The following is a 55,410-nucleotide window of genomic DNA, read 5'->3' as shown; positions in this document are numbered from 1 at the left end:
CATGACGTCCGCCCGTCCGCCGAAGGCGGCCGCCGGGAAGCCGCCGCCCATGACCTTGCCGAAGGTCAGCAGGTCGGGGGCGACGCCGTCCCGTCCGTACCAGCCGGAGCGGCTGGCGCGGAAGCCGGTCATGACCTCGTCGGAGATGAACAGCGCGCCGCGGCGGGCGGTGATCTCCTTGAGGCCGGCGTTGAAGCCGGGCAGCGGGGGGACGGCGCCCATGTTCCCGGGGGCCGCCTCGGTGATGACGGCGGCGATCTCGCCGCCGATCTCGGCGAAGACCTTCTCGACGGCCGGCAGGTCGTTGTACGGCAGGACGATCGTGTCGCTCGCCTGCGCGCCGGTGACGCCCGGGGTGTCGGGCAGCGCGAAGGTCGCGAGGCCGGAGCCGGCCGAGGCGAGCAGGGCGTCCACGTGGCCGTGGTAGCAGCCCGCGAACTTCACGATCTTGCTGCGGCCGGTGAAGCCGCGTGCGAGCCGGATCGCGGACATCGTCGCCTCGGTTCCGGAGCTGACCAGGCGGACCTGCTCGACCGGGGCGACGCGGTCGACGATCTCCTCGGCGAGTTCGACCTCGCCGGTGGACGGCGCCCCGAAGGAGGTGCCCCGCTCCAGGGCCCGGGTGACGGCCTCGACGACGGCCGGGTGCCGGTGGCCGAGGATCATCGGACCCCAGGAGCAGATGAGGTCCACGTACTCGTTGCCGTCGCTGTCGGTGAGGTACGGGCCCTCGGCGGAGGCGATGAAGCGGGGGGTGCCGCCGACGGCGCCGAAGGCGCGGACGGGCGAGTTGACTCCGCCGGGGGTGACCTTGCGGGCGCGCTCGAAGAGGGCCTCGCTGTTCGTCTGTCCTGCGCTCATCGCGCGGCCTCCTCGGCGGACTCGAAGCTGAGGGCGGCGTCCAGGACGACCGCGCCCTTCGTGAGGACCCGCACCGGGTTGAGGTCGAGGGCGAAGCCCGCCGGCCAGTCCTGGACCAGGTCGCCGACCTTGTGGAGGAGTGCGGCGGCGGCTTCGACGTCCACGGCGTCCCGGCCGCGGGTGCCGGCGAGTATCTTCGAGCCGCGCAGCCCGGCGAGGAGCTCGGCGCCCTCGCCCGGGGCGAGCGGCAGGAGCCGGTGGCCGACGTCGTCGAGGACCTCGGTGAAGATCCCGCCGAGACCGGCGGTGAGGACCGGGCCCAGGTCGGTGGTGTGGACGCCCACGATCAACTCGACGCCCTCTCCGACGAGTTCCTCGACGAGCACCTGGCCGCCGAGCGCGGCGAGCCGGTCGTACGCCTCGGGCGCGGTGTCGGCGGTGACGCCGATCTCGACGCCGCCGGCCTCCGTCTTGTGCAGCAGGCCGGGGACGACGGCCTTGAGCACGGCCGTGCCGCCGGCCTCGGTGACGGCCGCCGCCGCGTGCTCGGCGCTCGTGGCGAGGCGGCCCTGGGGCACGGCGATCCCGGCCTCGGCGAGGAGCGCCTTGAGCTGCGGCTCCGTGGCGTCGGCGCCCGGGCCGGGCACGGTGCCGGGGCGCGGGGCCTCCGGCAGGGTGCGGGGGCGGCTGACCTCCCAGAGGGCGGCGGCGGCGCGCAGGGCGCGGGCCGGCGTCGGGTACTCGGGGAGGCCGGCCTCGCGCAGGTCGCGCGGGGCGTCGGGGGCGAGGAAGTCGGCTCCGGTGCGGGCGACGAGGATGGGCTTGCCCCCCTTCACGGCGGCCCGGGAGAGGGCGTTGACGGCCTTCTCGACGTCCGGTCCCGCCATCACGCAGAAGGCGGCGACGATGATGTCGACGGTCTCGTCGGCGATCAGGACGTCGAGGGAGCGGTCGAACAGGGACGGGTCGCTGAGGACGGTGGCCGTGATGTCGACCGGGTTGTCGATGGCGCCGAACGCGGGGACGATCTCGGCGAGAGCCTCCTTGCTGCGGGGCTCCAGGGCGCTGAGCTCCAGGCCGTGGGCCTCGACGGCGTCGGCGGCGAGGATGCCGGAGCCGCCGGAGGTGGTGACGACGGCGACGCGGTTGCCGGTGGGGCGCCGCTCGGACTCGAAGACCCGCGCCACGTCGAGGAGTTCGTCGATGTCGTCGACGCGGACGATGCCGAGGCCGCGCAGGGCGGCGTCGAGGACCCGGTCGTCGGTGGCGAGGGCTCCGGTGTGCGAGGCGGCGGCGCGGCCCCCCGCCTCCGTACGGCCGGACTTCAGGAGGGCGACGGGCTTGCCGGAGCCGGCCAGCTCGCGGAGGGTCCCGATGTCCGGGGTGTCCTCCAGGTAGCCGAGGAGGCCCGTGACCTCGGGGACGGTGGCCAGTTCGCGGAGGACTTCGAGGGCGGTGACGTCGGCGTCGTTGCCGGTGCTGACGACCCAGCCGGGGCGCAGGCCCCGCTCCAGGGCGAGGCTGGCGGCGCCGAAGCCGAGGGCGCCGCTCTGGCTGACGAAGGCGAGGGTGCCGGGCTCGAAGGGCACGGACTCGGCGCCGAAGAGGGGGCTGAAGGTGGCGAGGACCCGGTTCTCGTAGGCGACGGCCCCGATGCAGTTGGGGCCGATGATCCGCAGGCCGCCGGCGCGGGCCTTGGCGACGACCTCCGCCTGGAGGCGGGCGCCGTCCTCGCCGGTCTCGGCGAAGCCGGAGGAGGCGATGACGGCGAGCTTGACGCCGGCGGCGACGCAGTCGTCGACGGCGCCGGGGACCCGCTCGGCGGAGACCATGATGAGGGCCAGGTCGACGGGGCCGGGGGCGTCCTTGACGCTGGGGTAGGCGGGGACGCCGAGGATCTCCGGGGAGCGCGGGTTGACCGGCAGGATGCGGCCCTTGTAGCCGTACCGGAGCAGGTAGTCGAGCGGCTTGCGGCCCAGGGCGCCGGGGCGCTCGCTGGCGCCGATGACGGCGATGGATTCGGCTTCCCAGAGGGCCGAGATGTCACTCATGCGATGGCCTCGATCTTCTTCTCGTTCGGGTCGTTCGTCCGGTCGGCGCCGTCGGTGGACTCGGCGGCGGCGAAGAGGCGGGTGAAGGCGGCGATGTGGCGGGCGCCGTCCGGGTCGGCCGCGAGCTCGCGCACCAGGACGGTGGGCTGGTGCAGGGCCTTGTCGACGATGCGGCGGACGCTGCGGCCGATCTCCTGCCGCGCGGCGCCGTCGAGCCCGTCGAGGCGGCGGGCGAGCCGGTCGAGCTCGGCCTCGGCGGCCTCGGTGGCGGCGGTGCGCAGGGCGGTGAGGACGGGCTTGGCGCCGGCGAGCCGGAGGCCGGTGCGGAACTGTTCGACCTCGGCGTCGATGAGCTCGTGCGCGGCCTGGACGCTGGCGGCGGAGATCTCGTCCTCCTGGCCCTCCTCCGCGATGCGGCGCAGGTCGACGAAGGTGACGCCGGGCAGTTCCGCGGCCGTGGGGGCGATGTTGTGCGGCAGCGACAGGTCGAGCAGGAACAGTTCGCGGCCGTCGCGGGCGGCGAGCGCCTCCTCGACGTCCCGGGCGGTGACGAGGTGGCCGGTGGCGGCGGTGGCGCCGACGACGACGTCGACCTCGGTGAGGAGCCGGGGCAGGTCCGTGAGGTCGTACCCCACTCCCCCGGTGGTCTCGGCGAGGCGCTGGGCCTTCTCCGGGGTGCGGTTGGCGACGTGCACCCGGTCGAGGCCGGAGCGGCGCAGGGCCGCGACGACGACGCCGGCGAAGGCTCCGGCGCCGATGACGAGGGCCGTCTTGCCGTGCAGGGAGCCGACCCGGCGCTCGAAGAAGCCGAGTCCGGCGGTGGCGAGGGAGCGGCCGGCCTCGTTGAGTCCGGTCTCGTTGCGGGCCCGTTTGCCGACCCGCAGGGCGGTCTGGACGGCCTTGGCGAGGACCCGGCCGGTGCGGTCGAGCCGCTGGGACCGTTCGAGGCCGAGTTTCACCTGGCCGAGGATCTGGTCCTCGCCGACGACGACCGATTCGAGTCCGGAGGCCACGGCGAAGAGGTGGCGTACGGCTCCGTCGGCGTGGTGGCTGTAGAGGTGGGGGGCGATCTCGGCGCGGTCGACGCCGGTGTGCTGGGCGAACAGCTCGCCCAGGTCGCCGAGTTCGGCGGGGTCGGGGTTGGTGCCGCGGGTCTCGGCGTAGATCTCCAGGCGGTTGCAGGTGGAGACGACGACGGCGGCGTCGATGCCGTCGACGGAGGTCACGTCGGAGACGAGGTCCTCGGCGGGCCGGTCGGTGCCGGCGAGTCTCTCCAGGAGGTCGAGCGGGGCGCTGGCATGGCTGATGCCGAGGACCAGCATGGTGGAGGACGAGGTCACCGGGTCACCGGTCCAGGGTCTGGGCGAACTCGGAGGCCCAGTAGGTGATGATCTGGGTGGCGCCCGCGCGGTGGATGGAGGCGAGGCTCTCCCGGACGACCTGGTCGCGGTCGATCCAGCCCTTGGCGGCGGCGGCCTCGACCATGGAGTACTCGCCGGAGACCTGGTAGGCGGAGACGGGCACCTGCACGTGGTCGGCGATGAGCCGGACGATGTCGAGGTAGGCGAGGGCGGGCTTGACCATGACGAGGTCGGCGCCCTCGGCGACGTCGAGCGAGACCTCCAGGAGGGATTCGCGGATGTTGCCGGGGAACTGCTGGTAGCCCTTGCGGTCGCCGCGCAGGGTGGACTCGACGGCGTCGCGGAAGGGGCCGTAGAAGTGCGAGGCGTACTTGGCGGAGTAGCCGAGGATGGCGACGGACTGGTGTCCGGCCCGGTCGAGGGCCTCGCGGATGCGGCGGACCTGGCCGTCCATCATGCCGCTGGGGGCGACGATCTGGGCGCCGGCGTCGGCCTGGACGACGGCGGCCTGGGCGTACAGCTCGATGCTGGCGTCGTTGTCGACGTCGCCGTCGGCGTCGAGGACGCCGGTGTGGCCGTGGTCGGTGTACTCGTCGAGGTTGATGTCGCCGATGATCACGGTGGAGTCGCCGACCTCGGCGGCGACGTCGCGCAGGGCGACCTGGAGGATGCCGTCGGGGTCGACGGCGCCGGTGCCGGTGGGGTCCTTGTGTTCGGGGATGCCGAAGAGGATGAGTCCGCCGACCCCGTTGGCGACGGCCTCGGATGCGGCCTTGCGGAGGGTGTCGCGGGTGTGCTGGAAGACGCCGGGCATGGAGGGGATCTCACGCGGTTCGGTGAGGCCCTCGCGGAGGAAGAGGGGCTGGACGAGGTTGGCGGGGCCGACGCGGGTCTCGGCGGCGAAGCGGCGCAGGGCGGGCGTGCGGCGGAGCCGGCGCGGGCGGTAGTAGGGGGCGGCGGGGTCGGTGGCCGCGGTGTTGCGGCCGTAGGCGTCGTACGTCATGGGCGTGACTCCCTCGAAGGCGTGGCGGCGTGCGGTGCGTGACGGTGGGGGTACGGGCGCGGGGCGTGGTGCCGGGCGCGGAGGGCCCGGGACCGGGCCGGGGACACGGCGGGTCCTGCGGACACGGCATCTCCTAGAGGGCCGAGCCGAGGAAGACCTGCTCCAGGTGCTTGGCGACGGGCTCGTCGGGGCGGCTGAACCAGTAGCCGTGGCCGCTGCGCTGGAAGAGCTTCAGCTCGCCCAGCTGGACGAGGGTCTCGGCGAGTTTCACGGCGAGTCCGGCGGGGTCGATCACGGGCAGGCCGTGGAGTTCGTGGATGCCGAGGTGCCAGAGGATCTCGTTGGGGATGCCCTCGGCGGGGATGATGACCTCGGCCCCGGCCTTGGCGGCGCGCAGGGCGGCCGCCGAGTAGATCTCGACGAACTCGTCGAAGTCGCCCTCCAGGGACCGGTGCACGGAGTCCCAGCCGCCGGGCACGACCTCGTACGAGCTGAGCGAGGACTCCAGGCGGTACTGGCGGATGTTGGCCCTGATGGGCTCCTCGAGGGGCGGCATGAAGCCGAGGACGCCGAAGCGCTGGCCGGTGAGCGCCGACAGGAAGAAGGCCGTCTCGCCGTAGCCGAGGGTGGGGATGGAGGCGAGGTGGCGGGCGTCGCGCAGGCCGGGGTCCTGGCCGGCGGCGATCACCCAGGCGTCGTAGCCCTCCCGCTCCGCGACGAGTGCGGACTCGGAGAAGTGCCGGCTGAAGAGCACCTGGGCGGAGTGGTGGCCGACGAGCCCGAAGGGGGTGCGGTCGGGGTAGGTGTCGGCCGGCAGGGTCTTGATGTCGACGGTGGTGCCGGGAGCGGCGATCGCGTCGAGGTGTTCGCGGTACCACTGGTCGAGCAGCGGCAGGCGTCCCTCAACGGTGTGCTTGTGAAACCAGATCCGCATGTGCGTCACCTTTCAGGGGTCGTGGTGCGACGTCGAGAAGTGAGGCCTTGAGCAGGTAGTCGGTGGCCGCGCGGGGGTCCGCGGCGGTGCGCCGCAGGCCGTCGATCCGGGCGGCGAGTTCGGCCGGGCTGTCCAGACCGGCGGTGCGGGCCTCGCTGCGCGGCAGGACCGCCGTCTCGACGACGGTGCGGCGCCGGCCGAGGGCCGTGTCGAGGGGGGTCTCGTCGCCCGTTCCCGTCCGCAGGACGTCGGCGAGGGCCCGGGCGGTCTCCACGGCGTCGTGGAGACCGCAGTTCATGTTCAGGCCGCCGGCGGTGGAGGTGAGGTGGGCCGCGTCCCCGGCGAACAGGACCCGGCCGTCCCGGTAGCGCGGCAGCAGGAACCGCGCGAGCCGGTAGGTGTGCGCGTCCGTGACGCGTACGGCCCGTCCGGCGCCGCCCGGCAGGGCCAGGTCGACCCGGGCGCGTACGGCCTCCGGCGCGAGGACCTCGTCGCGGGGCGTCCCGCGCCGGATCCGGAAGATGAGCCGCCAGTGGTCGGGCATCCCGAGCACGCTGACCGAGCCTCGCGGGTCGCGGACGTACGTCAGCGCGGCCATCCCGGGGAGCAGTGCGTCGAGCGGGGTGTCGGTGACCACGCGGAGCGCGTAGTCCGGGTACTCCTCGGCCGTGCCGGGCAGCCCGGCGATGTCGCGGAGCCTGCTGCGGCTGCCGTCGGCCGCCAGGACGTACGGGTGGTGGGTGACGGTCGCCCGTCCCGCCGCGTCCTCGGTGCGCAGCCGCACCCCGCCCGCGGTCTGCTCGGCGCCGGTGACGGTGGCCCCGAACCGTACGTCGGCGAGGCCGGTCGCGGTCAGCGCGTCGAGCAGCAGCGGGGTGAGCCGGGCCTGTTCGACGTGGAGCCGGTACGGGTGGCCGGTGTGCCCGGTGAGCAGGGCGTAGTCCAGCTCGGCGTGCACGCCGCCGTCCAGGTCGCGCCACTGGACGCGGTCGACGGTGCGGCCCTGGCGGCGCAGGGCGGCCGCCACGCCGAGTTCGTCGAGCAGGTCGAGGGTGGCGGGGTGGAAGGTGGAGGCGCGGGACTCGGTGGCCAGTTCGCTCCGGGACTCCAGGACGGTCACCGGGACCCCGGCGCGGGCGAGGACGAGCGCGGCGGTCAGGCCGACCGGCCCCGCGCCGGCGACGGCGACCGTTCCGTGCTCCGCCGGGCGGCCGCTCACGACACGGCCACGGCGGCGGTCCGCTCCGCGAGCCGGCGGAGCAGCGGGTGCGCGTCCGGTCCGTCGGCCGGGAGGCCGAGGGTGTCCCGGGCCCACCAGGCGCTGGCCAGGTTGGAGGTGAGCAGGGTGCGCCCGTTGTCCCGGCCCAGTTCGGCGAGTGCGTCGAAGGTGAACATGCCGGTGCCCGTGAACAGCAGCGTGGCGTCCTCGGGGAGTTCGGCCTCGCGGACCTGGGCGACGAGTTCGTCGGTGGTCACGTCGTACGGGGAGAAGCGTGCGCCGGCCCTGATCTTGACGATCCGGTCGACCTTGAGCCCTGCCGACTCCCAGTAGGCGTGGGAGAGTTCGGTGAGCCACGGCTCGTACGGCGAGACGAGGACCAGGCTCTCGGCGCCCACGGCCCGCGCGGTGTCGAGGATGGCCAGGGCGGCGGACCGCACGGGCGCCCCGACGCTCTCGGAGAGCTCGGCGCAGAGCGCGCGGTCGCCTTCGGGCGTGAGCAGGTAATGCGATCCGGTGCAGGAGACGACGGCCGCGTCGAGGCGCAGTCCGCCGAAATTCCCCAGAACTTCGGGGAGCACGTCGTTGTACTTCTCGAGACGACCGCGCAGGTCTTTTCCGGGAAGTACCGGGAATCGCGAAGTGTGGACATTTAATGCGGGGCTTACGAGGCTGCCGATCTCGGGTTCGGCGGCGGCGTTCCCGGACGGAACCACCACACCGAGTCGCGGCGCCGATTGCAGAGCCATGAGCGAGTCTCTCCCATCCGTCGGTGCCATTGACATCACCGTACGGGCGGGGCGAACCGTACATCGATACGGGAATCCGCACCCCTTTCAGGACGCCTGGCCCCGGAAATGCGAACGGCGCCGCACCGTGAATACGGTGCGGCGCCGCGGCCGGGAGGAATGCGGAATTCAGCTGCCGGTGGCGGCCTCGGCGACGAGTTCGTCGATCTTCGCCCGGCGGGTCAGCGCGCCGTTGACGGCCCAGTTCCCCTCCGGAATCTCGTTCACGACGAGCCAGACGACGGTGTCGGGCCCGGTCGCCTCGTGCACGTGCCGGGTGACCTCGGCGGACAGCGCCTCGTTGCGCTCGGGGGTGAGGAAGCCCTCCAGGGGCGTGACCACGACCAGTACGCCCGGGGGCCGGCCGGCGCCCGTGGTCGCGAGCCCCTTGGCGGCCTCGCGGACGTACACCCAGGTGGCGGCGGCGAAGAACTCGGTGCCGGGCAGCTCCATGGCCGTCAGCACGGAGTCGGCGACCTGCTGCTGCAGGACCTCCGCGGCGGCCTCGGAGAGGGTGCCCTCGGGAACGGTTATCTCGACCAGCGGCATGGTGACTCCCATCATCGGTGTGTGCGTGCGGAGGTGCGGATCAGCAGGCCAGCGCGGCTTCGAACCGGTCGATGGCAGCGGCCAGTTGGGCACGCCTGCGAATGTCGAGCTTCCGGTAGATCCGGGTGATGTGCAGCTCCACGGCCCGGGTGGAGACCGTGAAGGACTCCGCGATCTGCTTGTTGGTCAGGCCGTCGAGCATCATCGTGGCGATGCGCCGCTCGTGGGCGGTCAGCTCCTCACGGGCGCTCGGCGGGGCGGGCGGCAGGGCGGGGGCCGGCACGCCCCCGCGTATTCGCTCGTGGGTCCCGGCTCCGCCCGTGGACCGTTCGAGGCCGGCGAGCACCACGTGCCCCATGACGGCGTTCCATTCCCGGACCCTCAGCTCGCCGATGACCTGCGCCTGTGCGTACGGGTCGGCGTAGAGCACCCGTAAGAGGGTGCGGCGGTCGGGGGCCTCACAGACCAGGAACTCCCCGGTGCCGTCCCGCCAGGGTCCACCGCCGAGCAGGATGCCGCGCGCGGCCATTTTCTTCCAGTAGGTCCGGTGCGCCTCTCCGAAACTCAACCGGTCCGTCTCATTGCCTCGGAAAACGAGTTCGACCACAAAAGCCACGTACGACTCCCCCATTAAGGCCGGGTGTTTCCACTTGCGACGCTACCATCCACCACCCGCCCATTGAATGAACACAATGTTGCGGACGGCGGCCCGGCATTTCATGGGTCGGGGCCGTGCGGGAACGGCTTACGCCCGGCCGCCGAGAACGGCCGGGTTTCGCCTTGCATTGCCGAAATTCGACGCCGCTAAGGACGGTCCGCCGCCGGCGCCGGTACGGGCGCCGCCCCGGAAGCCGGTTCGGCTGCCGCCTCGGCGGCTGGTTCCGCGGCCGCTTCCGCCGCAGGGCGGGGCTTGCGACGGAGCAGACCCGTGGCGGCGAGCACCGCCACCGCGCCCAGCCACACGGTCCAGCCGAGCGGCTCGCGCAGCACGACGGCACCGAGCACGACGGCCACCGCGGTCATCAGATACGTGACGGTCGAGGCCACGGTGGGCCCGTCCTTGATGATCAGCTCGAAGTTGAGGAGCGCGGCGAAGCCGGTGCAGACCACGCCCAGGACGAGGACCGAGATCACCGAGTCGGCGCGCCAGGTCACGGTCTGGAGGCCCAGGAACGGGAAGGCCGCGAGGAGCAGCACGGTCGCCACGCTGAGCTGCCCGCCCGCCAGCATCAGCGGCGGGATGCCCTTGCCCACGAGGAACTTGCCCATGTACGCGAAGCTGGCGCCGAAGCTGATCGAACCGAGGACGAAGCAGAGGATGCTCCAACCGGTGCCCGCCGAGGCGGAGTTCCAGGGGGAGGCGATGAGCGCGGTGCCGCCGAGGCCGAGCAGCACGCCGCCGGCCTTGTAGCCGGAGACCCGCTTCTCCTGGCCGAGGAGCAGCGCGGCGGCCAGGGTCCAGATCGGTGCGCTGCCGTTGACCACGGCGGCGACGCTGCTGGAGCCGTCGATCTCACCCTCGGCGTACAGGGTCCAGGGGACGGCGTTGCCGAGCAGCGCGGCGACCGTCAGATGGCCCCACGTGGCGCGCTCCTTGGGCAGCCGGAGCCCCTTCGCGTAACCGATGGCGAGGATGACGACGGCGCCGAGGGCGAGCCGGATGAGCACCATCTGCACGGGGGAGAAGCCGTAACCGGCGATCTTGATCCACAGGAAGACGGAGCCCCAGATGAGGCTCAGCGCGGCCAGCCGCGTGTACGTGGCTTTGGACATGGGTGTTCCTGCTCCAGGAGAAGGCATGGGGAGATCGAACGGGGAAGGAAGGAGGGGTGGGGGACGCGCGAAGTGGTCCGCGGTACGGGAACGAGCCTCGCAGCGGTGGCCGGGCGGGTCCAGCAACGGCTCGTGGACGGTACCGTCCACGAGCCGTGGCGAATCGCGTTCCGCCAGGTCAGGCGGCGACGGCCGCCCGGGCCACCGTGCGGAGCGCGTCCAGGACGGCGGCGATCTCCGGGGAGGTCTGGCTGCCCTCCCGTACGGCCGCGAAGACCGTGCGGGACGGGGCCTGCTCGCTGAACGCGCGGATCGTCACCTCGGGACGCGGCGCCGGCTTGGCCATCCGCGGGACGAGCGCGACCCCGAGGCCGAGCCGCACCGCCGCGAGCGTGGCGTCCCAGTCGCCGATGGCGTGGGAGGCCTGCGGGGTGAACCCGGCGGCCGTACAGGCGGCGACCCCGATGTCGTGACACATGCCGGTCGTCGCGAAGATCCAGGTCTCCTCGGCGAGGTCGGCGAGGAGCAGCCGGGGGCTGTCGAGGAGCCGGTGCCCCTCGGGCAGGGCGATGTCGAACGGGTCGTCGCAGAGCGCGACCCGGTGGAACCGCGCGTCCGGGCGCCCGTCGTCGGCCCCCGGGCCCGGGCGGTGCGTGGTGTCCGCGGAGATGACGACGTCCGTCTCCCCGCGGTGCAGCAGCGAGAAGCTCTCCGGCGGGTCGACCTCGGCGAGCGAGGTCCGCAGCAGCGGCCGGGTCTCCCGCAGCCGGGCCACGGCGGGCAGGATCAGCGCCGAGAGGGTGGTGGAGAACCCGGCCACGGCCACCTCGCCGCGCTCGCCGCTCTCGTGGGCGGCGAGCTCCGCGCGCATCTGCTCGACCTGGGTGAACACGGCGTCGGCGTGCCGGAGCACGATCCGCGCCGCGCCGGTGAGGCGCAGCCGGCGCCCGGACGGTTCGGTGAGCGGGACGCCCAACTCCCGTCCCAGGGCGCTGATCTGCTGGGAGACGGCCTGAGGGGTGAGGTGGAGGGCCCGGGCGGCCGCGCTGACGGTGCCGCGCTCGCTGAGCTCCCTGAGCACGCGCAGCTTCCGCAGGTCCAGATCGGTCACGTCCCGCACTCCCTCCCCCTCTCCCCACGGCTCGGTGTCAGCGTCTCGTCATCGTACGCAGCCGGTGTCCACGTCGATGACCTCCTTGACCAGTGTCTCCAGGACGTCCAGGTCCCGCGCGGTGCGTCCCGCCTCCCGTCGGTCGCCCGGGTAGGTGGGGTCGAGGACGACGGCGCTCGCCCCCAGGTCCTGGAGCAGTCCGAGGTCGTCGGCGATCTGCGCCCGGGTGCCCTCGCCGAGCAGCCGTCCGGGGCCCAGCGGGCGGGGCGTGACGCGCAGTTTGATCCGGGGAACGAGGTCGGGCACGGGCCGTTCCTGCTCCTCGGCGACCTGACGGAGCGTGGGGAGCCCCACGCCGAGGAGCCAGTCGCCGGAGACGGACGTGGGGTGCCAGGCGTCGCCGAGGCGGACGGCCCGGCGCAGCGCCCCGTAGCTGTGGCCGCCGACCCAGACGGGCGGGCCGGGCCGCTGCACGGGCAGCGGCCCGGTGTGGACCTCGCGGAAGGAGACGTGGGCGCCGTCGAAGGAGGCCACCTCGTCGGCCCAGCAGGCCTTGATCGCGGCGAGGTACTCGTCGCTGATCGCGCCGCGCTTGCGGTACGGCACGTCGAGGACGGCGAACTCCCGGGCGGCCCAGCCCGCCGCCGCGCCGAACACCAGACGGCCGTTGCTGAACCGGTCGATGTTGGCGGCGACACGGGCGGTGTGCACGGGATGCCGGTACGGGAGGATCGTCACGGTCGTGCCGAGCCCCACGGTCCTGGTGACCCCGGCGAGCCAGGCGAGGGTCGCGAACGGGTCGTAGAACGGGGCCGGGAAGAGGTGCTGGACGTCCGGGGTGAGCGCCACGTGGTCGGAGACCATGGCGTAGTCGTAGCCCATCGCCTCGACCCGCAGCGCCCAGTCGGCGAGGGCGTCGGGAGTGGCTTCGGGCCCGTAGTTGGGCAGATTGACGCCGAATTTCATGAGGCGTTCCTTTCGGGAGCCGCGGCCGTGCCGGCGGCTGCGGCCCCGTGGGCATGGTCCGTGGTGCGGGCGTCGCGCCGGACGACCCCCCGGGCCACGGTGAGGTGGAAGAGGACTCCCGCGAGCGCGACCCCGGCGGCGAGGAGCGGGAGCTGGCGGGCGTCGAGCCCGTGGGCGAGGGCGAGGCCGCCGAGCGCGGAGCCGACGGCGCCGCCGAGGTAGGTGGCGGAGCTGTTGAGGCCGACGGCGGCGGCCCCCGCGCTGCCGCCGGAGCCGTCCCCGGCGAGGAGCCGGTGCTGCTGCGGGACGACGAAGGCCCAGCCGACCGCGCCCCAGACGAGGAGGGGCAGCAGGACGAGGCCGGGCACGGCGCCGGTCCACGGCAGCAGCGCCAGGGCGCCGCCGAGGATGCCGAGGAGCGTGACCGCGAGGCGGGCGGGCCGCCCGGTGCGGTCGACGAGGGTCCCGGCGAGGAAGCTGCCGCAGACCCCGCCGATGCCCCAGACCCAGAGGTACGGCACCGCGCTGTCCACGTCGGCGATTCGGTGCAGCACGGGTTCGAGGTAGGTGTAGAGCCCGAGGCTCGCGACGGTCTGGGTGAAGGTGACGGCGACGACGACGGCGACGCGGGGCCGGGCGAGGGCGCCGAGCCGGGCCCGCAGCGAGGGCGCGGCGGCTCCCCGGACGGGCGGCAGGGCCGTCGCGACGCCGGTCAGCGCGGCGAGGCCGAGCACGGTGATCAGCCACAGGGCCGTCCGCCAGCCGGAGCCGGCCGCGACGAGCAGCCCGAGCGGCACGCCGAGCACGGTGCCCGCGCTCATCCCGCCGAGGACCAGGCCGAGGGCGCGCCCGCGCCGCTCGGGCGGGACGAGCGCGACGGCGGCGGTGGCCGCGGCCGGGGTGAAGAGGCCCGCTCCGGCGCCGGCGAGGGCCCGGGTGCCGAGGAGTTCGGCGTACGAACCGGCCAGGGCCGTACCGGCGTTGGCGAGGACGAAGACGACGAGCGCGGTGACGAGGACGGTCCGGGTGCCCCAGCGGGCGAGGACGGCCGAGAAGAGCGGCGCGGCCAGGGCGTAGCAGAGGGTGAAGGCGGTGACGGACTGGCCCGCGAGGGAGACGGAGACGTCCAGGTCGGCGCCGATGTCCGGAAGCAGTCCGGCCATCGCGTAGGCGTCGGTCCCCATGGCGAAGGAGCCCAGTGCCAGCAGGCCCACCGCGCGCGTGCCGCCCATCACACCCCCCTGTGGTCGTCGTACGGAACGGTCCTCGGGACGCTACTGACCGGGCATGCCTCCCGCAGCCCACAACGCCCAAGAGAGTTCGGAGTTCCGCAGCCTCGCGCCCTCGCACCCCTCGAATCGGCCGGTCACCGGCCTACGGTGGATCTCTCCAGGAACCCCAGGAGGGAGTCCACCGTGCTCGACCTGTCCGTCATCAACGCGATGTTCCCGCCCGATCTCCCGGAACCGGCCGAATGGGAGCGGCGGTTCGGGCCGCGCGCCCTGCCGGACGGCGCCGAGGTCACGCGCTTCGCCCCGAGCCCCACCGGACACCTGCACATCGGCGGCCTCTACACGGCGGCCGTGGCGCGGGCGCTCGCCCGCCAGTCGGGCGGCACGCACGTGCTGCGCGTCGAGGACACCGACCGGTCCCGGCAGGTGGCGGGCGCGGCCGAGGAGTTCTCGCGGCTGCTCGGGGCCTTCGGGCTCGCCCCGGACGAGGGCGGTGTCGCCGGGGACGGGGCGTGGGGACCGTACCTCCAGTCGGAGCGCCGGGAGATCTACCTCACCCATGTGCGGGACCTGCTGCGCCGCGACCGCGCGTACCCCTGCTTCTGCGGCAAGGAGCTCCTGGCCCGGAGCGCGGAGGAGCAGCGCGCGGGCCGCTCGCCGCTGGGCTACTACGGGCGCTGGGCGCCGTGCCGGACGCTCGCGCCGGAGGAGGCGGCGCGGCGCCTCGCGGCGGGCGAGCCGTACGTGGTGCGGTTCCGCTGCCCGTACGAGTTCCCCGGCCGGGTCCGGTTCACGGACCGCATCCGGGCCTCGGTCACCATGCAGGACAACGGCAACGACATCGTCCTCCTCAAGTCGTCCCAGGAGGAACTGCCGCTGCCCACCTACCACTTCGCGCACGTCGTGGACGACCACCTGATGCGGGTGACGCTGGTGGTGCGCGGCGAGGAGTGGCTGTCCTCGACCCCGGTCCATCTGCAGCTGCACACGGCGCTGGGCTTCGAACCGCCCGCGTACGCGCACCTCGCCCCGCTCATGAAGGCGGAGGGGCCGTCGCGCCGCAAGCTCAGCAAGCGCAAGGACCCCGAGGCGTCGGTGGACTACTACCTGTCCGCCGGCTATCCGCCGGCCGCCGTCCAGCACTATCTGCGGGGCCTCGCCAACATCCGGCTCATGGACGTCCCCACCGCCGAGGCGCTCGGCGCCGACGTCCGGCTCGACGGCATGCGTCCCTCGGGCCCCCTGCTCGACCTGCCCAAACTGCACTCCCTGAGCCGGGAGTTCATCGCCTCACTGCCCCCGGACGAGCTGTACGCGCAGCTCCTCGCCTGGGCGGAGGAGTACGACCCGGAGCTCGCCTCCGTCCTCGCCCGCCACGAGGACCTCGCTCTCGCCGCGGTGGCCACGGGCCGTCCGGAGGGCGCGCCCGCCCGCAAGGACCTGGAGCGCTGGTCGTGCTTCCGCGACCGGTACGGCTTCTTCTTCGCGGAGCTCTTCGGTCGGGCTCCGGCGCCGGGGGACGACCGGTACGGCGGTCTCGCCCCGGAGCTGGTGCGGAGGATCGCCGCGGACTTCGCCGCGCTCTCCCCCGACGCGTGGTTCGCGCGGCTCGGGGAGATCGCCGTACGGCACGGCTTCGCCCCGGACACGGTCTCCTGGCGCCGGGACCCGGGGCGCTGGGCGGGGCCGCCGAGGGCCGTCGCGAACGTGGTCCGGGTCGCCCTCACGGGAGCCACCCGCAGCCCGGACCTGTCCGCCGTGGCCCGCGCCCTGGGCCGGGACGAGGTGGTGCGCCGCCTCACCGCCGTGGCGGGGTGAGGCGGCGCGGACCTGGGGCTACTTCAGCGTCAGGGTGCGGGCCGCGGCACGGTCGGCCGGCGCCTGTGTCCTGAGGAGGCCCTTGTCGCTGGAGCTCGCGGGCGCGTCCGCGCCCACGGGGGTGGTGGTCATGGGACGGGCGGCGGCGCAGCGCTGCTTCTCGGCCTCGGACATGGGGCCGGTGCGCTGGAGCAGCCGGTCGGGCACGGCGCGCGAGGGCCCGTCGACGACGGCGTGCAGCCGGTAGTCGTCCTTCTTGCTGACGAACCAGCCCTCGACCCGCTCGCGGCTCGGCTGCAGCTCGACCCAGCTGACCTCGCCGGGCTGGATCCGCTCCACGACGGTCCGCTGGTCGCTGCTGAACCACTGCCAGGCCCGCTGCCAGCCCTTCTCGTACGCCTGGGAGAACTGGGCCGCCATGGGCCGTTCCTTGATCCGCTTCTCGTCCTCCGTCCGGTCGCCGCTCGTGGGCAGCCGGGCGACTTCGGGGAGTGCGAGGCCGGCGTCGGCGTACGTCTGCGCGATGCTGTCGTAGCTGCGCTCGGAGTACGAGAGGACCCGGCTGTGCTCCAGGGCGTTGCGGGTGCAGTTGACGTACGCCTCGCCGACGACCCGCGCCTCGTCGTAGTAGCGGAAGGACGTGCGGGTGTCCGGCCGGAACGTGCAGGCGTTCTCGCCGTTGCAGGCGGCGGCCGCGTTGTGGAGGGTGCTCTCGCGGTCGTTGCCCTTGTACGCCTCCGAGGTGCCGAGGCGCGTCTTGTCGACGGTCTTGTCGACGGCGGGCGGCACCTCGACGGCGCGGATGCGGGCGATCATCGGCGAACAGGTCACGTGGGTGCGGGAGTCGGTGACCCGTGAGGTGAAGGTGAGCACCGGCTCGTTCTCGCCGGCGGTGAACACGTAGGCGCGGCCGGTCCAACGGCCCTTGCCGGGCGTGCCCTTCACCCGGTCGGGGTCGCCGGCGGTGGTGACCTCCTGGACCGGGCCGCCGGATCCGGTGACCGCGTACGGCTGGCCGTCGGCGACCTGTTCGCCGGTGCACTCCTTGGAGACGGCGGGGCTGTCCTCGTAGGTGACGGTCACCCGCGCCCCGGCACGGACCCCGCGCAGCCGCTGGCGGAGGCTGTTGCCGTCCTTCTGGAGGGCGACGCCGTGGGAGGTGTCGGTGCGGCCGGAGGCGGTGGGCGAGTAGCGCTGGTTGAGCCCGGTCCAGAAGTCGATGCCGACGGTGGTGGGGCCGTCGCCCTTCATGACGGGGTCGGCGAAGTCGCCGTTGAGGACGGGGACGGCCTGCTCGGCGGGGGCGGCCGACGCCGGGAGCACGGGCAGCAGCAGTCCGGCGGCGCCGAGGACGGCGAGAGCCGGGAGCGTGGTGCGGTTCATGGCGGGGGACTCCTCCGGGTCAGCGGGCGGCGGGCGACAGGACGACTTCGCGCTTGGGGTCGGCGCCCGACGGCACCGCCCGGACGGCGGGCACCTCGCGCGGGACGTTCCGGAGCCCGTTGTTGTCCCCGTCGGGCTGGGTGTCGGTGGCGGGGCGCTTGCGGCCGCAGAGCCTGTCGGGGACGGCGTACGTCTGGGCGACGAACGTGCTCGTGTTGACCATGGAAGGGCTGTCGACACGGATGCCGATGATCTTCTGCCCGTTGTCCGCGACCAGGTTGCCGACCACCCGCCGCATGGCCGCGCTCGCCCCGAACACCAGCATGTCGTAGGGCTTGACGGTGGTCTTGTACGTGGTGGTCTCGGTGTTGTCGATCGTCCAGGACTTGGAGTACGTGGCCTTGAACGCGGCCTCGAAGGCGAGCTTGGCGCTCAGCGAGCCGGCCACCTTGCCGCCGGCGGCGACGCTGGTCTTGGTGCCGTTCGTCGAGGTCGGTCCGTCCTTGAGGTTGGGCGTCTTGTTCTCGCTGGTGATGTCGTTGGTGAGGTTCGTGGTGACCTCGCCGGAGGCGCTGACGGTGCCCTCGGCGGCGATCTTTCCGGAGATCTCACCGCCGATGTTGTCGGTGCTGCTGGTGCGCAGCGTGACGGTCCGGTCGACGCTCATGTCGCTCGCGGTGCAGTTGACCACCGCGTTCCCCAGGGACTTGACGGCGGTGGCGTACTCGCGGTCCTGCTTGGGGTCGATCGCGAAGGTGCAGGCCGTGCGCTTGGTCCCGCAGTACTCCAGGACGTCGGCGATCTTCGCGGGGCGGCCGGCGGCGGAGACGGCGCGGGGCGCGGGGGTCTCGCCCGGCCCCTCCTCGGCGGTGGCGGCGGGCGGGGCGAGCAGGGTGAGCGGCGCGGTGAGGCCGAGGACGAGCACGGGCAGGACGGCGCGGGGACGGCGCGGAGACATGGCGGAAGAACCCTTCGGGACGCGGGTGGGGGGGACGGGCGGGGGTCAGGAGCCGAGCAGGGAGCAGAGCTGCGAGGCCGGGAAGGGGGACGTTCCCGGGTCGTTCGATCCCTGCGGCAGGGAGCCGGGGAAGCCCGCGCAGGTGGAGGTCACGGCGGACTGGGCGTTGTCGGGGGGCTCCGGCTGGAAGCCGGAGAGGGTGTCGGTCATGTCCTTCACCCCCTTCTCCTCGGCCGCGCCCTTGCCCGAGGTGAGCTTGCCCATGCAGGAGGAGGAGCTGGGCGGGCACTCGTCGAGCTTCTTGCCGACGTCCTTGATGTCCTTGTCCGCCTGGCCGGCCGCCTCCTCGGTCTTCTTCTGCTTCTCCTCGATCTCCTTGGCCTCCTTGGCGTTGGCCTCCTTGTCCAGACAGGCCTGGTCGTCGGGTTTGCACTCCTCGGCGTGAGCGACGGCGGCCGTCGGCAGGGCCAGGGCGGCGGCGAGCAGGACGGCGCCGAGGGCGCGGCGCGCCTTCAGTGCGGGCATGGGAACTCCCTTGGGACATAGGTGAGTTGAGCGACTCGGAAGGGGACGCCAGGGGCGGACAGGGGACTGTCCTCAAGATCACCGAGCGCGCTTCGACGCTAGCCGCCGGGGCCCCGGCACCCCGCCACGACACACGGCGCGGCGCGCGCCGACGGGCCCGCTCACCACTTCGGCGGAGCGCACTCGGGGCCGCCGCGAGGGGCCGGACCGGGGGCGTTCACGGGTGGCTCCCCGGGCCTGCCGGTCCACCCGTTCGTAGGGAATCCGGGGCGTGCGCGAGAGGCCGGGCGACCGGGCGCGACGGGGGCCCTCACTCCCCCGGCCGCCGCCGTTCGGCGGCCCGCCGGATCCCGTCGCGCGGAGCCGCTCCGGGTCCGCCCGGCAGGTGAACGCGCCCCCGGGACCACGTCCCCGAACGGGCGTCCGTCAGACGGGTGTTTCAGCGGTTCCGGCTCGCTCCGGTGATCGTTTTCGGTCAGTCTGATCTTGTGCCCGACGGCCCGTCCCGGCCGTCGCACCCGGCCGTGGGCGCCCCATGCCCAGAGGCCCGGCACGGCCTGTCCGCATGACCCGCGCCCGGCCCGCGTACGCTCCGCCCTCCCCGGCGGGGCCACCGGCCGACCGGGCGCAGCGCTCCCGTATGTCCCCATCGAAGGAGAGCAGAGCCATGTCCCGTACACGCCGCAGTCCCCTGCGTACCCGCTTCCGAGGCCTGGCCGTCCTCACGGTCGCGGCCCTCGCCGCCGTCCCGGCCACCCTCGCGAGCGCCAACGAGGGCAATCCGACCGTCCTGAGCTGGGGCGCCGGCCGCACCGGCCAGCTCGGCAACGGCACCCTCGCCGACAGCCTCAGCCCCACCTCGGTCACCAGCCTCTTCCGCGGCGACGTCGATCAGATGTCCGCCGGCGGCACGTCCTCGGCCGACTCGTTCGTGCTCGCCAGGACCGACAAGACGGTCAAGTCCTGGGGCCACAACTCCTCCGGCCAGCTCGGCAACGGAGGCAACACCAACCAGACCGTGCCCACGACCGTCCCGCGCCTGACCAACATCAAGGACATCGCGGCCGGCGGGAAGCACGCCCTGGCCCTCGACACCAGCGGCCAGGTCTACTCCTGGGGCGACAACGCCTACGGCCAGCTCGGCAACAACCGCACCGGTGACAGCCGTACGGTCCCGGACCGCGTCCAGGGCATGCCCAAGGTGAAGCAGATCTCGGCGGGCTGCGACTTCAGCCTCGCCCTCCTGGAGAACGGCAAGGTGTACGCGTGGGGCCGCGGCATCCACGGCCAGCTCGGCAACGGCAGCCGCGCCACCAGCTCCGTACCCCGGCAGGTGCAGGGCCTGGAGAACATCGTGGAGATCGACGCGGGCTGCTACCACGCCCTCGCGCTGACCGCCGACGACACGGTCAAGTCCTGGGGCTACAACCTCTACGGCCAGCTCGGCAACTCCTCCACCAAGTCCTCCACCGTCCCCGTCGACGTCGACTGGATCGAGGGCGTCTCCGACATCGAGGCGGGCGCCTTCCACAACTACGCCAAGACGAGCGACAGCCACGTCTGGGGCTGGGGCAACAACCAGTACGGCCAGCTCCTGGAGGGCGACGAGGCCTTCGGCGACAACATCTCCCGCACCAACCGCACCGCCCCCGTCGAGATCCCGCGGCTGGAGGGCGTCCAGCACCTCGCGGCGGGCGCCCGGCACGGCGTCGCGGTCACGGCGGACGACGTCTTCGCCTGGGGACACAACGGCGAGGGCCAGCTCGGCAACGGCACGACAATCGCCCGCTTCGAGTCGGTGAAGATCCTGAACGAGGGCTCGGCGATCAAGGACGTGGCCGCCTCGCTGGGCGGCAACACAACGTACGCGTACTGATCGGGGGCGTGCTCCCATGACGTACGCGTACGTGCGCGGTGCCGCCGTCGGCCTCGCGCTCCTCGGCCTCGCCGTCTCCCCGGCGCACGCCGAGCCCCGTGACCCATGGGTGCGGGCGTGGGGCCTGAACACGGCGGGCCAGCTCGGCAACGGCGGCACACTCGACCAGCAGACCCCGTCCGCCGTCCAGGGGCTCGCACGGTCCGATGTGCGCGAGCTCTCCGGAGGCGGCGGCAACAACGGCAACTCTTTCGCCCTCGCCCTGCTCGACGACGGCACCGTCCAGGCCTGGGGCGGCAACTCCAACGGACAGCTCGGCAACGGCACCACCACCTCCCAGGGCTTCCCGGCCACCGTCGCGGGCCTCTCGGGCGTGTCCCGGATCGCAGCCGGCGTCCACTTCGCCTTCGCCGTGCGCGGCGGCCGCGTCCTGGCCTGGGGCGACAACGCCTTCGGACAACTGGGGAACGGCGCCACCGACGCCACCGCGACGACCCGCCCGGTCGCGGTCCAGAGCCTGGACAAGGTGAAGGACATCGCCGCGGGCTGCTACCACGCCGCCGCCCTCCGCGAGGACGGCACGGTCTGGACCTGGGGCCGGAACACCGACGGCCAACTCGGCATCGGCTCGGCGACCGACCAGAACACCCCGAAGAAGGTCCCGGACCTGGTGGACGCCGTGGCGATCTCCATCGGCTGCTACCACACCCTCGCTCTCACGGCCGACGGCACGGTCAAGGCCTGGGGCCGCGGCTCCTACGGCCAGCTCGGCAACGACGGCACGGGCTCCAGCCAGTCCCCCGTGGAGGTCAGACACCTCGACGGCGTCGCGAGGATCCACTCCGGCGGCTACCACAACTTCGCCGTCCTCGACGACGGCAGTGTCCGCGCCTGGGGGTGGAACACGGCCGGACAGCTCGGCGACGGCACCACCGTCGACCGGACCACCCCGGTGCCGGCCCCCGCCCTGAGCGGCGTCCAGGCACTGGCCGGCGGCTGGAAACACACCCTCGCCGTCCTCGACGACGGTTCCGTCCTCGCCTGGGGCGACAACGCCTCCGGCCAGCTCGGCGACGGCACCACCAACGCCTCCCTCACCCCCGTCGTCGCCCTGCCCCCGGGCAGCGGCGCGACCCGCGTGGCGACCTCCACCGTCTGGAAGTCCAGCTACGCCTACTGACCCGAAAGGTCCCCATGAAACCCCCCGTACGCACCTCCCTGCTCGCCGCGCTGTCCCTCGCGGCCCTCACCGCCTCCGCCCTCCCCGCCCACGCCGGCACCGACCCCTGGGTCCGCGCCTGGGGCGAGAACGCCCAGGGGCAGCTCGGCAACGGCAGCGTGGTCGCCCAGCAGACCCCCGCCGCCGTCACCGGCATCACCCGGGACGACGTCCGCGAGCTCTCCGGCGGCGGAGGCGGCGCGGCCGCGGCCGCCAACCCGTTCGCCGTCGCCCTCCTCAAGGACGGCACCGTGAAGAGCTGGGGCAACAACGCCACCGGCCAGCTCGGCAACGGCACCCTCACCGCCCAGTCCTTCCCCGCCACCGTCTCCGGGCTCTCCGGCGTGAGCGAGGTCTCCGCCGGCCTCAACCACGCCCTCGCCGTCAAGGGCGGCCGGGTCCTCGCCTGGGGCAGCAACGCCTCCAAGCAGCTCGGCACCGGCCAGGACACCACCAACCCGTACAAGAACCCGATCCCCGTGCAGAGCCTGGACAAGGTCAAGGACGTCGTCGCGGGCTGCGACTTCAGCGTGGCGCTGCGGCAGGACGGCACGGTCTGGACCTGGGGCAAGGGCGACAACGGACGCCTGGGCACCGGCAACAACACCACCCGCGAGACCCCGCAGAAGGTCCCCGACCTCGTCGACGTCGAGTCGATCGCCGTGGGCTGCGACCACGTCCTCGCACTCACCGCCGACGGCGTCGTCAAGGCCTGGGGCAAGGGCGCCGAGGGCCAGCTCGGCAACGACTCGACCACGGACAGCAACAAGCCGGTCGACGTCGCCTACCTCGACGCCGTGGCCAGGATCTTCGCCACCTCCGCGTCCGGCTTCGCCGTCCTCGACGACGGCAGTCTGGCGGGCTGGGGCAAGAACACCGACCGGCAGCTGGGCGACGGCACGAACGCCAACCGCACCACCCCGGTCGTCCTGGACGCGCTCAAGGGCGTCCAGAGCATCGCGGGCGGCGCCGACTTCACGGTGGCCGCGCTCGACGACGGCTCGGTGATCGGCTGGGGCGCCAACGCGGCGGCCCAGCTCGGCGACGGCACCACCACGAACCCCACGGGGACCACCGTGGCGCTGCCGCCGGGCAGCGGGATCACCCAGGTCGCCTCGACCATGACGGGCAAGTCCGCGTACGCCTACTGACGCGGTCCCACGGGTACGGAGGCCCGCGCGCGCACCCGCGCGGGTCTCCGTCACGGCCGAGCCTGGCCAGGGACGGCGGTGAGCTGGCAGGATCGGGCGCATGTTCGCCTCGCTCTCCCGTGCCGCCCGCCGCCGTGTCCTGGCGGTCTCGGCCGCGCTGCTCGCGCTGTGCGGGGTGCTCGCGTGGTGGCTGATTCCCTTCGGTTCCCCCGCCCCGAGCGGCTCGATCACCTTCAGTACGGGCGTTCCCACCGGTGTCTACCAGCGGTACGGGAAGCTCCTCAAGAACGCCCTGGCCACGGATCTGCCCGAGGTGTCGATAACGCTCACGGACAGCGAGGGCTCCCGGGAGAACCTGACCCGCGTCGCGACGGGCAAAGCCGACTTCACCGTCGCGACCGCCGACGCGGTGGCCCAGTACCTGCGCGAGCGCAGGCCCGGCTTCGAGCGGCTGCGGGGCTGCGCACGGCTCTACGACGACTACGTCCAGCTCGTCGTGCCCAAGGGCTCCACGGTGCAGAAGGTCCACGACCTGCGCGGGCTGCGGGTCGGCGTGGGCCAGCCCGGGTCCGGCGTCCGGCTGATCGCCGACCGGGTGCTCGCGGCGGCCGGCCTGACCCCCGACCGGGACGTGGAACCGGTCTCGGCGGGGATCGACACGATGCCGTCCCACCTGGAGTCCGGCGACCTCGACGCCTTCTTCTGGTCGGGCGGGCTGCCCACCGAGGCGGTGCAGAAGCTGTCCGAGCGCTTCAAGATCCGGCTCGTCCCGCTCGACGCGCACCTGGTCGACCGGCTGCACGACGTCGGCGACTCGACCCGGCACTACCGGTCGGCGGTGATCCCGGCGGACGCGTACGCGAAGGCCCAGGACGGCCTGCCGGTCGAGACCCTGGCGGTGGCGAACCTGCTGGTCACCACGGTGGACGCCGACGAGGACCTGGTGGAGGGCTTCACCCGTACGGTGATCAGGAGCCGGGACGGCATCGGCCGCCAGGTCCACCCGGCCCAGCTCGTGGACCTGCGCACCGCCGTCTACACGGAGCCGCTGCCCCTCCACGACGGCGCCCGCCGCTACTACCGCTCGGTGAAGCCCTGACGCGAGGCCCCACGCGGCGGGCCCGTACGGCTACCGCTGCGTGAAGCCCTGACCCGGTTCCCGCTCCGTCGGCGCGTGGCGCGGGACCGTGACCGTCACCCGCAGGCCGTGCGGCTCGTTCGGGGCGAAGGTCACGCCTCCCCCGCCCGCTGTGAGCAGCACGCGCGCGATGGAGAGGCCGAGGCCCGAGCCCTTGACATTCTGGTGCCGGCCCGAGCGCCAGAAGCGGTCGCCGACCCGGCCGAGCTCCTCCTCGGTGAGGCCCGGCCCGTGGTCGGCGACGACGACGGAGACGGTCGACCGGCCGGGGACGACCGTGACCGTGACCTCCTCCCCGGCGGGGGTGAACTTCAGCGCGTTGTCGATCACCGCGTCGAGGGCGCTGGAGAGGGCCACCGGGTCGGCCCAGGCGGTGACCGCCGCGCACTCCCCGGTCAGCGTGACGCCCTTGTCCTCGGCGACGGGCCGCCAGGACCCGACCCGCTCGGCGGTGAGCGCGCCGACGTCGGTGAGCCGCAGCTCGGCCGCCGCGTGCTCGGCGAGCGCCAGGTCGAGGAGGTCGTCGAGGACCCGGGCGAGTCGCTTGCCCTCGGTCCGTACGGAGGCGATCTCCTCGTTGCCCTCGGGGAGCTCCAGGGCGAGCAGCTCGATGCGGAGGAGCAGCGCGGCCAGCGGGTTGCGGAGCTGGTGGGAGGCGTCGGCGACGAAGGCCCGCTGCTGTTCGAGCGCGTCCTCGACGTTGTCGGCCATCTCGTTGAAGGAGCGGGCGAGGCGCCGCAGTTCCGGTGGTCCGCCGGTGGCGGCGACGCGGGAGTTCATCCGCCCGGTGGCGATGTCGTGGGTGACGGCGTCGAGGACGCGGACCGGGCGCAGCACCCAGCCGGTGAGCCGGAACGCGGCGCCGACGGCGAGCAGCATCGCGGCCGCCTCGCCCGCGAAGATCAGCAGCCAGCCGCGCAGGATGCGGGAGCGGAGCTGTCCGGTGGGCGAGTCGGTGACGACGACGGCGACGACGTCCCCGTCGCGGACGACCGGGGAGGCGATGGTGAGCCGCGCGTCGGACTGCCAGGGCCAGACCTGGGGCGGGTCGTGGCTGCGGCGGCCGAGCAGTGCCTCGTTGAAGGCACGCCGGCCCTCGCCGTCGTACGGGACGACCCAGTCCTCGGGGGCGGCGGCCATGGCGCGGTTGTCGCGGAAGAAGATCCCGGCGCGGATGCCGTACACGTCGTGGTAGCTGGCGAGTTCACCGCTGAGGGTGGCCTGCCGCTCGTCGGTGCCGGGGCTGCTCTCGCTGACGAACTGGGCGAGGGCGGCGAAGCGCGCGGCGTCGTCGAGGCGGTCGACGACGACCCGCTGCTGCTCGGACGCGGCGAGGCTGGCGGCGAGCGGGAAGCCGAGGGCGAGCAGCACGCCGGCCATCAGCACGATGAGCAGCGGAAGCAGTCGGGTGCGCACGTCAGGAGCCGTCCGGGGTTACGCGACGGGGGCGACCAGGCGGTAGCCGACGCCCCGTACGGTCTCGATCAGGGCGGGCATCCGCAGCTTGGAGCGCAGGGAGGCGACGTGCACCTCCAGGGTGCGGCCGGTCCCCTCCCAACTGGTGTGCCAGACCTCGCTGATGATCTGCTCGCGGCGGAAGACGACGCCGGGCCGCTGCGCGAGGAGGGCGAGGAGGTCGAACTCCTTGCGGGTGAGCGGGACGCTGGCGCCTTCGACGCTGACCCTGCGGGTGGGCAGCTCGATGGTGACGGCGCCGAGCCGCAGCAGGGTGCCGTCGACGGAGCCCGCGGTCCCGGGGGTCTCCTCGGCTCCGGCGCGGCGCCGGCTGACGGCGTGGATGCGCGCGAGGAGCTCACCGGGGTCGTAGGGCTTGACGACGTAGTCGTCGGCGCCGAGGTTGAGCCCGTGGATCCGGGAGCGCACGTCGCCGCGCGCGGTCACCATGATCACCGGGGTGGTGGTGAGCTTCCGGATGCGGCCGCAGACCTGGTAGCCGTCCTGGTCGGGCAGGCCGAGGTCGAGCAGGATCACGCCGTACGAGGGCCGGTCGCCCTGGGCGGTGGGCAGGACGGCCTGGAGGGCCTCCTCGCCGTTGCGGGCGTGCGTGACCGTGAAGCCGTGCTTCGCGAGGATCGCGGAGAGGGCGGCGGCGACGTGGTCGTCGTCCTCGACGAGCAGCAGTCGCATGCGTACCTCCTCCGTGATGAATGTCCGCTGATGGCGGCTCTCTGTGTACCAGGTGGTACCAGGGCATGAACACCGAACATGGGTGTCACAGTCAAGTGTCCCCCTGTTACACCGCCGTTTCCGTTATGGACCCGGTACGGCACGGGGCGCCGCCTTCACACGCTGTGTCCGGTCGCGGCCGTATCGTTATCCTCAATTTCCGCTCAGATGTGATGACGCTCGTCACATCGGGTCTCTAGTGTCCTCCCCAACCGAGGAGGACGGAGCAAGAGGCCGATGAGCGGAGAGTCAGTGTCCAAGTCCGTGCCCAGGGGGCCCGAGGACACCCCGCGTGCCGCGGACGACCTGGTCGTACTGTCCGACGTGAACAAGCACTTCGGCGCACTGCATGTCCTCCAGGACATCGATCTGACGATCACCCGCGGCGAGGTCGTGGTCGTCATCGGACCCTCCGGGTCCGGCAAGTCGACGCTGTGCCGCACGATCAACCGGCTGGAGAGCGTCGATTCCGGCACCATCACCATCGACGGCAAGCCGCTGCCGCAGGAGGGCAAGGAGCTCGCCAGGCTGCGTTCCGACGTCGGCATGGTCTTCCAGTCCTTCAACCTCTTCGCGCACAAGACGGTGCTCGAGAACGTGATGCTGGGCCAGATCAAGGTCCGCAAGACGGAGAGGAAGGCCGCCGAGGCCAAGGCCCGGGCCCTTCTCGACCGGGTCGGGGTCGGCACCCAGGCGGACAAGTACCCCGCTCAGCTCTCCGGTGGCCAGCAGCAGCGCGTGGCGATCGCCCGCGCGCTCGCGATGGACCCGAAGGTCATGCTCTTCGACGAGCCGACCTCGGCCCTGGACCCGGAGATGATCAACGAGGTCCTGGAGGTCATGCAGCAACTGGCCCGGGACGGCATGACGATGGTGGTCGTGACCCACGAGATGGGCTTCGCGCGCTCCGCCGCCAACCGCGTCGTCTTCATGGCCGACGGAAAGATCGTCGAGCAGGCGACCCCCGAGGAGTTCTTCAGCAACCCGCGCAGCGACCGGGCGAAGGACTTCCTGTCCAAAATCCTTCACCACTGAGCGGGTCGACGACCTAGTCTTCCCAACTCACGCCTACTCAAGGGACTTTCCTCCATGAAGCTTCGCAACGTCTCCGCCGCCGCGGCGGCCGCCGTCGTCCTCGCCCTGACCGCCACCGCCTGTGGCAGCGGCTCCGACTCCGGCAGCAACGGCGACAAGATCAACATCGGCATCAAGTTCGACCAGCCGGGCCTCGGTCTGAAGACCCCGGACGGCACGTACGCCGGTTTCGACGTCGACGTCGCCAAGTACGTGGCCAAGGAGCTCGGTTACTCCGAGGACAAGATCAACTTCAAGCAGGCGCCGAGCGCCGAGCGCGAGAACCTGATCAAGAACGGTGACGTGAAGTTCGTCGTCGCCAGCTACTCGATCAACGACAAGCGCAAGAAGGAGGTCGACTTCGCGGGTCCGTACTTCCTGACCCACCAGGACCTCCTCGTCCGCGCCGACGACACCTCGATCACCAAGGTCGACGACCTCAACTCCAAGAAGCTCTGCTCGGTCACCGGCTCGACCTCCGCGCAGAACGTCAAGGAGAAGCTCGCCCCGAAGGCCGACCTCCAGCAGCTCGGCGGTTACTCCGAGTGCCTCACCGGCCTGGAGAACAAGGCCGTCGACGCCCTGACCACGGACGCCTCGATCCTCGCGGGCTACGCCTCGCAGAAGGAGCTCCAGGGCAAGTTCAAGCTCGTCGGCCTGAAGATGAGCGACGAGAACTACGGCATCGGCCTGAAGAAGGGCGACGACGAGCTGCGCGGCAAGATCAACAAGGCGCTGGAGAAGATGGTCTCCGACGGCACCTGGGAGACGCTCGTCAAGAAGAACTTCGGCCCCTCGGGCTACAAGTACGAGCCCGCGCCGAAGGTCGCGAACTGACCCACCCCGCCCGACGCCGTGACGGCCGCCCCGCGCACGGGCGGCCGTCGCACCGGCACCGGCCACCGCCCACGCGGCGGCCTCCACACCGACCGACCACCAGGGGAGAGCGCGGGGCATCGTGTTCGACTTTCTTGATTCCGGGCAGTACGACCTGCTCGGCGCCTTCTGGGTGACGGCTCAGCTCGCCCTCTACTCGGCGATCGGCTCGCTGATCTGGGGCACGGCCCTGGTCGCGATGCGGGTCAGCCCGGTCCCGCTGATGCGGGGCTTCGCCACCGCGTACGTGAACGTCGTCCGGAACACTCCGCTGACGGTCGTGCTCGTGGCCTGCCTGCTGGGCCTGAACCAGACCCTCCGCGTCACGCTCGGCGCGGACCGCTCCGACGAGATCGGCTTCCGGCTCGCCGTCCTCGGCCTCGTCGCCTACACCGGCACCTTCGTCTGCGAGGCGCTGCGCTCGGGCATCAACACCGTCCCGCCGGGCCAGGCCGAGGCCGCCCGCGCACTGGGCCTGAGCTTCAGCCAGGTCCTCCGCCTCGTGGTCCTCCCCCAGGCCTTCCGCGCCGCGGTGACCCCGCTCGCCAACGTCCTGATCGCCCTCACCAAGAACACCACCGTGGCGGCCGCGATCGGAGCCGCCGACGCGTCGCTCCTGATGAAGACGATGATGGAGAACGAGACCGACGCGCTCTTCGTCGTCTTCGCGATCTTCGCCTTCGGCTTCATCGTCCTCACCCTCCCCACCGGCCTGATCCTCGGCTGGGCGGCCAAGCGACTGGCGGTGAAGCGATGAGCTCCGTCCTGTACGACACCCCCGGCCCGCGCGCGAAGCGGCGCAACGTCGTCTACACGATCGGCTTCCTGGTGGCCCTCGCCCTGGTGGCCTGGTGGGTGCTGGGAGCCCTGGACGACAAGCACCAGCTGGACGCGGAGAAGTGGAGTCCGTTCGTCACCGACTCCAAGGTCTGGACGACGTACCTGCTGCCCGGCCTCACCGAGACCCTCAGGGCCGCCGCCCTCTCCATCGTCATCGCCCTGCCGCTCGGCGCGGCCCTCGGCATCGGCCGGCTCTCCGACCACCGCTGGGTGCGCGTGCCGGTCGGCGCGGTCGTGGAGTTCTTCCGCGCCATCCCGGTCCTGCTCCTGATGATGTTCGCGAGCGCCCTCTACCGCGAGTTCACGACGGTCAGCTCCGACTTCCGCCCGCTGTACGCGGTCGTCACCGGCCTGGTGCTCTACAACGCCTCGGTCATCGCCGAGGTCGTCCGGGCCGGTGTGCTCTCGCTGCCCCGGGGCCAGGGGGACGCCGCCGTCGCGCTCGGCATGCGCAAGGGCCAGACCATGCTGTACGTCCTGCTGCCGCAGGCCGTGACCGTCATGCTGCCCGCCCTGGTCAGCCAGCTCGTCGTCATCGTCAAGGACACCGCGCTCGGCGGCGCCCTGCTCGGCTTCGAGGAGCTGCTCAGCCAGAACCGGCAGATCACGGCCAACTACGGCGCCAACACGATCGCCACCCTCGTGGTCATCGCCCTGATCTACATCGCCCTCAACTTCCTCCTCACCACCCTCGCGAGCCGCCTGGAGCAGCGCCTGCGACGGGGCAGGAAGACCCCCTCGGTAGCCCTCCCGGCCCAGGCCGGAGCCACCGACGTGAAGTCGGAAGCCGTCAGCGGCGCCTGACTCCACAGGGGTCCGTGGGACAACAGGGGTGGGCCGGAGCGGTACTGACTTCAGGTCAGCCGCACCGCGCCCACCCCGTCGCTTGACGCAAGCACCCTCAGTGGGTTGCATACGGTCTGTGATCAACCACCGGGCTCGTGCCACACTCAGCTGTGCTGCCCCCATGACCGTCCGGCCTTCAGGAGCCGCGCCGTGGACCCGGTGATCATCGTGGGCGCGGGGCCGGTCGGCCTCGCGCTCTCCCTCGCGCTCGCCGCGCAGGGCGTGCCCAGCGTCGTCCTCGACGAGGGCGCCGGCAAGGAGGAGTCCCGCCCGGCGCGCAGCGTCGTCCTGCGCGCCGACATGGCCGCGATGGTCGAGCGCCTCGGCTGCACGACCCTCCGTGACGAGGGCGTCCGCTGGATCGGCTGGCGCGGGATGCGCCGCCGCCAGGAGGTGCGCCGGCTCACCCTCGACCTGGGCCTCGGCGGAACCGAGGAGTGGTCCGAGGACCCCGCCGCGCCCGCCTCCCCGGCCGCCCCCCTGCACATCCCCCAGCACTCCCTGGCCCGCGGACTGCGCGACGCCGTCTCCCGGCAGAAGCTGATCCGGCTCGTCACCGAGTCCCGGCTCGACACCATCGAGCAGGACCGGGACGGGGTCGTCGCCCACACCCGCGGCCCGGCGGGCACCTGGTGGCGCGGCAGCCATCTCGTCGGCTGCGACGGGGCCCGCTCGACGGTACGCAAGCTGCTCGGGATCCGCTTCCCCGGCCGCACCGCGGTGGAACGCCACGCGGTCGCGGCGCTGCGCACCGAACTCCCCTGGCCCGGCGAGGCCCTGTCGCACCGTCAGCCGCCGTGGCGGGGCGCGGCCGACGAGATCACCGCGCGCCCGCTGCCCGACGGGGTGTGGCGCATCGACTGGCTGCTGCCGCCCCGCGGCGACCTGGTCACCCCGGACGCCCTGGTCGCCCGGATCCGCGAGACCCTGGCCGGCTGGTGCGACGGCGTGACACCCCCGTACGAACTCATCGACACCGGCGTCCACACCCTGCACCACCGGCTCGCCCGCCGCTGGCGGGTGGACCGGGTCCTGCTCGCCGGGGACGCGGCGCACCTGCTCGGCGCGGTCGGCACCCAGGGCCTCGACGAGGGGCTGCGGGACGTGGACAACCTCGCGTGGAAACTCGCCCACGCCTGGCACCACGGCGGCAGCGGCTCGGAGCGGCTGCTCGACAGCTACCAGAGCGAGCGGCGGACGGCCGTCGCGACCCGGCTGCGCGCCGCGGACCAGTCCCTGCCGGTCCTGCGCGGCGGCGGGGGCCTGCGGACGTACCTCCCCGGGGCCACGCGCGGCCACGACGCCCTGCTGACCGACGGCCACGTGGGGCGCGGCCCGCTCGGGGCGCCCCCGGCGTACCCCCACTCCCCCCTCGCACCTCCGTACACCGAGGGGCAGACGCCCGTGGGCACCCCGGCGGGCGCCCCGGTCGAGGACGTCCGCGTGACCGCTCCGGACGGCACGACCGTACGGCTCCGGGACCGGCTCGGCCTGGGCCGCCTCCTGGTCCTCCTCGTCGCCCCCGGCACCGGGGTGTGGGACCGGCGCCACTGGCGGACGGCGGGGGTGATGCCCCGGCTCGAAGAGGCCGTCGACGCGCTCCCGGTGAAGGCCGAGGTCCTGGTGACGGAGGCCTACCCGGGCGCTCCGGCCCACGCCGTCCTGCTCGTACGGCCCGACGGGCACCTCGTCGCCGCCTTCTCCGGGGTCCGTCCGGAGGAGCTGTACGCGGCGGCGGACGCGACCCGCGGCGGCTCGGACACCGACGGGGATCCCGTGGAGGAGGCCCCCGAGGAGGCCTCCGAGGTGTCCGTACCGAGCGACCGCACGGCGGACATGCATTGATTCCCGCGGGCGCGCATGGTGTACTCCGGAGCGTGACCGACACCGATGTGCGCCTGTGGCGGAGGGTCCACATGGACCTCGTCCGCTATGCGGGCTGCGTGTGTCGCCCGTCCTGCTGATCTCGCCCCTCTCCCCGCGCGCGCCCCGCCACTGACGCACGTCCGTGTGCCGTGTGCCGTCGCGCGCGCTTCCGCGAACCCCAGGACGGTCACCCGTGCCACAGCACGCCTCCTCCCTTCCCCCTGCCCTCCCGCCCTCCCCCGCCGCCTCCTCCTCCGTCCCCGCCTCTGCCTCCGCCGCCGCCTCTGCCGCCGCCTCCGTCCCCGCCTCCACCTCCGCCCCGACCTCGGCGGAACTCCTCGACTTCGTCCGGCGCACGGCTGCCGACCAGGCACTGGTCGACTCCCTGCCGCTCGACCCCGAGGGCCGTACCTGGGTACGGCTCGACGGCCCCGGCGGCAGCGAGGCCTGGCTCATCGGCTGGCCGCCGGGCACCGGCACCGGCTGGCACGACCACGCCGAGTCGCTCGGCGCCTTCGCGACCGCCCGCGGCACGCTGACCGAGAACGCGCTCGCGGTCCGGCTGCCGGCGAGCGGCTGGAAGACCCTGGAACTGGCCGACGGCCTCGACCGCTCCCGGCGCCTCTCGGAGGGCACCGGCCGGGCCTTCGGCCGCCACCATGTGCACGAGGTGCTCAACGAGTCCACGGACACCCACGCGGTGTCGGTGCACGCCTACCATCCGCCGCTCCCGCTGATCCGGCGGTTCAGCCGGACGGGCCCGGTGCTGCGCCTGGAGCAGGTCGAGCGTCCGGAGGACTGGCAGTGAGCGAGGAGCGGGTGGGCATCGACGAACTCCTGGAGCGGGTCAGGTCGGGCCTCGACCGGATCGAGCCCCGGGCCGCCTACGAGGCGTACGAGGCGGGTGACGCGCTCCTGGTGGACACGCGCTACGCCGCCCTGCGGGAGCGGGACGGCCTGATCCCGGGCGCGCTGGTCGTGGAGCGCAACGAGCTGGAGTGGCGGCTCGACCCCCTGGGCAGCCACCGCGCGGCGGAGGCGGACAGCCACGACCTGCGGGTGGTGGTCCTCTGCAACGAGGGCTACGCCTCCTCCCTCGCGGCCGAGTCCCTGCGCCGCCTGGGCCTGCACCGGGCGACGGACCTCGTCGGCGGCTTCCAGGCCTGGAAGGCCGCCGGCCTCCCGGTCCTCCTCCCGTCGACCCGCACCTGACGGGACCCGCCACGCCGGCGCGGGCCGGGTCCCGAAGATCGACTTCGGGACCTGGCCCGCCGGCACGTCGAAGCCGGATGCCGACCGGCTCGGCGTGGACAGGCGGCGCCTGGGGCGCGAAAGCCCCGGCCGCGTGCCCGCCCGGACCGCGCGTCAGACCACGGCGAGCCGGTCCACCAGCAGCTCCACCCTCTGCGCGGCGTCCTCCGGCAGTATCCGTCCCGCCCGGGTCAGGGTCGCGAGACCGTGCAGGGACGCCCAGAAGACCTCGGTGAACAGCCCCGGGTGGACACCGTCCCCGGCCACCTCGCCCAGGCTCTCCATCAGCGCGGCGAAGGCGTCCTTCAGCGACTCCGGGGTGTCCTCCCGCGCGTACGGCAGGCCGCCGTCGAGCTGGAACAAGGCGTCGTAGACCGCCGGGTTGCGCTCGGCGAAGTCGAGGTAGGCGCCGGCGAGCGCGGCGGCCCGGTCGCGCGGGCCGTCCGCGGCGGCGGCCGCGGCCCGCACCGCCGCCGCCATCTCGGCGGCGCCCTCCAGGGCGACGGCGCCGATGATCTCGCGCTTCCCACGGAAGTGGCTGTAGAGGACGGGCTGGCTGTACTCGATGCGCTCGGCGAGCCGGCGGGTGGTGACCGCGTCCCAGCCCTGCTGCTCGGCGAGTTCACGGGCCGTCGCCACGATGAGGCGCTCACGCTCCGCCCGTTCGCGCTGCTTGCGTTCCTGTACCGACATGATTCGAATTCTAGCACCGCTAGACAATCAAGCGGCAGCAGTACTAGCGTTGCCCACATCGGCTAGCAGCGCTAGATCCCGGGAGGGACACCATGCTCAGCACACTTGAGGTCATCACCACCGTGGCCGTCGGCCTGATGGTGGGGGTGGAGTTCTCCGTCGCCTTCGTCATGAACCCGATCTTCAACGCCCTCCCGGAGGACAGCGGCCAGCTCGGCCGCGCCCACGGGGGCCGGATGCTGGGCGCCGTGATGCCGTTCTGGTACATCGGCTCACTCGTCCTCGTCGCGGTCTGGGCCATCGCCGGATGGAGCCACGACGGCGCCGGACTCGTGGTCACCGCCGGCGCGCTGCTCATCGTCAGCGTGCTCATGTCGGTCCTTCTGCTCGTCCCGATCAACAACCGGGGCAAGACCTGGACCCCGGAGAACCGGCCCGCCGACTGGAAGGAGCAGATGAACCGCTGGGACCGCTACCACTACGCCCGCGTCGCCGTCATCGTCGCCGCGTTCACCCTGCTGGTCACCGCCCTCGTCTGACACCAGAACCGCCCCTGCGCACCCACCGAAGCCGCGAGGAGCAGAACCATGTCACTGAAGAAGTGCAACACCGTCCTGGCCGCCGCCTTCGTCCTCTTCATCCTCTGGTTCGGGACGGAGTTCATCCTGAGCCCGGAGACGACGGCACCGGGCTTCGGCCTGCCGACGTGGCCGTCCGGCGACGGCGGCGGCTTCCTGGTCGTCAAGGGGATCCGTGACGTCGTCATGGCCCTGGTCCTGGGCGTCCTGCTGGTGACGGGCCACCGCAGGGCGCTGGGCTGGGCGCTGCTGGTGGAGGCCCTCGCCGCGTACGGCGACATGACCACCGTGCTGGCCCACCACGGCTCCCTGGCCATCGCGCTCGGCATCCACTGCCTGACCGCGACCCTGATGGTGTTCAACGGCCTGCTGATCCTGCGCGAGACCCGCGAGACCGCCCCCACGCCGGCAAGCCCCACCCCGCAGCCCGCCTGACGCCCCGTCGGCACCGCCACACTCCCCCAGGGCCCACCCCCGACAGCACCAACGTGGGCCCCGGCCCCATCCGACGGTCAACCCGGAACCCGGCCCCGTCAGGCGCCCAGCCTGGAACCGGCGCCATCCGACGCCCGGCCTGGAACCGCGGCCATCCGACGCCCGGCCTGGAACCCCGGCCATCCGACGCCCGGCCTGAGCCCCCCGCTCAAACCGACACCCGGCCCTGGACCCGCCCCATCCGGCGTCCCGCCCGGGAACCCGGCCCCCTCCGCCGCGCCGCCCTGCCCGCGGACCCCGGCTGGGCCAGTCCTTCTGTCCCCCCGCGTCAGAAGGACTCGTCCAGCCCGTCCGTGTCCTCGCCCTCGGCCTCCAGCGCCTGGCGGACGACGCGGAGGGCCATGCCCTCGGGGTACCCCTTGCGGGCCAGCATCCCCGCAAGTCGTCTCAGGCGCCGGTCGCGGTCGAGGCCGCGGGTGGCGCGCAGCTTGCGGTCCACGAGCTCGCGCGCCGTGGCTTCCTCCCGCTCGGAGTCGAGCTGCTCCACCGCCTCCTGGATGAGGGTCGGCTCGACCCCTTTGGTCCGCAGCTCCCGGGCGAGCGCCCGGCGGGCGAGGCCCCGGCCGTGGTGGCGGGACTCCACCCAGGCCCCCGCGAAGGCGGCGTCGTCGATGAGACCGACGTCCTCGAAGCGGGAGAGGACCTCCTCCGCCACCTCGTCGGGGATCTCCCGCTTGCGCAGCGCGTCGGCGAGCTGCTTGCGCGTGCGGGGGCTTCCGGTGAGCAGGCGCAGGCAGATCGCGCGCGCCCGCTCGGCCGGATCCTGGGGTGACAGCTCCTTCTCGGCCCTCGACGAGTCGGAGCTGTCACCCGGCCATTCGGTGCGCCCGGTCACCGGTTCAGCTCTTGACCGCGGTGGCCTTGGTCGCCTTCGCGGTCTTGCTCACGGGAGCCGGGACGCTCTTGCCGGCGTCGTCCGCACCGGCCGCGTCGGCGGCGGTCGCCGCGTCCGCACCCGGCTCGGCCGACGGAGCCTCGGGCCGGACGCCGACGCCCAGCTTCTCCTTGATCTTCTTCTCGATCTCGTTGGCGAGGTCGGGGTTGTCCTTCAGGAAGTTACGGGCGTTCTCCTTGCCCTGGCCGAGCTGGTCGCCCTCGTACGTGTACCAGGCGCCCGCCTTGCGCACGAAGCCGTGCTCGACGCCCATGTCGATCAGGCCGCCCTCGCGGCTGATGCCCTGGCCGTAGAGGATGTCGAACTCGGCCTGCTTGAAGGGGGGCGCGACCTTGTTCTTGACGACCTTGACGCGGGTGCGGTTGCCGACCGCCTCGGTGCCGTCCTTGAGGGTCTCGATGCGGCGGATGTCGAGGCGCACCGAGGCGTAGAACTTCAGGGCGCGGCCACCGGTCGTGGTCTCCGGCGAGCCGAACATCACGCCGATCTTCTCGCGGAGCTGGTTGATGAAGATCGCGGTGGTCTTGGACTGGTTGAGCGCGCTGGTGATCTTCCGGAGGGCCTGGCTCATCAGACGGGCCTGGAGGCCGACGTGCGAGTCGCCCATCTCGCCCTCGATCTCCGCACGCGGGACGAGCGCGGCGACGGAGTCGATGACGATCAGGTCGAGGGCGCCGGAGCGGACCAGCATGTCGACGATCTCGAGGGCCTGCTCACCGTTGTCCGGCTGGGACAGGATGAGGTTGTCGATGTCGACGCCGAGCTTCTTGGCGTACTCGGGGTCGAGGGCGTGCTCGGCGTCCACGAAGGCGACCTGGCCGCCGGCCTTCTGGGCGTTGGCCACGGCGTGCAGGGTCAGGGTCGTCTTACCGGAGGACTCCGGTCCGTAGACCTCCACGACACGGCCGCGCGGCAGGCCGCCGACGCCGAGGGCGACGTCGAGGGCGGTCGATCCGGTGGAGATCACCTCGATCGGCTCCTGGACGCGGTCACCCATGCGCATCACGGCGCCCTTGCCGAATTGGCGTTCAATCTGTGCGAGCGCGGCGTCGAGCGCCTTCTCGCGGTCGGTTCCTGCCATGGGTTCCACCCGGTTTGCTTGAGTCGATCGCTTCATGTGAAAGACGCTAACCCCTGCCACTGACAATGGGCCCCGGCGTCCCCTCCGACCTGTGGACAACTCGGCTACAAGCCCGTGATTCCAAGGGTCGGGCTTCCATGAGAATGGATGTTCGATTTTAGTGTCAAGCGCGCCACGCGCTCTCGGGAGAGCGCGCCGGCCCGGTGCTCGCGGCCTCCGCACACACCCCGGACCCGTATCTAGGATCGCCCTCATGACGCTGCGACCCGTCCTGGTGAACATCAAGGCCCTCGACGACTCGGCGGTCGGCCGCTTCTGGGCGGAGGCGCTCGGCTGGGAGGTCTCCGGCCCCGGACCCGGCGAGACGAACGTCAGGCCCGCCGGCTTCGACCGGCGGGACCCGGCCACCGTGGGCATCGACGTCGTCGCCGTCCCCGAGCCCAGGACGGCGGCCAAGAACCGGGTGCACCTCGATCTCGCCACGGCCTCCGCCGCCCATCAGGCGGAACTGGTCGCGCGTCTCGGGGCCCTGGGCGCGACGCCCGTCGACATCGGCCAGGGCGACGTGCCGTGGACCGTCCTGGCCGATCCGGAGGGCAACGAGTTCTGCGTACTGGAGCCCCGGGAGGTCTACCGGGACACGGGCCCGATCGCCGCGGTGGTCGTCGACTGCGCGGACCCGCGGGCCATGGCCCGATTCTGGGACGAGGCGCTGGACTGGACCCTGCACGAGGTGGCCGACGACCGCGCGGTGCTGCGTTCCGCCGAGGGCGTCGGCCCGTATCTCGAGTTCCTCCGCAACCCCGACGCGAAGACCGTGCCGGACCGCGTCCGCATCGACCTGCTGCACTGCCCCGGCGACGATCACGAGGCGGAGGCGGCCCGGCTGCGAGCCCTCGGCGCCACCGATCTCGACGCCGGCCGCGGCGACGTCCCGTGGACGGGCATGTCCGACCCGGAGGGCCACGACTTCCGCATCCTCACCCGCCGGCCCTGACACGAAGCCGGACGGCACACCCACCGCCCCTGACACGAAGCCGGACGGCACACCCACCGCCCCTGACACGAAGCCGGACGGCACACCCATCGGCCCCGGCACGGCGTCCGGGAGGAGCGGCCCCCGGGGCGCGCCGATGTTCGGTGTCCCGTGCTGCCAGAAGACGGTCGACCGTTCCCCGGCTCCGGTGTCGTACACGCGCGGCACGCGCCCGTCGTCCAGCTCCAGACCGGTCCCGCTCACGACCGAGCCCCCTCCCGCCGCGTCCTCCGGCGACACGCGCCTACCGGGGACGTGCGGTCACCGGCAGAAGCTCCGGTCGCTTGGCCCGCCGGTCGTCGCCGGACGAGCGCCCGCGCAGGCGCCGGCCGAGCCAGGGCCCGAGGAAGGAGCCGGCCCAGCGGAGTTCGGCGGTCACCGCTCCCAGGCCCGTGGGACGGGCCTGCGGGGGCAGGGGGCGGGTCCAGGAGTCGTCGGAGCCGGGCAGCGCGAGCGCGTGGGCGACGGCGGCGGCGATGCGCGCGTGGCCGACGGGTCCGGCGTGCAGCCGGTCCGCGCTCCACAGCCGGGGGTCGTTGACGACGCGGTGCGCGGAGGCTTCGACGACCACGACGCCGTGCCGGCGCGAGGCGGCGCGGATCCGCTCGTTGAGGGCCTCGACGCGGGGGCCGAGCGGGCGGGCGAGCGGGGTGATCCGGCCGACGTCGGGGAAGGTGAGGGTGGCGACACGGGCCCCCTGTCCGGTCAGCGCGGCGAACATCGCCTCCAGGTGCCCGGCCGTCACGTCCGCGTCGAAGCGCGGCCGCAGCACGTCGTTGACGCCGGCGACGACCGTGGCGAGGTCCGGTCGGAGCGCGAGGGCGGGGCCGAGCTGCTCGGCGTGGACCTGCCCGGCGAGACGGCCGCGTACGGCCAGGTTGGCGTAGCGCACGCCGGGCTGTTCGCGGGCGAGCGACTCCGCGAGCCGGTCCGCCCAGCCGCGCAGCCCGACGGTGTCGTCGCCGTCACCGACCCCTTCGGTCTGACTGTCCCCCAGGGCGACGTACCGCAGAAACGTGCCGTCCGACATGGACCTCCGCCTTCCTCGACCACCGGTGGTGCACCACCAGCGCACCACCGGTGCACCGACCACCCCATCATCCTAGTCACTTTTTTTACTAGACAACTCCGCCAGCAAGGTCCGGAACGGTCCTCCGGCCTATCCTTCGACGCATGTCCCACCCCCTCCGCGCCCCCGGCGGCGGCCGTCTGTCGCCCAGGGCCGCCGACGCCCTCGTGGCGGGACTCGTCCTGCTCGTCGTCGCGGTCTGGACGCTCGTCTCCGCCCGGTACACGAGCGAGCCCGCGGTCCGCACGGCGCTCGGCTGGGCCCTGATCCTGGGCGGCTGCGGGGCGCTGTACTTCCGGCGGCGGCAGCCCGTCGCCGTGGCCGTGGTCACGCTGCTCGCCTGCGTCGTCTACTACCCGCTGTCCGCCCAGGACGGCCCGCTCATGATCGCGTTCGCCCTCGCGCTGTACACGACCGCCGCCGAGGGCCGGTTCGCCGCCGCCGTCGCGCTCGCGGCCGTCACGCTGCTCGCGGTCGGGTTCGGCGAGATCCGGCAGCAGCCCGGGCACCGGCAGATCGACGACACCTCGCTCGCCATGCTGGCCGGCTGGCTGATCAGCCTGGTCGCCGTCGGCCGGGCCCAGCGCACCCGGATCGCCTACCTCCACGAGGTGGAGCAGCGGGCGCTCGCCGCGGAGCGGGAGCAGGAGGCCCGCGCCCGGCAGTCGGCGACCGAGGAGCGGCTGCGGATCGCGCGTGAGGTGCACGACGTGCTCGGGCACAGCATCTCGCTGATCAACGTCCAGTCCGGTGCGGCCCTGCACCGGCTCGGCAAGAAGCCGGCGCCGGAGGCCGGGCTCCTCACCGCCACCGAGGCCCTGGAGGCGGTGAAGGCGACCAGCAAGGACGCGCTGCGCGAGCTGCGGGCGACCCTCGGGGTGCTGCGCCGGGCCGACGAGGCCACGCCGACGACGCCGTCCTCCGGTCTGGCGCTCCTCGGCGACCTCGCCGCGCGCGCCCGGAGCGCCGGCCTCGACGTCGGTACGCACACCACGGGAACGCCCGTACCGCTGCCGCCGCCGGTCGACCTGGCCGCGTACCGGATCGTGCAGGAGTCGCTGACGAACGTCACCCGTCACGCGGGCGCGAGGACCGTGTCGATCACCCTGGACTGGGGCGCCGACGCGGTGCGGCTGCGGATCGCGGACGACGGCGGGGGCGCCCCGGAGAGCCGGCCACCGGGCAGCGGCATCCGGGGCATGGCCGAGCGGGCCCGCGCGTCCGGCGGCGAGCTCACCGCCCGGAACGACGGCGACGGCTTCCTGGTGGAAGCCCGCCTCCCCCTGACCCGACCCACCGAACCCGAACGCGAACCCGAACCGCCCGAGGGGGAATCCCGATGATCCGTGTCGTGCTCGCCGACGACCAGACCCTGGTCCGGGCCGGCTTCCGGTCGATCCTCTCCGACGAGGAGGACATCGAGGTCGTCGGCGAGGCCGGGGACGGGGAGCGGGCGATCGGGCTCGCCCGCGAACTGCGCCCGGACGTGGTCCTGATGGACATCCGGATGCCGGTGCTCGACGGCCTCGAGGCCACCCGCCGCATCACCGCCGACGCGCGGCTCGAAGGCGTACGCGTGGTCATCCTGACCACGTTCGACGCGGACGACCACGTGTACGGGGCGCTGCGCGCGGGCGCCTCGGGCTTCCTGGTCAAGGACACCGAGCCGATGGAACTGCTGCACGCGGTACGGGTCGTGGCGCGCGGCGACGCCCTGATCTCCCCGGCGGTGACCCGGCGCCTGATCTCCGAGTTCGCCGGTCTGCCCGGGCGGCAGCCGGATCCGAGCCCCCGTCTGAACGCGCTCACCGAGCGGGAGCGCGAGGTGCTGGGACTGGTGGGAGCCGGGCTCTCCAACGACGAGATCGCCGGCCGGCTCGTCCTCTCCCCCGCCACCGCCAAGACCCACGTCAGCCGCATCATGACGAAGCTGGCCGTGCGCGACCGCGCGCAGCTGGTGATCCTGGCGTACGAGTCCGGGATGATCACCCCGGGCTGGCTGGCCTGACGTCCCCTACGGGTGGGAGCGCCCCGGGCGCAACTCACGGAGTACGCGCGCGGGGGCAGGCACAACCGCCGGGGTACGGCCGGTGTCCACCCCGGGGTGACGCCGGGCCCCTGACCCTACGCCCACGCTGACCGGGTGAATCAGGACGTACTCGATCTCGCGCGGCTGCAGTTCGCCCTCACCGCGGGCGGCCACTTCCTCTTCGTCGCCCTCACCCTGGGGCTCGCGACCGTCGTCGCCGTGCTCCAGACCAGGGCGACGTTCAGCCGGAATCCGCTGCACGCGCGCATGGTGCGGTTCTGGGGCCAGCTGTACGTGATCAACTACGCGGTCGGCATCGTCACGGGCCTCGTGATGGAGTTCCAGTTCGGCATGGCGTGGAGCGGACTCACGCACGAGGCGGGCAATGTTCTCGGGGCCTCGCTCGCCGTCGAGACGATCGTGGCGTTCTTCGTCGAGTCGACCTTCCTCGGCCTGTGGATCTTCGGCTGGAACCGGCTCAACCGCTGGGCCCACCTGGCCGCGATCTGGATCGTGGTCCTGACCGCCTACGTCTCGGCGTACTGGATCCTCGTCTCCAACGGCTTCCTCAACCACCCCGTGGGCTACTCCTCCGAGGGCGGGGAGCTGGTCCTCGACGACCCGGTCGCAGTGCTCACCAACCCCTCCGCGCTGCTCGCCTTCGGGCACGTCCTGGCGGGCGCGCTGCTGACCGCGGGGTTCTTCATGGCCGGGGTGAGCGCGTACCACCTCTTCCGGCGCAGCCCGGAGTGGGAGTTCTTCGGCCGCAGCCTGCGCATCGGGGTCTTCCTGTCGGCGCCCGCGCTGATGGCCGCGGCCGTCTTCGGCGGGCTGCAGTTCGGCACCCTCACGACCTTCCAGCCCATGAAGTCCGCCGTCTTCGCCGGGAAGGCGGCCGAGATCGCGCGGATCCAGGCCGAGATGACGGACCGCTTCGGGCCGGGCGACTACGTGCCCTCGGAGGCGTGGACCCGGGGCGGCGGCCTGGTGATGCTGATCAGCTTCGCGCTGATGATGTACCTGTGCTTCGCCGGGGTGATCCTGGCCTGCTTCAAGAAGGCCGTCTTCCGGTTCCGGCTCTGGCACCTCGTCCTGATGGCGGCCGTGCCCCTGCCGTACCTCGCGATGATCAGCGGCTGGGTCTTCCGGGAGGCGGGGCGGCAGCCGTGGGTGGTCTACGGGCTCCTCAGGACGGAGGACGCCGTCTCGGACCTCTCGCCGGGCACCATGCGCCTCTCCCTCACCGTCTTCACCACGGTCTTCGTCCTGCTCGCGCTCCTCAACGCCTGGCTCCTCGCACGGCACGCCCGCCGCGGCCCCGTCGAGTCCGGCCTCGGCCACGACGAACGCCCGGACGCCGCCGACGGGGAGGGAGGCGCGCCGCCGGCCGACCCGGCGGACTCGCTGCCGGCTCCCCGCTACTGAACCGTCCGTACCGCCGAGAAACGAGGAGCCCTCGTGGAGACCCTGGCCATCGCCCTGCTCGCCTTCTTCGCCGTGGGCTGGTCCGTCCTCGCGGGGGCGGACCTGGGCACCGGCATGCTCGCCCCCTGGCTCGGCCGGGACGACCCCGAGCGGCGCCTCGTCCTCGCGTCCTTCGCCCCCTTCTTCCTGGGCAACGAGGTCTGGCTGGTCGCCACCGCCGGCGTCCTCGTCGGCTGCTTCCCCACCCTCGAAGGGGAGCTCCTGAGCGGCCAGGTCCCGGTCCTCGTGGCCCTCCTGGCCGGCTGGATCGTCCGGGACGCGGGGCTCTGGTCGCGCGGCCGGGGCCCCGGGCCCCGCTGGCGCGCGGGCTGCGACGCCGCCGTGGCCTGCGGCAGCTGGACCGTCGCGCTCTCCTGGGGGTGGCTGCTCGCGGCCCTGCTGACCGGGCGCCCGTACGTCCCCGCGACGGGTCCCACGGCGGTGCTCACCGCGCTCGCCGTGGCCGCGCTGTTCGCGGCGCACGGGCTCGGCTTCGCCGCCCTGCGCCTCACGGGCGTGCCGTACGAGCGGGCCCGCCGGCTCGTCGGACGCTCCGGGCGCCCCTGGCAGTCCTTCGCGCTCACCGGTGTCCTGCTCGCCGGGCTGCCGCTCTGGGCGGGCACGGCGCTGCCCCTGGCCGGGCGGACGGCCGCGCCCGCCACGCTCGGCGTGCTGGTGCCGACCCTGCTGGTCGTCACCCCGCTGCTCGTGGCCGTCCAGGCGTGGATCTGGCACGCCTTCCGGCACCGGGTGACCGGCCCCTCGTACCTCTGACCGCGCGCGGGATCGGGGCTTCGGTGGGGCTCCAGATCGGGGCTCCGAATCAGGGCTCCGGATCAGAACTCCAGAAGCAGGCTCCGGATCAGGACTCCCCCTGCGAGGACTCCTTCTTGTGGTGCAGGGCCTTCTGCAGCCGGGCGACGACCGCCTCGCCGTATCTCCGGTGGCCGTGGACGCGCGGGTCGTCCGTCACGTCGTACCGCTTCACGTACGCGCCGAGGAAGGCCTGGAGGGTGGCGACGGCCGGGATGGCGATCAGCGCGCCGACCGCCCCGAGCAGCGCCGTGCCCGCGATGACCGAGCCGAAGGCGACCGCAGGGTGGATGTCCACGGTCTTCGAGGTGAGCTTGGGCTGGAGCACGTAGTTCTCGAACTGCTGGTAGATCACGACGAAGCCGAGCACCCACAGCGCGTACCAGGGGTTGACCGTGAAGGCGATCAGCATCGGCAGGGCACCGGCCAGATAGGTGCCGATGGTCGGGATGAACTGCGAGACCAGGCCGACCCACACGGCGAGCGCCGGGGCGTACGGCACGCCCAGGATCTCGAAGAGCACGAAGTGCGCGATGCCCGAGATGAGCGCCATCAGACCGCGCGAGTAGAGGTAGCCGCCTGTCTTGTCGACGGCGATCTCCCAGGCCCGCAGGACCTCGGTCTGCCGGGCCGGCGGCAGGACGGAGCAGAGCGCGCGCCGCAGCCGGGGCCCGTCGGCCGCGAAGTAGAACGAGAACAGGAAGATCGTGAGGAGCCGGAAGAGCCCGCCGAGGACGGTGGCGGAGACGTCGAGGACGCCGGACGCGCTGTTCTGCACGTACTTCTGGAGCCAGTCGGAGCTCAGGACGCTGTCCTGGACCTCGACCCTCGACAGGTCCGTGTGGAAGTTCTGGTTGATCCAGTTGATCAACGAGTCGAGGTACTTCGGGAAGTTCTCGACCATGTCCACGATCTGGCCGGCCAGCATCGAACCGAGGAGGACGACGAAGCCGACGCCGAAGACCGTGACGGCGAAGAAGACGAGGAAGGTGGCGAGGCCGCGCCGCATCCCGCGCGCCGCCATACGTCCGACCGCCGGCTCGATGGCGAGGGCGAGGAAGAAGGCCAGCAGGATGTTGACGAGGAGGCCGATGATCTGGTGGAAGGCCCAGTTGCCCAGCTGGAAGACGGCGTAGAGCGCGAGGGCGAGCACGAGCGCGCGGGGCAGCCAGCGCGGCATCCGCGCGGACCCCGCCGCCGGTCCGGCCCCGGGGTCCGACGGGACGGCGGCCGGGGCCGCGGGCCCGTCGGCCGCCGCTCTCGGGGCGGGGGCCTGCGCCGCGGCGGCGGCCGGGGCTTGGACCGGGGCCGGGGCAGGGGTCTGAGCCGGGGTCGCGGAAGCCGTCACGCCGGCGGTGTCGGGCACGTCGTTCGGTTCGGTCTTGTCGGTGTCGTCAGTCGGGGCCACCCCGCCAGTCTCGCGCACCGCACGGACATTCCACCCGGGGCCCCGCACATCCCCTCCTGTCACCCCGCGGTTCGCCTTCCGGTCACCGCTTGTCGGCCGGGACGCCGACGGCCGCGCAGACGGCACGCCACACGTCCTTCGCCTCCCAGCCGGCGTCCAGCGCCTCGTGCACCGTCCGGCCCCCGAGCTCCGCCATCACGTGATCGCGAGCGAAGGACTCGGCGTAGTGCGCACCGAAGTGGTCGGCCATCCGTTCCCAGAAAATCGTCAACCGCATGACCCCAGTATCCCGCTCCCAAGAGTGCAGCCCGCTCCGCAGACCTTGTCACCGCGCTTTTCCGCCCTACGGTCGGAGCATGGCCGAAAATCCCCTCCACTCCCCGCCCTCGACTCCCCTGGCACGCGCCGAGCGCTTCGTCTGGCTGACGGCCCGCGTCCTCGAACAGCACCGGTTCGCCTACCACTTCCTGCGCGGCGGCCCGGACCGGGTCGAGACGGCCCTCATGGCGTACCTCAACGAGGACGGCGGCTACGGACACGCGCTCGAACCGGATCTGCGCGGCCCGGTGAGCCAGCCGCTGCACACCGCGCACGGGCTGCGGATCCTGGACTCCATCGGCCGCTGCGGCGGCCTGCGCGTGGAGCGGATCTGCCGCTACCTCACGGAGGTGTCCACCCACGACGGGGCGCTCCCCGCGATCCACCCGTCCCAGCGCGGCTACCCCTCCGCGCCCTTCGTGCCGGTCGTCGACTCCCCGCCGAGCGCGCTGCTCTCGACCGGCCCGGTGGTCGGCGTGCTGCACCGCAACCAGGTGTGGCACGCGTGGCTGTTCCGGGCCACCGAGTTCTGCTGGTCGGCCGTGGAGTCGCTGGAGAAGTCCCATCCGTACGAGATCCAGGCGGCCGTCGCCTTCCTGGACTCGGCCCCCGACCGCCCGCGTGCCGAGGCGGCGGCGGACAGGCTCGGCCGGCTCGTCCGAGAGCAGGGCCTCGCGGTCCTGGACCCCGACCGGCCGGAGGACCACCCGCTCGCGGACGGCTACGCGCCCGGCGAGTACCACCACCCCCACGACTACGCGCGCGTGCCGGACTCCCTGGCCGGACGCTGGTTCACGGAGGAGGAGATGACACGCTCCCTCGACCGGCTCCAGGCCGACCAGCAGGAGGACGGCGGCTGGCCGGTCCGGTGGCGCGCCTGGGCGCCCGGCTCGGCTCTGGAGTGGCGCCCGATCGTCACCGTCGAGGCCCTGCGCACCCTCCGCGCGCACGGCCGCGCGATCGACTGACGGGCAGGGCCGGCGGCCAGGGTCCCGGGCGGGCACCCGCGCGGGGCCGGCCTCCGCCCTACCCCTCCGGGGCCTCGCGCAGCAGCAGCGCCGCGAGGGCGGTGGCCGTGCCCCTCGGCGTCGCCAGGTCGATGCCGGTCCGCTCGGTGGTGCGGGCGAGCCGGTTGTCGACGGTGTTGGGGTGCAGCCCGAGCGCGGCGGCCGTGGCGCGCCGGTCCTGGCCGTGGGCGAGGTGGACGCGCAGAGTCTCCAGGAGCTCGGGGCGGTCGGCGACCGGGTCGAGGAGGGCGGCGATGCGACGGCCGCTCTCCCCGGGCCGGGACAGGTGGTACTCCAGGAGCACGTCGTCGAGCCGGTGCAGTCCGGGCGGCAGGCCGCACCCCGCAGCGACCCGCAGGACCTCTCCGGCGGTACGGGAGGCCTCGGGCACCGCCTCCGGGCCCGCGGCGGGCACGACGGCGACCCGCAGCGTGGTGCCGGCGGCCCGGGAGAGCCGCTCCGCCAGGTCCTCGGGCGGCTCGGTCGCACCGGGGACGATCGCCCGCCCCGGCTCCGTACCGGTGTCGATGAGGGCGGGCACCTCCACGCCGAAGCCGTGGTCGAGCGCCGTCCGGACGCGGCGCAGCCGCCGCCGTGCCGCCACCTCGCCCTCGTCGGGCGGTGCGACGGCGCCGACGGCGAGCACCAGGCAGGGGCCGTCGATGCCGAAGGGGGCCGCCGCGAGCCGGGCCGGGGGCAGCGTCCCGTCGAGGAGCCCGCGCAGCAGGGAGCGGAGCTGGGCCCGCCGCTCGGTCTCCAGGGCCGAGCGCTCGTCGAGGTAGGTCTCGGCGACGGCGCCGACGATGCCCGGCTGGGACGCGAAGAGGAGGTCGGCGAGCTCGACGAGGGCCGCCTCGTCGCCGGGGAGGGCCGCCTCGCGCAGCGCCCGCCACAGCATGTACGCGCCGAGGCTGTGACTGCGGAGCAGCAGGTGGAGCGGCATGCCCTCCTCGGCGCGCTGCGCGGCGCGCTCGCGGAACAGGCGCGTGTCACCGGCCTCACGGCCCCCGGGTGCGAGGGCGCTGCGGAGGAAGAGCCGTACGCCGTGGCGTACGGTCGCCGCGATCTCGATGTCCTTCATCTCGTCGGGCAGCCGGTCGTAGCCGGGCAGCCGTGCGAAGGAGTCCCTGGTCATCCGGCGTGCGAGCTCGTTGACCCGGGCCTCGCATCGCAGCGCGAGCGCCCGGGCCTCCGCGGAGACCTCCGTCACGACGGCTCCTCTCCTCCGCACCTGCGGACTGTGACGGGTCACAGTACCGACCGTCGAAGGATGTGACGGCGCGGGATGTCGTGCCACGCCTGACGGGCCGAAACTCGGTGCCCAGGCGTTCCGCCGCACCGCACCGAAGGAGCCGCTGGTATGACCGAGCACACCCCCCGTACGTATCTCGACTACACCGACCGGGTGTGGCGGGGCGAGGAGACCCTGCTGCCTCACCTCACGGGCGCGTTCACCTCGGAGGAGCTGGTCCGGGTCCGCGACCGGATCGGGTTCTTCCCGGCGTTCGCGAACGTCGCCGTCTTCGACAGCGGCGACGGGCTCGTCCTGGTGGACTCGGGCGACGTGCGCACGGCGGAGCTGCTGCACAGGGCGGTGCGCGCGTTCAGCCAGGACCCGGTACGGGCGGTCGTCTTCACGCACGGCCATGTCGACCATGTCTTCGGGGTGGCGCCGTTCGACGCCGAGCGGGTCCGCCCGGAGGTGATCGCGCACGAGGCGGTGGCCGCCCGCTTCGAACGGTACGTGGAGACCGCGGGCTACAACGCGTGGATCAACCGGCGCCAGTTCGGCGTACCGGGCCTGGAGTGGCCCACCGCGTACCGCCACCCGGACACGACGTACCGCGACCGGTTGACCGTGCGTCACGGCGAGTTGACGTTCGAGCTGTTCCACGCGCGCGGGGAGACGGACGACCACACCTACGTGTGGGTGCCGGAGCTCAGGACCCTGTGCACGGGCGACCTCTTCATCTGGAACTCCCCCAACGCCGGCAACCCGCAGAAGGTGCAGCGCTACCCGGAGGAGTGGGCGCGGGCCCTGCGCGCCATGGGCGAGCTCGGCGCCGAGGTGCTGCTGCCGGGCCACGGCATCCCGATCGTCGGCGCGGACCGGGTGGCACGCGCGCTCGACGACACGGCGGCCCTCCTGGAGTCGCTGTGCGCGCAGACGCGGGAGCTGATGAACGCGGGGCTGCGTCTGGACGCCGTCATCCACGGGGTGAAGGTCCCGGAGGAGCTGCTCGCGAAGCCGTACCTGCACCCGGCCTACGACGAGCCGGAGTTCGTCGTACGGAACCTGTGGCGCCTGTGGGGCGGCTGGTACGACCAGAACCCCGCCCATCTGAAGCCGGCCCCCGAGGCGGCCGTCGCGGCCGAGTTCGCGGAGGCGGCGGGCGGCGCGCTCGCCCTCGCCGAGCGGGCGGCCCGCCTCCTGGACGAGGGCGAGCTGCGGCTCGCCTCGCACCTGGCGGAGACGGCGGCCCTGGCCGCACCCGCGGACGCCGTGGTGGCCCGGATCCGGGCCCGGGTGTACGAGACGCGGGCCGGGCGCGAGACGTCGACGATGGCGCGCGGGGTCTTCCACTGGGCGGCGGCGGAGTCCGCGGCGGTGGCGGAGGGCACGGACGTCACGACGGAGCTGACCCGTTCCGCCGCGGGCCGGGAGCGGGCCGCCGGGGCGATCAGCGTGGGCGTCGTCGCCGAAGAGGACCCGTGCTGCGGATGAGCGGGGCCGGCAGCGTGACGGGAGGCGGGGCCCGGAGCGCGGCGGCGGTCCGCACGGCCGGGAAGCGGGGCGCCTGGGGCACCACCTGGCTGCTGCTCGCGTTCATGCTGGTCAACTTCGCGGACAAGACCGTCCTCGGTCTCGCCGGGCCGGACATCATGCGCGAGTTCGGCATCTCCCGGCAGGAGTTCGGGGCGTCGCAGGCGGCGTTCTTCGCGCTGTTCTCGGTGTCGGCGCTCGCCGTGTCGGCGCTGACCCGGAAGGTGCGGACGTCCGTCCTGCTGCTCGGGATGGCGCTCCTGTGGTCGGTGGCGCAGCTGCCGATGGTGTGGGCCGCGGCCGGATTCGGGACGCTGGTGCTGACCCGTGTGCTGCTCGGCGCGGCGGAGGGTCCGGCGGCGCCGGTCGCGGTCCACCACCTGCACGGCTGGTTCGGCCAGCGGGACCGGAACCTGCCGACGGCCGTCCTGATGGTCGGCGCCGCGGCCGGGGTGGCGGTCGCCGCACCCCTCCTGTCGGCGGTGATCTCGGAGTGGGGCTGGCGCTGGGCCTTCGGCGCGGTCGGCGTGACCGGCCTGGTGTGGGCGGCCGTCTGGCGCCGGTACGGCTCCGAGGGCCCGCTCGCGCCCCCGGTGGGCGGGACGCGGGGCCCCGAGGACGCGGGGGTCACGGAGGTCCCGCTGCGCCGGGTCCTGCTGAGCGGCACGTTCCTGACGGCGTGCGCGGGCTCGTTCGCCGCGTACTGGCTGATGAGCTCGAAGCTGACCTGGCTGCCGGACTACCTGGAGGCGGTCCTCGGCTGGGACGCGCACCGGGCCGGTCTGATGGTCGGCGCGGGCGCCGTCGCCAACGGCGTGGTCCTGCTGGTCCACGGGGTGGTCGCCCAGCGGGCGGCCCGGCGCGGCAGGCCGGGACGGCTGCCGGCGGGCGCGGGTGCGGGGGTGCTGCTCCTGCTCTCCGCGGTGGCCGTGACGGTCTTCGCGACGGCGGGCGCGGACTGGCTGCGGGTGCCGATGATGTTCGGTCCGATGGCGCTGGCGCTGCCGATGATGACGGTGGGCCAGACCGCGGTCGCCCGGATCACCCCGCCCGCGCAGCGCGGGGTGGTGCTCGGCGCGGTGGTCTGCGTCTTCGCGCTGGGCGGGGTGCTCGCGCCGCTGGTCCTCGGCGGCATCGTGGACGCGGGCGCGACGACGGCCCGTGGGTACGAGAACGGCTGGCTGTTCACGGCCGGGCTGCTCGCGGTCGCCGGCGTCCTGACGGCGCTGTTCCTGCGCCCGGAGCGGGACGCGGAGCGCCTGGGCGTCCCGGAGACCCCACCGGTGGGGGTGCCGGTGGCGCACTGAGCAGGCGCGGTACGGGACCGGTGGGCGGTACGGGACCGGTGGGCGGTACGGGCCCGATGGCCGTACGGGATCGATGGCCGTACGGCGTCACCGGCCCCGTGAAGGTCCTGCCGTCACCACCCCAGGGCCCGGACCCCCGCCGTGACGGCGACGGCCGCGCCCACCACGACCAGGAACGGCGCGCGCAGGACGAGCGCGACGGCGGCCGCGGCGAGCCCGGCGGCCCGGGCGTCCAGGACGAGGTCGCCGCCCGTGCTGAAGGTCTGCTGCGCGGTGAGCGCGGCGAGCAGCGCGACGGGGAGCAGGGCGGCGAGCCGCTGGACGAGGGGGCGTTCCAGCGCTCCGGCGGGTACGAGCAGGCCGATCAGCTTGACGAGGTAGCAGCCGCCGGCGGTGAGGGCGATCGCGATCCAGACGTTCATCGGGAGTCCTTCTCTCCGGTGGGGGCCGTGCGGCGGCCCTGGGCCCAGAGCACGGCGGGCGCGGCGAGGGCCGCGGCGAGGACCGGGACCCCGGCGGGCAGGACGGGCAGCAGGCCGAGGCCCAGCAGGACGGCGATGCCGGCGGTGGCGCGCTCGGTCGTGGACTTCAGCATGGGGGCGAGCAGGGCCAGGAAGACGGCGGGGCCCGCGGCGTCGAGCCCCCAGGCCGCGGTGTCGCCGATCGCCTCGGCGCCGAGCGCCCCGAGGAACGTGGTCAGGTTCCACAGGACGTACAGGGTGAGGCCGGTGACGGTGAAGCCGATCCGGGCGGCGCGGCGGGACGGCTGCGCGAGGGCGACGGCCGTGGTCTCGTCGATCACCCAGTGCGCGGCGAGGGGCCGGACGGCCTTCGGTACCGCGAGGAGCTGGGAGAGCCGCAGTCCGTAGAAGGCGTTGCGGGTGCCCAGGAAGAAGGCGCCGGCGGCGGCCGTGAAGGGGTTGCCGCCCGCGGCGAGCGCTCCGACCAGGGCGAACTGCGAGGCGCCGGTGAAGACGAGCAGGCTGAGGACGCAGGTCTGGAGGAGGCTCAGGCCGGAGCCCGCGGAGGTCACGCCGAAGGCGAAGCCGGAGAGCCCGACGGCGACGCCGACGCCGAGCGCGTCGCGGACGACGGCCGCGTCGGGCTTGACCGGGGTGCCGTCGCGTATGACGGGAGGTGCTGTCTGTTCTGCCACGTCAGAGACGGTACGGCGCCGGTTCGGGTCAGGTCTTGTACGTTCTTGCGCGGGGAGGGCCCGGTGCCTCCCGGGCCGCGCCCCGCGCGCGCTGGTAGGCGCCCGGCGGCACCCCGACGCTGCGGGTGAAGTGCCGGCTGAGGTGCGACTGGTCGGTGAAGCCGACGGCGGCGGCCGCCTCCGCAGGGGGCGTCCCCGTGTCGAGGAGCCTGCGGGCCCGCCGTACGCGCGCGTCGGTGAGCCAGGTGTGCGGAGGCATCCCGTACGCCTCGCGGAAGGCCCGGAGCAGCGCGAACGGGCTGGTGCCCAGGTCGGCGGCGAGGCGCTCCAGGGTCGGCGGCTCGACCATCCCGGCCTCCAGGACCTCACGCGCGCGTGCCGCGTTCCGGGCTCCTGCCGAACGGAGCGGGAGCGGGGTGACGAGACCGCCGTGGCTGCGCAGCATCCGGGCGGTGACCAGGCGCAGCAGGCTGTCCGCGGCGAGCGCGTTGCCCTCCTCGGCGGCCCGGTGGACGCCGACGACGAGCCGGGCGGCGTGCGGGTCGTCGACGACGGGCGAGGTGAAGCCCGCCTCGCCGCGCAGGGCGAAGGTGTCGGCGGCGATCGACCGGACGATCTCCGCGTCCGGGTAGATCGTCCGGTAGGTCCAGCCCTCGGGCACTCCGGCGTGCCCGGTGTGCGGGGTGTCCGGGTTGACGAGGGCGATCTGTCCGGGGCCGGCCTGGACGAGCTCGTCGCGGTAGTGGAAGGCCTCGACACCCTCGGTGATCGCGGCGAAGACGAAGGTCTCGTGGGTGTGCCGGGCGAAGGCCTTGCGGATGTAGTGGGCGTGCAGCAGGTCGACCCCGGGCAGCTCGGCGTACTGCCAGTACCGGGCCCGCTCCCCGCTCGCTCCGTCCCCCGTCGCGCCCGTCACCATTCCCCCATTCTGCGCCCCGGCGGCGCCCCGCGACGATCGGGTTCGCCCAGGTCCGGACGGTTGTCAGTGGTCGGGTGCACGATGGGGGGCATGGTCAGGTCCGCGCTCGACTCGTTCTCCCCCGCGACCCGTGGTTGGTTCACCGGGGCCTTCACCGCGCCCACCGCCGCGCAGGAGGGCGCCTGGAAGGCCATCGGCGCGGGCTCCGACGTGCTCGTCGTCGCGCCGACCGGCTCGGGCAAGACCCTGGCGGCCTTCCTCGCCTCCCTGGACCGGCTGGCGTCCTCGCCGCCGCCGGCCGAGGCGAAGAAGCGCTGCCGCGTGCTGTACGTGTCGCCGCTGAAGGCCCTGGCCGTGGACGTCGAGCGAAACCTCCGCTCGCCGCTGACCGGCATCCGCCAGGAGTCGGTCCGGCTCGGTCTGCCCGAGCCGGACGTCCGGGTCGGGATCCGCTCCGGGGACACCCCGCCGGCCGAGCGCCGGGCGCTCGCGACCCGGCCGCCGGACATCCTGATCACCACGCCCGAGTCCCTGTTCCTGATGCTGACCTCCGCCACGCGCGAGGCCCTGTCGGGCGTGGAGACGGTCATCCTGGACGAGGTCCACGCGGTCGCGGGCACGAAGCGGGGCGCGCACCTGGCCCTCACCCTGGAGCGGCTCGACGAGCTCCTGCCCCGCCCCGCGCGCCGGATCGGCCTGTCCGCCACGGTCCGCCCGGTCGACGAGGTGGCCCGCTACCTCTCGCCGGGGCGGGCCGTGGAGATCGTGCAGCCGCCGTCGGGCAAGGAGTTCGACCTGTCCGTCGTCGTCCCCGTCGAGGACATGGGCGAGCTCGGCGGCTCCCCCGCCTCCGAGGGGAAGGACGGCGGGGACAAGCCGTCGATCTGGCCGCACGTCGAGGAGCGGATCGCCGACCTCGTGCAGTCCCACCGCTCCACGATCGTCTTCGCGAACTCCCGCCGGCTCGCCGAGCGCCTGTGCAACCGGCTCAACGAGATCGCGTACGAGCGGGCGACCGGCGAACCGCTCCCGGAGGGGGCTCCTCCGGCCCAGGTCATGGCCCAGTCGGGGGCGGCGCAGGGCGCCCCGCCGCTGCTCGCGCGGGCCCACCACGGTTCGGTGTCGAAGGAGCAGCGCGCCCAGGTGGAGGAGGACCTGAAGGCGGGCCGGCTGCCCGCCGTGGTGGCCACCTCCAGCCTGGAGCTGGGCATCGACATGGGCGCGGTCGACCTGGTGGTGCAGGTCGAGTCGCCGCCGTCCGTGGCCTCCGGGCTCCAGCGCGTGGGGCGCGCGGGCCACCAGGTGGGAGCGGTCTCCACGGGCGTGGTCTTCCCCAAGTACCGCGGCGACCTGGTGCAGGCCGCCGTGGTCACCGAGCGGATGCGTTCCGGCGCGATCGAGTCGATGCGGATCCCCGCCAATCCTCTGGACGTCCTCGCGCAGCAGCTCGTCGCGATGGTCGCGCTCGACACCTGGCAGGTGGACGACCTGCTGGCCGTGGTGCGCCGCTCGGCCCCGTTCTCCTCGCTGCCGGAGTCGGCGTTCACCGGCGTCCTGGACATGCTGGCCGGCCGCTACCCCTCGGACGCCTTCGCCGAGCTGCGCCCGCGCGTGGTCTGGGACCGGGTCGCCGGGACGGTCACGGGACGGCCCGGCGCCCAGCGGCTCGCCGTCACCTCGGGCGGCACGATCCCCGACCGCGGTCTGTTCGGCGTCTTCCTCGCGGGCTCGGACCCCAAGAAGGGCGGGGGCCGGGTCGGCGAGCTCGACGAGGAGATGGTGTACGAGTCGCGGGTCGGCGACGTCTTCACGCTCGGCACCACCTCCTGGCGGATCGAGGACATCACCCGGGACCGGGTGCTCGTCTCCCCCGCGCCCGGCGTGCCGGGACGGCTGCCGTTCTGGAAGGGCGACCAGCTGGGCCGCCCGCTCGAACTGGGGCGGGCGGTGGGCGCGTTCCTCCGCGAGGTCGGCGCCCTCGGGGACGAGGACGCGCGCCTGCGGCTGCTCGCCGCGGGCCTGGACGCCTGGGCCGCGGAGAACGTCCTCGCGTACCTCAAGGAGCAGCGCGAGGCCTGCGGCCACGTGCCGGACGACCGGACGATCCTGGTCGAGCGCTTCCGCGACGAGCTCGGGGACTGGCGGGTCGTCATCCACTCCCCGTTCGGGGCGCAGGTGCACGCCCCATGGGCGCTGGCGCTCGGCGCGCGGCTCGCCGAGCGGTACGGCATGGACGCGCAGGTGATGCACGCCGACGACGGCATCGTGCTGCGCCTGCCCGACGCCGACCTGATGGGCCTGGACATGGGCCTGGACCTCCTCGACCACGAGCCGGTCGACCCGAGCCGGCACCTGGACACGGCGTACGACGCGGACAAGGCTCCCGTGGGTGCGGCCGACGCCCTCTTCGACCAGGGCGAGATCGGGCAGATCGTCACCGACCAGGTGGGCGGCTCAGCGCTGTTCGCCTCCCGGTTCCGCGAGTGCGCCGCCCGCGCCCTGCTGCTGCCGAAGCGCAACCCGGGCAAGCGCACCCCGCTGTGGCAGCAGCGGCAGCGCGCGGCCCAGCTCCTCCAGGTGGCGAGCGAGTTCGGCTCGTTCCCGATCGTCCTGGAGGCCGTCCGCGAGTGCCTCCAGGACGTCTTCGACCTCCCCGGCCTGACGGAGCTCATGGGGGACATCGAGGCCCGCCGGGTCCGGCTGGTCGAGGTCACCACCCCGGAGCCGTCGCCCTTCGCCCGCTCGCTGCTCCTCGGGTACGTGGCGCAGTTCCTGTACGAAGGCGACTCCCCGCTCGCGGAGCGGCGGGCGGCCGCCCTCTCGCTGGACTCCCGGCTGCTCGCGGAGCTCCTCGGCCAGGCCGAGCTGCGGGAGCTGCTCGACCCGGAGGTGCTGACGGAGCTGGAGCGGGAGCTCCAGTGGCTGACGGAGGACCGCCGGATCAAGGACGTGGAGGGCGTCGCCGACCTGCTGCGGGTCCTCGGCCCGCTGACGGAAACGGAGCTGGCCGAGCGGGGCGCCGAGCCGGGGTGGGCGCCCGACCTCGGGGCCGCCCGCCGCGCGATCCGGGTGCGGATCGGCGGCCGGGACCACTGGGCGGCGATCGAGGACGCGGGGCGCCTCCGGGACGCCCTGGGAACGGCGCTGCCGGTCGGCGTGCCCGAGGCCTTCACCGAGCCGGTCAAGGACCCGCTGGGCGACCTGCTCGCGCGGTACGCGCGCACGCACGGCCCGTTCACCTCCTCCCAGGCCGCCGGCCGCTTCGGACTCGGCGCGGCCGTCACGGACGGCGGGCTCCAGCGTCTCGCCGCCTCGGGCAGGGTCGTCCAGGGCGAGTTCCACCCCTCGGGCATCGGCCAGGAGTGGTGCGACGCGACCGTCCTGCGCCGGCTGCGGCGCCGCTCCCTTGCGGCCCTGCGCCACGAGCTGGAGCCGGTGCCCCCGGCGGCCCTCGCCACGTTCCTGCCGCAGTGGCAGCACGTGGGGAGCAGCGGTCTGCGCGGCATCGACGGCCTCGCGCGC

At 73.4% G+C, this 55,410-nt stretch carries 52 protein-coding genes (2 of these 52 only partly in view); 24 read left to right on the top strand and 28 right to left on the bottom strand.

Annotated features, from left to right (window positions below):
- The 13 genes from hemL to ACN9MM_RS28725 form a co-directional block, all read right to left on the bottom strand.
- Nucleotides 1-861, bottom strand: the 5' portion of a protein-coding gene (gene hemL, locus ACN9MM_RS28785) for a glutamate-1-semialdehyde 2,1-aminomutase (protein WP_426366594.1). The gene continues 441 nt to the left of window position 1, outside the view; only the first 861 of its 1,302 coding nucleotides appear in the window; the start codon lies at nucleotides 859-861; the stop codon falls past the left edge of the window.
- Nucleotides 858-2,912 carry an acetate--CoA ligase family protein gene (locus ACN9MM_RS28780; protein ID WP_426366593.1) on the bottom strand — a complete coding sequence of 685 codons (2,055 nt, stop codon included), beginning with the start codon at nucleotides 2,910-2,912 and terminating at the stop codon, nucleotides 858-860. Before ACN9MM_RS28780 ends, hemL begins: the two co-directional genes overlap by 4 nt.
- Entirely contained in the window at nucleotides 2,909-4,252 is a 1,344-nt protein-coding gene (gene hemA, locus ACN9MM_RS28775; RefSeq protein ID WP_426366592.1) for a glutamyl-tRNA reductase, read from the bottom strand. The genes ACN9MM_RS28780 and hemA overlap by 4 nt, the downstream gene beginning before the upstream one ends.
- A gap of 4 nt (nucleotides 4,253-4,256) precedes the next feature.
- On the bottom strand, nucleotides 4,257-5,276 hold the full coding sequence (gene hemB, locus ACN9MM_RS28770; protein WP_426366591.1) for a porphobilinogen synthase: 1,020 nt from the start codon (nucleotides 5,274-5,276) through the stop codon (nucleotides 4,257-4,259).
- Nucleotides 5,277-5,409: 133 nt separating this feature from the next.
- The gene (locus ACN9MM_RS28765) at nucleotides 5,410-6,210 is read right to left on the bottom strand and encodes an aspartate/glutamate racemase family protein (protein ID WP_329857293.1); all 801 of its coding nucleotides are present in this window, start codon (nucleotides 6,208-6,210) and stop codon (nucleotides 5,410-5,412) included.
- Nucleotides 6,179-7,429: an FAD-dependent oxidoreductase gene (locus tag ACN9MM_RS28760; RefSeq protein ID WP_426366590.1), complete on the bottom strand. Its 1,251-nt coding sequence runs from the start codon at nucleotides 7,427-7,429 to the stop codon at nucleotides 6,179-6,181. Before ACN9MM_RS28760 ends, ACN9MM_RS28765 begins: the two co-directional genes overlap by 32 nt.
- The gene (locus tag ACN9MM_RS28755) at nucleotides 7,426-8,010 is read right to left on the bottom strand and encodes an arylmalonate decarboxylase (protein ID WP_426366589.1); all 585 of its coding nucleotides are present in this window, start codon (nucleotides 8,008-8,010) and stop codon (nucleotides 7,426-7,428) included. The genes ACN9MM_RS28760 and ACN9MM_RS28755 overlap by 4 nt, the downstream gene beginning before the upstream one ends.
- A 336-nt stretch (nucleotides 8,011-8,346) precedes the next feature.
- On the bottom strand, nucleotides 8,347-8,781 hold the full coding sequence (locus ACN9MM_RS28750) for a tautomerase family protein (protein ID WP_426366588.1): 435 nt from the start codon (nucleotides 8,779-8,781) through the stop codon (nucleotides 8,347-8,349).
- Between the two features lie 25 nt (nucleotides 8,782-8,806).
- A complete protein-coding gene (locus ACN9MM_RS28745; protein ID WP_426366587.1) occupies nucleotides 8,807-9,334 on the bottom strand; it encodes a LuxR C-terminal-related transcriptional regulator in 528 nt (175 codons plus the stop codon).
- 236 nt (nucleotides 9,335-9,570) lie between these two features.
- Nucleotides 9,571-10,539, bottom strand: a complete 969-nt coding sequence (locus tag ACN9MM_RS28740; protein ID WP_426366586.1) for a DMT family transporter — start codon at nucleotides 10,537-10,539, stop codon at nucleotides 9,571-9,573.
- Between the two features lie 178 nt (nucleotides 10,540-10,717).
- Complete coding sequence (locus ACN9MM_RS28735; protein ID WP_426366585.1) at nucleotides 10,718-11,659, bottom strand: LysR family transcriptional regulator; 942 nt, start codon at nucleotides 11,657-11,659, stop codon at nucleotides 10,718-10,720.
- Nucleotides 11,660-11,698: 39 nt separating this feature from the next.
- The gene (locus ACN9MM_RS28730) at nucleotides 11,699-12,616 is read right to left on the bottom strand and encodes a TIGR03619 family F420-dependent LLM class oxidoreductase (protein WP_426366584.1); all 918 of its coding nucleotides are present in this window, start codon (nucleotides 12,614-12,616) and stop codon (nucleotides 11,699-11,701) included.
- Complete coding sequence (locus tag ACN9MM_RS28725; protein WP_426366583.1) at nucleotides 12,613-13,848, bottom strand: MFS transporter; 1,236 nt, start codon at nucleotides 13,846-13,848, stop codon at nucleotides 12,613-12,615. The genes ACN9MM_RS28730 and ACN9MM_RS28725 overlap by 4 nt, the downstream gene beginning before the upstream one ends.
- Nucleotides 13,849-14,031: 183 nt before the next feature.
- Here ACN9MM_RS28725 and ACN9MM_RS28720 point away from each other — a divergent pair, with 183 nt between their 5' ends.
- Nucleotides 14,032-15,666 (top strand): glutamate--tRNA ligase, encoded by a 1,635-nt coding sequence (locus ACN9MM_RS28720; protein WP_426366582.1) that lies wholly within the window; start codon nucleotides 14,032-14,034, stop codon nucleotides 15,664-15,666.
- Nucleotides 15,667-15,684: 18 nt separating this feature from the next.
- On the opposite strand, the gene ACN9MM_RS28715 is transcribed toward ACN9MM_RS28720, so the two are convergent.
- The 3 genes from ACN9MM_RS28715 to ACN9MM_RS28705 are packed head-to-tail and all read right to left on the bottom strand — an operon-like array spanning nucleotide 15,685 to nucleotide 18,532.
- The gene (locus ACN9MM_RS28715) at nucleotides 15,685-17,049 is read right to left on the bottom strand and encodes a hypothetical protein (protein WP_426366581.1); all 1,365 of its coding nucleotides are present in this window, start codon (nucleotides 17,047-17,049) and stop codon (nucleotides 15,685-15,687) included.
- A 19-nt stretch (nucleotides 17,050-17,068) separates the two neighbouring features.
- Nucleotides 17,069-18,007: a hypothetical protein gene (locus tag ACN9MM_RS28710; RefSeq protein WP_426366580.1), complete on the bottom strand. Its 939-nt coding sequence runs from the start codon at nucleotides 18,005-18,007 to the stop codon at nucleotides 17,069-17,071.
- A 45-nt stretch (nucleotides 18,008-18,052) separates the two neighbouring features.
- On the bottom strand, nucleotides 18,053-18,532 hold the full coding sequence (locus ACN9MM_RS28705) for a hypothetical protein (protein WP_426366579.1): 480 nt from the start codon (nucleotides 18,530-18,532) through the stop codon (nucleotides 18,053-18,055).
- A 667-nt stretch (nucleotides 18,533-19,199) separates the two neighbouring features.
- Here ACN9MM_RS28705 and ACN9MM_RS28700 point away from each other — a divergent pair.
- From ACN9MM_RS28700 to ACN9MM_RS28685, 4 genes are all read left to right on the top strand, one after another.
- Nucleotides 19,200-20,408, top strand: a complete 1,209-nt coding sequence (locus tag ACN9MM_RS28700) for an RCC1-like domain-containing protein (RefSeq protein WP_426366578.1) — start codon at nucleotides 19,200-19,202, stop codon at nucleotides 20,406-20,408.
- A gap of 16 nt (nucleotides 20,409-20,424) precedes the next feature.
- Nucleotides 20,425-21,588, top strand: a complete 1,164-nt coding sequence (locus ACN9MM_RS28695; RefSeq protein WP_426366577.1) for an RCC1 domain-containing protein — start codon at nucleotides 20,425-20,427, stop codon at nucleotides 21,586-21,588.
- 14 nt (nucleotides 21,589-21,602) lie between these two features.
- Nucleotides 21,603-22,778 carry an RCC1 domain-containing protein gene (locus tag ACN9MM_RS28690; RefSeq protein ID WP_426366576.1) on the top strand — a complete coding sequence of 392 codons (1,176 nt, stop codon included), beginning with the start codon at nucleotides 21,603-21,605 and terminating at the stop codon, nucleotides 22,776-22,778.
- Between the two features lie 100 nt (nucleotides 22,779-22,878).
- Nucleotides 22,879-23,877: a TAXI family TRAP transporter solute-binding subunit gene (locus tag ACN9MM_RS28685; RefSeq protein ID WP_426366575.1), complete on the top strand. Its 999-nt coding sequence runs from the start codon at nucleotides 22,879-22,881 to the stop codon at nucleotides 23,875-23,877.
- A 30-nt stretch (nucleotides 23,878-23,907) separates the two neighbouring features.
- On the opposite strand, the gene ACN9MM_RS28680 is transcribed toward ACN9MM_RS28685, so the two are convergent.
- Nucleotides 23,908-25,332 carry a HAMP domain-containing sensor histidine kinase gene (locus ACN9MM_RS28680; protein WP_426366573.1) on the bottom strand — a complete coding sequence of 475 codons (1,425 nt, stop codon included), beginning with the start codon at nucleotides 25,330-25,332 and terminating at the stop codon, nucleotides 23,908-23,910.
- An 18-nt stretch (nucleotides 25,333-25,350) separates the two neighbouring features.
- Entirely contained in the window at nucleotides 25,351-26,064 is a 714-nt protein-coding gene (locus tag ACN9MM_RS28675) for a response regulator transcription factor (protein ID WP_426366572.1), read from the bottom strand.
- A gap of 276 nt (nucleotides 26,065-26,340) precedes the next feature.
- On the opposite strand from ACN9MM_RS28675, the gene ACN9MM_RS28670 reads away from it, so the two are divergent.
- The 8 genes from ACN9MM_RS28670 (at nucleotide 26,341) to ACN9MM_RS28635 (ending at nucleotide 32,817) form a co-directional block, all read left to right on the top strand.
- A complete protein-coding gene (locus ACN9MM_RS28670) occupies nucleotides 26,341-27,138 on the top strand; it encodes an amino acid ABC transporter ATP-binding protein (RefSeq protein ID WP_426366571.1) in 798 nt (265 codons plus the stop codon).
- A 54-nt stretch (nucleotides 27,139-27,192) separates the two neighbouring features.
- The gene (locus ACN9MM_RS28665) at nucleotides 27,193-28,014 is read left to right on the top strand and encodes a glutamate ABC transporter substrate-binding protein (protein WP_426366570.1); all 822 of its coding nucleotides are present in this window, start codon (nucleotides 27,193-27,195) and stop codon (nucleotides 28,012-28,014) included.
- A gap of 121 nt (nucleotides 28,015-28,135) precedes the next feature.
- On the top strand, nucleotides 28,136-28,810 hold the full coding sequence (locus tag ACN9MM_RS28660; RefSeq protein WP_426366569.1) for an amino acid ABC transporter permease: 675 nt from the start codon (nucleotides 28,136-28,138) through the stop codon (nucleotides 28,808-28,810).
- Nucleotides 28,807-29,697, top strand: a complete 891-nt coding sequence (locus ACN9MM_RS28655; RefSeq protein ID WP_426366568.1) for an amino acid ABC transporter permease — start codon at nucleotides 28,807-28,809, stop codon at nucleotides 29,695-29,697. Before ACN9MM_RS28660 ends, ACN9MM_RS28655 begins: the two co-directional genes overlap by 4 nt.
- Nucleotides 29,698-29,889: 192 nt before the next feature.
- Nucleotides 29,890-31,584 carry an FAD-dependent monooxygenase gene (locus ACN9MM_RS28650; RefSeq protein ID WP_426366567.1) on the top strand — a complete coding sequence of 565 codons (1,695 nt, stop codon included), beginning with the start codon at nucleotides 29,890-29,892 and terminating at the stop codon, nucleotides 31,582-31,584.
- 32 nt (nucleotides 31,585-31,616) lie between these two features.
- Nucleotides 31,617-31,703, top strand: a complete 87-nt coding sequence (locus ACN9MM_RS28645) for a putative leader peptide (RefSeq protein ID WP_311605579.1) — start codon at nucleotides 31,617-31,619, stop codon at nucleotides 31,701-31,703.
- A 95-nt stretch (nucleotides 31,704-31,798) separates the two neighbouring features.
- Complete coding sequence (locus ACN9MM_RS28640; protein ID WP_426366566.1) at nucleotides 31,799-32,413, top strand: cysteine dioxygenase; 615 nt, start codon at nucleotides 31,799-31,801, stop codon at nucleotides 32,411-32,413.
- On the top strand, nucleotides 32,410-32,817 hold the full coding sequence (locus tag ACN9MM_RS28635) for a rhodanese-like domain-containing protein (protein ID WP_426366565.1): 408 nt from the start codon (nucleotides 32,410-32,412) through the stop codon (nucleotides 32,815-32,817). The genes ACN9MM_RS28640 and ACN9MM_RS28635 overlap by 4 nt, the downstream gene beginning before the upstream one ends.
- A 153-nt stretch (nucleotides 32,818-32,970) precedes the next feature.
- On the opposite strand, the gene ACN9MM_RS28630 is transcribed toward ACN9MM_RS28635, so the two are convergent.
- The gene (locus ACN9MM_RS28630) at nucleotides 32,971-33,549 is read right to left on the bottom strand and encodes a TetR/AcrR family transcriptional regulator (RefSeq protein ID WP_426366563.1); all 579 of its coding nucleotides are present in this window, start codon (nucleotides 33,547-33,549) and stop codon (nucleotides 32,971-32,973) included.
- Nucleotides 33,550-33,641: 92 nt separating this feature from the next.
- Here ACN9MM_RS28630 and ACN9MM_RS28625 point away from each other — a divergent pair, with 92 nt between their 5' ends.
- The gene (locus ACN9MM_RS28625) at nucleotides 33,642-34,088 is read left to right on the top strand and encodes an anthrone oxygenase family protein (protein WP_426366562.1); all 447 of its coding nucleotides are present in this window, start codon (nucleotides 33,642-33,644) and stop codon (nucleotides 34,086-34,088) included.
- Between the two features lie 48 nt (nucleotides 34,089-34,136).
- Complete coding sequence (locus ACN9MM_RS28620) at nucleotides 34,137-34,562, top strand: DUF4267 domain-containing protein (protein WP_426366561.1); 426 nt, start codon at nucleotides 34,137-34,139, stop codon at nucleotides 34,560-34,562.
- A gap of 328 nt (nucleotides 34,563-34,890) precedes the next feature.
- Here ACN9MM_RS28620 and recX read toward each other — a convergent pair whose 3' ends face one another.
- Together recX and recA are read right to left on the bottom strand one after the other, a co-directional pair.
- Entirely contained in the window at nucleotides 34,891-35,457 is a 567-nt protein-coding gene (recX, locus tag ACN9MM_RS28615; RefSeq protein WP_382868679.1) for a recombination regulator RecX, read from the bottom strand.
- Nucleotides 35,458-35,461: 4 nt separating this feature from the next.
- Nucleotides 35,462-36,598 carry a recombinase RecA gene (recA, locus tag ACN9MM_RS28610; protein WP_426366559.1) on the bottom strand — a complete coding sequence of 379 codons (1,137 nt, stop codon included), beginning with the start codon at nucleotides 36,596-36,598 and terminating at the stop codon, nucleotides 35,462-35,464.
- 253 nt (nucleotides 36,599-36,851) lie between these two features.
- Here recA and ACN9MM_RS28605 point away from each other — a divergent pair, with 253 nt between their 5' ends.
- Complete coding sequence (locus ACN9MM_RS28605; protein ID WP_426366558.1) at nucleotides 36,852-37,595, top strand: VOC family protein; 744 nt, start codon at nucleotides 36,852-36,854, stop codon at nucleotides 37,593-37,595.
- Nucleotides 37,596-37,878: 283 nt separating this feature from the next.
- On the opposite strand, the gene ACN9MM_RS28600 is transcribed toward ACN9MM_RS28605, so the two are convergent.
- Complete coding sequence (locus tag ACN9MM_RS28600) at nucleotides 37,879-38,664, bottom strand: SGNH/GDSL hydrolase family protein (protein ID WP_426366556.1); 786 nt, start codon at nucleotides 38,662-38,664, stop codon at nucleotides 37,879-37,881.
- Nucleotides 38,665-38,807: 143 nt separating this feature from the next.
- Between ACN9MM_RS28600 and ACN9MM_RS28595 the strand changes: the two genes are divergently transcribed.
- From ACN9MM_RS28595 to ACN9MM_RS28580, 4 genes are all read left to right on the top strand, one after another.
- Nucleotides 38,808-40,046 (top strand): sensor histidine kinase, encoded by a 1,239-nt coding sequence (locus ACN9MM_RS28595; RefSeq protein ID WP_426366555.1) that lies wholly within the window; start codon nucleotides 38,808-38,810, stop codon nucleotides 40,044-40,046.
- A complete protein-coding gene (locus ACN9MM_RS28590; RefSeq protein WP_426366553.1) occupies nucleotides 40,043-40,711 on the top strand; it encodes a response regulator in 669 nt (222 codons plus the stop codon). The genes ACN9MM_RS28595 and ACN9MM_RS28590 overlap by 4 nt, the downstream gene beginning before the upstream one ends.
- 135 nt (nucleotides 40,712-40,846) lie before the next feature.
- The gene (locus ACN9MM_RS28585) at nucleotides 40,847-42,157 is read left to right on the top strand and encodes a cytochrome ubiquinol oxidase subunit I (protein ID WP_426366552.1); all 1,311 of its coding nucleotides are present in this window, start codon (nucleotides 40,847-40,849) and stop codon (nucleotides 42,155-42,157) included.
- Nucleotides 42,158-42,190: 33 nt separating this feature from the next.
- The gene (locus tag ACN9MM_RS28580) at nucleotides 42,191-42,970 is read left to right on the top strand and encodes a cytochrome d ubiquinol oxidase subunit II (protein WP_426366551.1); all 780 of its coding nucleotides are present in this window, start codon (nucleotides 42,191-42,193) and stop codon (nucleotides 42,968-42,970) included.
- 88 nt (nucleotides 42,971-43,058) lie between these two features.
- Here ACN9MM_RS28580 and ACN9MM_RS28575 read toward each other — a convergent pair whose 3' ends face one another.
- Together ACN9MM_RS28575 and ACN9MM_RS28570 are read right to left on the bottom strand one after the other, a co-directional pair.
- Nucleotides 43,059-44,189, bottom strand: coding sequence for an AI-2E family transporter (locus ACN9MM_RS28575; RefSeq protein WP_382868731.1), 1,131 nt, complete (start codon nucleotides 44,187-44,189; stop codon nucleotides 43,059-43,061).
- 310 nt (nucleotides 44,190-44,499) lie between these two features.
- Nucleotides 44,500-44,694, bottom strand: coding sequence for a DUF3046 domain-containing protein (locus tag ACN9MM_RS28570; RefSeq protein ID WP_426366550.1), 195 nt, complete (start codon nucleotides 44,692-44,694; stop codon nucleotides 44,500-44,502).
- Nucleotides 44,695-44,773: 79 nt separating this feature from the next.
- Here ACN9MM_RS28570 and ACN9MM_RS28565 point away from each other — a divergent pair, with 79 nt between their 5' ends.
- Nucleotides 44,774-45,703, top strand: coding sequence for a hypothetical protein (locus ACN9MM_RS28565; protein ID WP_426366549.1), 930 nt, complete (start codon nucleotides 44,774-44,776; stop codon nucleotides 45,701-45,703).
- Between the two features lie 58 nt (nucleotides 45,704-45,761).
- Here the strand turns inward: ACN9MM_RS28565 and ACN9MM_RS28560 are convergent, their stop codons facing one another.
- Nucleotides 45,762-46,952 (bottom strand): PucR family transcriptional regulator, encoded by a 1,191-nt coding sequence (locus ACN9MM_RS28560; RefSeq protein ID WP_426366548.1) that lies wholly within the window; start codon nucleotides 46,950-46,952, stop codon nucleotides 45,762-45,764.
- Between the two features lie 150 nt (nucleotides 46,953-47,102).
- On the opposite strand from ACN9MM_RS28560, the gene ACN9MM_RS28555 reads away from it, so the two are divergent.
- Together ACN9MM_RS28555 and ACN9MM_RS28550 are read left to right on the top strand one after the other, a co-directional pair.
- Nucleotides 47,103-48,467 (top strand): alkyl sulfatase dimerization domain-containing protein, encoded by a 1,365-nt coding sequence (locus tag ACN9MM_RS28555; protein ID WP_426366546.1) that lies wholly within the window; start codon nucleotides 47,103-47,105, stop codon nucleotides 48,465-48,467.
- Entirely contained in the window at nucleotides 48,464-49,813 is a 1,350-nt protein-coding gene (locus ACN9MM_RS28550) for an MFS transporter (protein WP_426368850.1), read from the top strand. The genes ACN9MM_RS28555 and ACN9MM_RS28550 overlap by 4 nt, the downstream gene beginning before the upstream one ends.
- A gap of 113 nt (nucleotides 49,814-49,926) precedes the next feature.
- Here ACN9MM_RS28550 and ACN9MM_RS28545 read toward each other — a convergent pair whose 3' ends face one another.
- The 3 genes from ACN9MM_RS28545 to ACN9MM_RS28535 are packed head-to-tail and all read right to left on the bottom strand — an operon-like array spanning nucleotide 49,927 to nucleotide 51,888.
- The gene (locus tag ACN9MM_RS28545) at nucleotides 49,927-50,235 is read right to left on the bottom strand and encodes an AzlD domain-containing protein (RefSeq protein ID WP_382868705.1); all 309 of its coding nucleotides are present in this window, start codon (nucleotides 50,233-50,235) and stop codon (nucleotides 49,927-49,929) included.
- Entirely contained in the window at nucleotides 50,232-50,969 is a 738-nt protein-coding gene (locus ACN9MM_RS28540) for an AzlC family ABC transporter permease (protein WP_426366545.1), read from the bottom strand. The genes ACN9MM_RS28545 and ACN9MM_RS28540 overlap by 4 nt, the downstream gene beginning before the upstream one ends.
- 28 nt (nucleotides 50,970-50,997) lie before the next feature.
- Nucleotides 50,998-51,888, bottom strand: coding sequence for an AraC family transcriptional regulator (locus tag ACN9MM_RS28535; protein ID WP_426366544.1), 891 nt, complete (start codon nucleotides 51,886-51,888; stop codon nucleotides 50,998-51,000).
- Between the two features lie 90 nt (nucleotides 51,889-51,978).
- On the opposite strand from ACN9MM_RS28535, the gene ACN9MM_RS28530 reads away from it, so the two are divergent.
- Nucleotides 51,979-55,410, top strand: partial view of an Lhr family ATP-dependent helicase gene (locus ACN9MM_RS28530; protein ID WP_426366542.1) — the 5' portion only. The gene runs 1,218 nt beyond the window's last position; only the first 3,432 of its 4,650 coding nucleotides appear in the window; the start codon lies at nucleotides 51,979-51,981; its stop codon lies off the right edge, out of view.

This window comes from Streptomyces sp. E-08 (genome assembly GCF_049913095.1).
In the GTDB taxonomy this organism is placed as follows: Bacteria; Actinomycetota; Actinomycetes; order Streptomycetales; family Streptomycetaceae; genus Streptomyces.
The sequence above is the reverse complement of the archived record's forward strand: the minus strand, read 5'-3'. Positions and strand labels throughout refer to the sequence as shown.

Coding starts and splice junctions, on each gene's coding strand:
- ACN9MM_RS28665 (WP_426366570.1), top strand. CDS start 27,193: ATGAAGCTTCGCAACGTCTCCGCCGCCGCGGCGGCCGCCGTCGTCCTC.
- ACN9MM_RS28625 (WP_426366562.1), top strand. CDS start 33,642: ATGCTCAGCACACTTGAGGTCATCACCACCGTGGCCGTCGGCCTGATG.
- ACN9MM_RS28570 (WP_426366550.1), bottom strand. CDS start 44,694: ATGCGGTTGACGATTTTCTGGGAACGGATGGCCGACCACTTCGGTGCG.
- ACN9MM_RS28705 (WP_426366579.1), bottom strand. CDS start 18,532: ATGCCCGCACTGAAGGCGCGCCGCGCCCTCGGCGCCGTCCTGCTCGCC.
- ACN9MM_RS28690 (WP_426366576.1), top strand. CDS start 21,603: ATGAAACCCCCCGTACGCACCTCCCTGCTCGCCGCGCTGTCCCTCGCG.
- ACN9MM_RS28780 (WP_426366593.1), bottom strand. CDS start 2,912: ATGAGTGACATCTCGGCCCTCTGGGAAGCCGAATCCATCGCCGTCATC.
- recA (WP_426366559.1), bottom strand. CDS start 36,598: ATGGCAGGAACCGACCGCGAGAAGGCGCTCGACGCCGCGCTCGCACAG.
- ACN9MM_RS28605 (WP_426366558.1), top strand. CDS start 36,852: ATGACGCTGCGACCCGTCCTGGTGAACATCAAGGCCCTCGACGACTCG.
- ACN9MM_RS28630 (WP_426366563.1), bottom strand. CDS start 33,549: ATGTCGGTACAGGAACGCAAGCAGCGCGAACGGGCGGAGCGTGAGCGC.
- ACN9MM_RS28715 (WP_426366581.1), bottom strand. CDS start 17,049: ATGAACCGCACCACGCTCCCGGCTCTCGCCGTCCTCGGCGCCGCCGGA.
- ACN9MM_RS28535 (WP_426366544.1), bottom strand. CDS start 51,888: ATGGTGACGGGCGCGACGGGGGACGGAGCGAGCGGGGAGCGGGCCCGG.
- ACN9MM_RS28685 (WP_426366575.1), top strand. CDS start 22,879: ATGTTCGCCTCGCTCTCCCGTGCCGCCCGCCGCCGTGTCCTGGCGGTC.
- ACN9MM_RS28600 (WP_426366556.1), bottom strand. CDS start 38,664: ATGTCGGACGGCACGTTTCTGCGGTACGTCGCCCTGGGGGACAGTCAG.
- ACN9MM_RS28545 (WP_382868705.1), bottom strand. CDS start 50,235: ATGAACGTCTGGATCGCGATCGCCCTCACCGCCGGCGGCTGCTACCTC.
- ACN9MM_RS28670 (WP_426366571.1), top strand. CDS start 26,341: ATGAGCGGAGAGTCAGTGTCCAAGTCCGTGCCCAGGGGGCCCGAGGAC.
- ACN9MM_RS28730 (WP_426366584.1), bottom strand. CDS start 12,616: ATGAAATTCGGCGTCAATCTGCCCAACTACGGGCCCGAAGCCACTCCC.
- ACN9MM_RS28695 (WP_426366577.1), top strand. CDS start 20,425: ATGACGTACGCGTACGTGCGCGGTGCCGCCGTCGGCCTCGCGCTCCTC.
- ACN9MM_RS28555 (WP_426366546.1), top strand. CDS start 47,103: ATGACCGAGCACACCCCCCGTACGTATCTCGACTACACCGACCGGGTG.
- ACN9MM_RS28750 (WP_426366588.1), bottom strand. CDS start 8,781: ATGATGGGAGTCACCATGCCGCTGGTCGAGATAACCGTTCCCGAGGGC.
- ACN9MM_RS28590 (WP_426366553.1), top strand. CDS start 40,043: ATGATCCGTGTCGTGCTCGCCGACGACCAGACCCTGGTCCGGGCCGGC.
- ACN9MM_RS28575 (WP_382868731.1), bottom strand. CDS start 44,189: ATGCCGCGCTGGCTGCCCCGCGCGCTCGTGCTCGCCCTCGCGCTCTAC.
- ACN9MM_RS28565 (WP_426366549.1), top strand. CDS start 44,774: ATGGCCGAAAATCCCCTCCACTCCCCGCCCTCGACTCCCCTGGCACGC.
- ACN9MM_RS28765 (WP_329857293.1), bottom strand. CDS start 6,210: ATGCGGATCTGGTTTCACAAGCACACCGTTGAGGGACGCCTGCCGCTG.
- ACN9MM_RS28710 (WP_426366580.1), bottom strand. CDS start 18,007: ATGTCTCCGCGCCGTCCCCGCGCCGTCCTGCCCGTGCTCGTCCTCGGC.
- ACN9MM_RS28700 (WP_426366578.1), top strand. CDS start 19,200: ATGTCCCGTACACGCCGCAGTCCCCTGCGTACCCGCTTCCGAGGCCTG.
- ACN9MM_RS28675 (WP_426366572.1), bottom strand. CDS start 26,064: ATGCGACTGCTGCTCGTCGAGGACGACGACCACGTCGCCGCCGCCCTC.
- hemB (WP_426366591.1), bottom strand. CDS start 5,276: ATGACGTACGACGCCTACGGCCGCAACACCGCGGCCACCGACCCCGCC.
- ACN9MM_RS28725 (WP_426366583.1), bottom strand. CDS start 13,848: ATGGGCGGCACGCGCGCGGTGGGCCTGCTGGCACTGGGCTCCTTCGCC.
- ACN9MM_RS28740 (WP_426366586.1), bottom strand. CDS start 10,539: ATGTCCAAAGCCACGTACACGCGGCTGGCCGCGCTGAGCCTCATCTGG.
- ACN9MM_RS28620 (WP_426366561.1), top strand. CDS start 34,137: ATGTCACTGAAGAAGTGCAACACCGTCCTGGCCGCCGCCTTCGTCCTC.
- ACN9MM_RS28550 (WP_426368850.1), top strand. CDS start 48,464: ATGAGCGGGGCCGGCAGCGTGACGGGAGGCGGGGCCCGGAGCGCGGCG.
- ACN9MM_RS28655 (WP_426366568.1), top strand. CDS start 28,807: ATGAGCTCCGTCCTGTACGACACCCCCGGCCCGCGCGCGAAGCGGCGC.
- ACN9MM_RS28595 (WP_426366555.1), top strand. CDS start 38,808: ATGTCCCACCCCCTCCGCGCCCCCGGCGGCGGCCGTCTGTCGCCCAGG.